The 57,671-nt window shown below is 72.5% G+C and carries 48 protein-coding genes and 1 riboswitch (1 of these 49 only partly in view); of the genes, 36 read left to right on the top strand and 12 right to left on the bottom strand.

Features of this window, described 5'->3' with window-relative positions; translation table 11 throughout:
• From ACIGO8_RS01265 to ACIGO8_RS01250, 4 genes are all read left to right on the top strand, one after another.
• Positions 1-283: the end of an enoyl-CoA hydratase/isomerase family protein gene (locus ACIGO8_RS01265; RefSeq protein WP_399722558.1), read on the top strand. It extends 485 nt beyond the left edge of the window; only the last 283 of its 768 coding nucleotides appear in the window; the start codon falls outside the window, past its left edge; it ends in the stop codon at positions 281-283.
• Positions 284-362: 79 nt separating this feature from the next.
• Positions 363-866: an ATP-binding protein gene (locus ACIGO8_RS01260; protein WP_399722556.1), complete on the top strand. Its 504-nt coding sequence runs from the start codon at positions 363-365 to the stop codon at positions 864-866.
• A gap of 384 nt (positions 867-1,250) precedes the next feature.
• The gene (locus tag ACIGO8_RS01255) at positions 1,251-2,012 is read left to right on the top strand and encodes a polysaccharide deacetylase family protein (RefSeq protein ID WP_399722554.1); all 762 of its coding nucleotides are present in this window, start codon (positions 1,251-1,253) and stop codon (positions 2,010-2,012) included.
• Positions 2,012-3,274 (top strand): YncE family protein, encoded by a 1,263-nt coding sequence (locus ACIGO8_RS01250; RefSeq protein WP_399722552.1) that lies wholly within the window; start codon positions 2,012-2,014, stop codon positions 3,272-3,274. The genes ACIGO8_RS01255 and ACIGO8_RS01250 overlap by 1 nt, the downstream gene beginning before the upstream one ends.
• A gap of 18 nt (positions 3,275-3,292) precedes the next feature.
• Here ACIGO8_RS01250 and ACIGO8_RS01245 read toward each other — a convergent pair whose 3' ends face one another.
• Positions 3,293-3,931, bottom strand: a complete 639-nt coding sequence (locus ACIGO8_RS01245; RefSeq protein WP_399722550.1) for a GNAT family N-acetyltransferase — start codon at positions 3,929-3,931, stop codon at positions 3,293-3,295.
• A gap of 74 nt (positions 3,932-4,005) precedes the next feature.
• On the opposite strand from ACIGO8_RS01245, the gene ACIGO8_RS01240 reads away from it, so the two are divergent.
• Both ACIGO8_RS01240 and ACIGO8_RS01235 read left to right on the top strand, forming a co-directional pair.
• Entirely contained in the window at positions 4,006-4,221 is a 216-nt protein-coding gene (locus tag ACIGO8_RS01240; RefSeq protein WP_399722548.1) for an EF-hand domain-containing protein, read from the top strand.
• Positions 4,222-4,452: 231 nt separating this feature from the next.
• Positions 4,453-5,250 (top strand): hypothetical protein, encoded by a 798-nt coding sequence (locus ACIGO8_RS01235; RefSeq protein ID WP_399722546.1) that lies wholly within the window; start codon positions 4,453-4,455, stop codon positions 5,248-5,250.
• Positions 5,251-5,371: 121 nt separating this feature from the next.
• Here ACIGO8_RS01235 and ACIGO8_RS01230 read toward each other — a convergent pair whose 3' ends face one another.
• The 4 genes from ACIGO8_RS01230 to gcvT all read right to left on the bottom strand — a co-directional run bounded on the left by ACIGO8_RS01230 (position 5,372) and on the right by gcvT (position 9,764).
• The gene (locus ACIGO8_RS01230; RefSeq protein ID WP_399722544.1) at positions 5,372-6,742 is read right to left on the bottom strand and encodes an L-serine ammonia-lyase; all 1,371 of its coding nucleotides are present in this window, start codon (positions 6,740-6,742) and stop codon (positions 5,372-5,374) included.
• 151 nt (positions 6,743-6,893) lie between these two features.
• On the bottom strand, positions 6,894-8,153 hold the full coding sequence (gene glyA, locus ACIGO8_RS01225) for a serine hydroxymethyltransferase (RefSeq protein ID WP_399722542.1): 1,260 nt from the start codon (positions 8,151-8,153) through the stop codon (positions 6,894-6,896).
• Positions 8,154-8,184: 31 nt separating this feature from the next.
• Positions 8,185-8,562 (bottom strand): glycine cleavage system protein GcvH, encoded by a 378-nt coding sequence (gene gcvH / locus ACIGO8_RS01220; RefSeq protein ID WP_399722541.1) that lies wholly within the window; start codon positions 8,560-8,562, stop codon positions 8,185-8,187.
• A gap of 77 nt (positions 8,563-8,639) precedes the next feature.
• Positions 8,640-9,764: a glycine cleavage system aminomethyltransferase GcvT gene (gcvT, locus tag ACIGO8_RS01215; RefSeq protein WP_399722540.1), complete on the bottom strand. Its 1,125-nt coding sequence runs from the start codon at positions 9,762-9,764 to the stop codon at positions 8,640-8,642.
• A 158-nt stretch (positions 9,765-9,922) separates the two neighbouring features.
• A riboswitch (glycine riboswitch) is annotated at positions 9,923-10,022 on the bottom strand.
• A gap of 153 nt (positions 10,023-10,175) precedes the next feature.
• Here gcvT and ACIGO8_RS01210 point away from each other — a divergent pair.
• The 12 genes from ACIGO8_RS01210 (at position 10,176) to ACIGO8_RS01155 (ending at position 23,465) form a co-directional block, all read left to right on the top strand.
• The gene (locus ACIGO8_RS01210; protein ID WP_399722537.1) at positions 10,176-10,838 is read left to right on the top strand and encodes an AAA family ATPase; all 663 of its coding nucleotides are present in this window, start codon (positions 10,176-10,178) and stop codon (positions 10,836-10,838) included.
• A 122-nt stretch (positions 10,839-10,960) separates the two neighbouring features.
• Positions 10,961-11,698: an enhanced serine sensitivity protein SseB gene (locus tag ACIGO8_RS01205; RefSeq protein WP_399724233.1), complete on the top strand. Its 738-nt coding sequence runs from the start codon at positions 10,961-10,963 to the stop codon at positions 11,696-11,698.
• A gap of 97 nt (positions 11,699-11,795) precedes the next feature.
• A complete protein-coding gene (locus ACIGO8_RS01200) occupies positions 11,796-12,587 on the top strand; it encodes an enhanced serine sensitivity protein SseB C-terminal domain-containing protein (RefSeq protein WP_399722534.1) in 792 nt (263 codons plus the stop codon).
• A 333-nt stretch (positions 12,588-12,920) separates the two neighbouring features.
• Entirely contained in the window at positions 12,921-13,922 is a 1,002-nt protein-coding gene (locus tag ACIGO8_RS01195; RefSeq protein ID WP_399722531.1) for an ABC transporter permease, read from the top strand.
• 125 nt (positions 13,923-14,047) lie between these two features.
• Positions 14,048-15,817: an ABC transporter substrate-binding protein gene (locus tag ACIGO8_RS01190; protein ID WP_399722529.1), complete on the top strand. Its 1,770-nt coding sequence runs from the start codon at positions 14,048-14,050 to the stop codon at positions 15,815-15,817.
• Positions 15,818-15,943: 126 nt separating this feature from the next.
• Entirely contained in the window at positions 15,944-16,942 is a 999-nt protein-coding gene (locus ACIGO8_RS01185) for an ABC transporter permease (RefSeq protein WP_399722526.1), read from the top strand.
• Complete coding sequence (locus tag ACIGO8_RS01180; protein WP_399722524.1) at positions 16,939-18,051, top strand: ABC transporter ATP-binding protein; 1,113 nt, start codon at positions 16,939-16,941, stop codon at positions 18,049-18,051. Before ACIGO8_RS01185 ends, ACIGO8_RS01180 begins: the two co-directional genes overlap by 4 nt.
• A gap of 8 nt (positions 18,052-18,059) precedes the next feature.
• Positions 18,060-19,271, top strand: a complete 1,212-nt coding sequence (locus tag ACIGO8_RS01175; RefSeq protein WP_399722522.1) for an ABC transporter ATP-binding protein — start codon at positions 18,060-18,062, stop codon at positions 19,269-19,271.
• A gap of 108 nt (positions 19,272-19,379) precedes the next feature.
• On the top strand, positions 19,380-20,057 hold the full coding sequence (locus ACIGO8_RS01170; RefSeq protein ID WP_399722519.1) for a trimeric intracellular cation channel family protein: 678 nt from the start codon (positions 19,380-19,382) through the stop codon (positions 20,055-20,057).
• A gap of 23 nt (positions 20,058-20,080) precedes the next feature.
• Complete coding sequence (locus ACIGO8_RS01165) at positions 20,081-20,947, top strand: thioesterase family protein (RefSeq protein WP_399722516.1); 867 nt, start codon at positions 20,081-20,083, stop codon at positions 20,945-20,947.
• Positions 20,948-21,089: 142 nt separating this feature from the next.
• Positions 21,090-22,061: a helix-turn-helix transcriptional regulator gene (locus ACIGO8_RS01160; RefSeq protein WP_399722513.1), complete on the top strand. Its 972-nt coding sequence runs from the start codon at positions 21,090-21,092 to the stop codon at positions 22,059-22,061.
• 240 nt (positions 22,062-22,301) lie between these two features.
• Positions 22,302-23,465 carry a cysteine desulfurase family protein gene (locus ACIGO8_RS01155; protein ID WP_399722511.1) on the top strand — a complete coding sequence of 388 codons (1,164 nt, stop codon included), beginning with the start codon at positions 22,302-22,304 and terminating at the stop codon, positions 23,463-23,465.
• Between the two features lie 44 nt (positions 23,466-23,509).
• On the opposite strand, the gene ACIGO8_RS01150 is transcribed toward ACIGO8_RS01155, so the two are convergent.
• The gene (locus tag ACIGO8_RS01150; protein ID WP_399722508.1) at positions 23,510-24,268 is read right to left on the bottom strand and encodes an N-acetylmuramoyl-L-alanine amidase; all 759 of its coding nucleotides are present in this window, start codon (positions 24,266-24,268) and stop codon (positions 23,510-23,512) included.
• Between the two features lie 60 nt (positions 24,269-24,328).
• Here ACIGO8_RS01150 and mnmA point away from each other — a divergent pair, with 60 nt between their 5' ends.
• A complete protein-coding gene (gene mnmA / locus ACIGO8_RS01145) occupies positions 24,329-25,462 on the top strand; it encodes a tRNA 2-thiouridine(34) synthase MnmA (RefSeq protein ID WP_399722506.1) in 1,134 nt (377 codons plus the stop codon).
• A gap of 4 nt (positions 25,463-25,466) precedes the next feature.
• Here mnmA and ACIGO8_RS01140 read toward each other — a convergent pair whose 3' ends face one another.
• A complete protein-coding gene (locus ACIGO8_RS01140) occupies positions 25,467-26,069 on the bottom strand; it encodes an alpha/beta fold hydrolase (RefSeq protein ID WP_399722503.1) in 603 nt (200 codons plus the stop codon).
• Positions 26,070-26,215: 146 nt separating this feature from the next.
• On the opposite strand from ACIGO8_RS01140, the gene ACIGO8_RS01135 reads away from it, so the two are divergent.
• The 10 genes from ACIGO8_RS01135 (at position 26,216) to ACIGO8_RS01090 (ending at position 38,422) form a co-directional block, all read left to right on the top strand.
• Positions 26,216-26,758 carry a TIGR00730 family Rossman fold protein gene (locus tag ACIGO8_RS01135; RefSeq protein WP_399722500.1) on the top strand — a complete coding sequence of 181 codons (543 nt, stop codon included), beginning with the start codon at positions 26,216-26,218 and terminating at the stop codon, positions 26,756-26,758.
• A 7-nt stretch (positions 26,759-26,765) separates the two neighbouring features.
• Positions 26,766-27,464: an SDR family oxidoreductase gene (locus tag ACIGO8_RS01130; protein WP_399722498.1), complete on the top strand. Its 699-nt coding sequence runs from the start codon at positions 26,766-26,768 to the stop codon at positions 27,462-27,464.
• A 145-nt stretch (positions 27,465-27,609) separates the two neighbouring features.
• The gene (locus ACIGO8_RS01125; RefSeq protein WP_399724230.1) at positions 27,610-28,572 is read left to right on the top strand and encodes a methionine synthase; all 963 of its coding nucleotides are present in this window, start codon (positions 27,610-27,612) and stop codon (positions 28,570-28,572) included.
• Positions 28,573-28,615: 43 nt separating this feature from the next.
• Complete coding sequence (gene ligA, locus ACIGO8_RS01120; RefSeq protein ID WP_399722495.1) at positions 28,616-30,793, top strand: NAD-dependent DNA ligase LigA; 2,178 nt, start codon at positions 28,616-28,618, stop codon at positions 30,791-30,793.
• A gap of 153 nt (positions 30,794-30,946) precedes the next feature.
• Positions 30,947-33,208, top strand: a complete 2,262-nt coding sequence (locus ACIGO8_RS01115; protein WP_399722492.1) for a putative bifunctional diguanylate cyclase/phosphodiesterase — start codon at positions 30,947-30,949, stop codon at positions 33,206-33,208.
• Positions 33,209-33,281: 73 nt separating this feature from the next.
• Positions 33,282-33,578 (top strand): Asp-tRNA(Asn)/Glu-tRNA(Gln) amidotransferase subunit GatC, encoded by a 297-nt coding sequence (gene gatC / locus ACIGO8_RS01110; protein ID WP_010984178.1) that lies wholly within the window; start codon positions 33,282-33,284, stop codon positions 33,576-33,578.
• A gap of 7 nt (positions 33,579-33,585) precedes the next feature.
• On the top strand, positions 33,586-35,088 hold the full coding sequence (gene gatA, locus ACIGO8_RS01105) for an Asp-tRNA(Asn)/Glu-tRNA(Gln) amidotransferase subunit GatA (RefSeq protein ID WP_399722489.1): 1,503 nt from the start codon (positions 33,586-33,588) through the stop codon (positions 35,086-35,088).
• A 5-nt stretch (positions 35,089-35,093) separates the two neighbouring features.
• Positions 35,094-35,327, top strand: a complete 234-nt coding sequence (locus ACIGO8_RS01100) for a hypothetical protein (protein ID WP_399724227.1) — start codon at positions 35,094-35,096, stop codon at positions 35,325-35,327.
• A gap of 15 nt (positions 35,328-35,342) precedes the next feature.
• Entirely contained in the window at positions 35,343-36,854 is a 1,512-nt protein-coding gene (gene gatB, locus ACIGO8_RS01095) for an Asp-tRNA(Asn)/Glu-tRNA(Gln) amidotransferase subunit GatB (RefSeq protein ID WP_399722487.1), read from the top strand.
• 134 nt (positions 36,855-36,988) lie between these two features.
• A complete protein-coding gene (locus ACIGO8_RS01090) occupies positions 36,989-38,422 on the top strand; it encodes a ricin-type beta-trefoil lectin domain protein (RefSeq protein ID WP_399722484.1) in 1,434 nt (477 codons plus the stop codon).
• Between the two features lie 94 nt (positions 38,423-38,516).
• On the opposite strand, the gene ACIGO8_RS01085 is transcribed toward ACIGO8_RS01090, so the two are convergent.
• Together ACIGO8_RS01085 and ACIGO8_RS01080 are read right to left on the bottom strand one after the other, a co-directional pair.
• Positions 38,517-40,823: an LPXTG cell wall anchor domain-containing protein gene (locus ACIGO8_RS01085; protein WP_399722481.1), complete on the bottom strand. Its 2,307-nt coding sequence runs from the start codon at positions 40,821-40,823 to the stop codon at positions 38,517-38,519.
• Between the two features lie 175 nt (positions 40,824-40,998).
• A complete protein-coding gene (locus ACIGO8_RS01080; RefSeq protein WP_399722478.1) occupies positions 40,999-41,703 on the bottom strand; it encodes a DUF6333 family protein in 705 nt (234 codons plus the stop codon).
• 179 nt (positions 41,704-41,882) lie between these two features.
• Here ACIGO8_RS01080 and ACIGO8_RS01075 point away from each other — a divergent pair, with 179 nt between their 5' ends.
• The 5 genes from ACIGO8_RS01075 (at position 41,883) to ACIGO8_RS01055 (ending at position 50,441) form a co-directional block, all read left to right on the top strand.
• On the top strand, positions 41,883-43,982 hold the full coding sequence (locus ACIGO8_RS01075; protein WP_399722475.1) for a phosphocholine-specific phospholipase C: 2,100 nt from the start codon (positions 41,883-41,885) through the stop codon (positions 43,980-43,982).
• Between the two features lie 151 nt (positions 43,983-44,133).
• Positions 44,134-46,485 (top strand): MMPL family transporter, encoded by a 2,352-nt coding sequence (locus ACIGO8_RS01070; RefSeq protein ID WP_399722472.1) that lies wholly within the window; start codon positions 44,134-44,136, stop codon positions 46,483-46,485.
• Positions 46,463-47,020 carry a GNAT family N-acetyltransferase gene (locus ACIGO8_RS01065; RefSeq protein ID WP_399722469.1) on the top strand — a complete coding sequence of 186 codons (558 nt, stop codon included), beginning with the start codon at positions 46,463-46,465 and terminating at the stop codon, positions 47,018-47,020. The genes ACIGO8_RS01070 and ACIGO8_RS01065 overlap by 23 nt, the downstream gene beginning before the upstream one ends.
• A 171-nt stretch (positions 47,021-47,191) precedes the next feature.
• Positions 47,192-47,365, top strand: a complete 174-nt coding sequence (locus tag ACIGO8_RS01060) for a hypothetical protein (RefSeq protein WP_399722466.1) — start codon at positions 47,192-47,194, stop codon at positions 47,363-47,365.
• A 7-nt stretch (positions 47,366-47,372) separates the two neighbouring features.
• Positions 47,373-50,441 (top strand): BREX system ATP-binding domain-containing protein, encoded by a 3,069-nt coding sequence (locus ACIGO8_RS01055; protein WP_399722464.1) that lies wholly within the window; start codon positions 47,373-47,375, stop codon positions 50,439-50,441.
• On the opposite strand, the gene ACIGO8_RS01050 is transcribed toward ACIGO8_RS01055, so the two are convergent.
• The 3 genes from ACIGO8_RS01050 to ACIGO8_RS01040 form a co-directional block, all read right to left on the bottom strand.
• Positions 50,438-50,704 carry a DUF6191 domain-containing protein gene (locus ACIGO8_RS01050; protein WP_399722461.1) on the bottom strand — a complete coding sequence of 89 codons (267 nt, stop codon included), beginning with the start codon at positions 50,702-50,704 and terminating at the stop codon, positions 50,438-50,440. The two genes, ACIGO8_RS01055 and ACIGO8_RS01050, sit on opposite strands and share 4 nt — an antisense overlap.
• A 21-nt stretch (positions 50,705-50,725) precedes the next feature.
• Positions 50,726-51,886 (bottom strand): PQQ-dependent sugar dehydrogenase, encoded by a 1,161-nt coding sequence (locus tag ACIGO8_RS01045; RefSeq protein WP_399722457.1) that lies wholly within the window; start codon positions 51,884-51,886, stop codon positions 50,726-50,728.
• An 87-nt stretch (positions 51,887-51,973) separates the two neighbouring features.
• Entirely contained in the window at positions 51,974-52,975 is a 1,002-nt protein-coding gene (locus tag ACIGO8_RS01040) for an aldo/keto reductase (protein ID WP_399722454.1), read from the bottom strand.
• A 75-nt stretch (positions 52,976-53,050) separates the two neighbouring features.
• Between ACIGO8_RS01040 and ACIGO8_RS01035 the strand changes: the two genes are divergently transcribed.
• Both ACIGO8_RS01035 and ACIGO8_RS01030 read left to right on the top strand, forming a co-directional pair.
• Entirely contained in the window at positions 53,051-54,013 is a 963-nt protein-coding gene (locus ACIGO8_RS01035; protein ID WP_399722451.1) for a 2-hydroxyacid dehydrogenase, read from the top strand.
• Positions 54,014-54,748: 735 nt separating this feature from the next.
• Complete coding sequence (locus ACIGO8_RS01030) at positions 54,749-57,520, top strand: putative bifunctional diguanylate cyclase/phosphodiesterase (protein ID WP_399724224.1); 2,772 nt, start codon at positions 54,749-54,751, stop codon at positions 57,518-57,520.
• Positions 57,521-57,671: the final 151 nt, after the last annotated feature.

Below are 57,671 nucleotides of genomic sequence, written 5' to 3'. Positions count from 1 at the left end.
GGTGAAGGCCGACGAGGCGCTCGCGCTCGGCCTGGTCGACCGGGTCGTGCCGGCCGCCGAGGTCTACGAGCAGGCGCACGCCTGGGCCGCCAAGCTGGCCCAGGGCCCCGCCATCGCGCTGCGCGCGGCGAAGGAGTCGATCGACCAGGGCCTCGAGACCGACATCGACACCGGCCTCGCCATCGAACGCACCTGGTTCGCGGGCCTGTTCGCGACCGAGGACCGCGAGCGCGGCATGCGCAGCTTCGTCGAGGAGGGCCCGGGCAAGGCGAAGTTCGTCTGACCGGGAAACCGGGGCCCTTCGGGGCCCCAATCCGCCGGAACGGCCACGCCGGTCGGTCCGTGCGGCCATGATGGGGGGCATGGCGGGCCTGGAAGGTGTGGAACAACCGCGGCAGCGCGGCGGGACCGGCGCCGCACGGTGGCCGGCGGCCGTCGAGGACGAACAGGCGGCGGAAGCGCTGGAGTTGTTCGGGAACCCGGCCGAGGAGGACGTACGGCTGCCGTCCCGGCCCGAGTCCGCGGCGATCGCGCGGCGGCTCACCCAGTGGGTCGTGCTGCGCCAGTGGTCGCTCACGCCGCAGATCGCCGAGCACGCGGTGCTGCTGGTCTCCGAGCTCGTCGGCAACGCGGTGCGCCACACCGGGGCCCGCGTCTTCGCCCTGCGGATGCTGCGCCGCCGCGGCTGGATCCGCATCGAGGTCCGTGACCCGTCCCGCGGCCTGCCGTGTCTGATGCCGGTCCACGAGCTCGACACCAGCGGGCGCGGCCTCTTCCTCGTCGACAAGCTCTCCGACCGCTGGGGCGTCGACCTCGCCCCGCGCGGCAAGACGACCTGGTTCGAGATGCGGGTCTGCGACCGCTGAGCCGTATCCGGACGCACGAAAGCCCCCGTTCGCCGGGATGGGGCGCGCTGGGGGCTCTCGTGTGGTGCGCCGTGGAAGAGGGGGGTGTATCCACGGCCGCTCTGACGACCTGGCCCGGGTCAATGGGGGTCGTGTCTCCGACTATGGCAGACGAAGGGCCTCGGTGCCAAAATCCCTTACCGGGGCAGATTCGGACAAACGTGGACAGTTTACCGATGAATCGTTGGTTAAGGGGAGCGGCCGCCTTCTAAAGGGTGAATAAGTATGGTGTTCATCGAGAGTTTCCTCGGGTTGTCCGCATGCTGGACGACTTGGCGCGACCCGTAAACGTCCTGAATCGGCTCAATCGTTATCTTTCGGGCTTACCCGCCCTTAAATGGTCCCGTGACGCCCACCGACCGCCGCGGTGCCCTCCGGGCCGGCGCGGCCACCGCCCTCGCGGGAGCCCTCGCCACCGCCTGCGGTACGGAGCCCCGCCCCGAGCCCCGGCCCCAGAGCCCCGCACCCGCGCCCGCCGCCGCACCCGCGCCCCGCCACTACCCGGGCCGGCCCACGGAGATCGCCAGCGGCCCGCGCGAGAGGCCCCGGGTCGCCCTCACCTTCCACGGCCAGGGCGACCCCGCCCTCGCCCGCGCCCTCCTCGACCGGGCCGAACGGCACGGCGCCCGCCTCACCGTCCTCGCCGTCGGCGCCTGGCTCGACCAGCACCCCGAGATGGCCCGGCGGATCCTCGACGGCGGCCACGACCTCGGCAACCACACCCAGCGCCACATCGACATCGGCGCCATGAGCGAGGCCGACGCCCACGCCGAGATCGCGGCCTGCGCCCGCCGGCTGCGCCGCCTCACCGGCTCCATCGGCACCTGGTTCCGGCCCTCCCGCACCCAGCACGCCGCCCCGGCCGTCCAGCGGGCCGCAGCCCGCGCCGGATACCCGCACGTCCTGTCGTACGACGTCGACTCCCTCGACTTCACCTCGCCCGGCCCGGCGGCCGTCGTCGCCAACGTCACCGGACGGATCCGCAACGGGTCGGTGGTGAGCCTGCACCTCGGCTACGCGGACACGGTCGCCGCGCTGCCCCTCCTCCTCGCCGACCTCGACCGCCGCGGCCTCTCCGCGGTGACGACCACGGAGCTGCTGACCTGATGCCGACCCTTCCCGCCCGCGCGCACCACACCCGTACGCACCACGCCCGCCGGGGCGCCGCCCGTACGCACCACGCCCGTACGAGGACACTGGCCGCCACCGCGCTCCTGATCGCCCTCGGACTCGCCGGCTGCGGCAGCCCGCACCACGACGAGGACGGCGGCGGCACCAAGAAGGCGGCCGTGGTCCCCGACGTACCGAAACCGGCCGTGCCCGAGCCCGCCGCCCCGGCCGGTCTGCCCGGCATGCCGCCGCTGCTCAAGGCCGACGACGTCTACGCCGCCGACCGGCCGAACCAACTCTCCCCGGTGGTCAAGGACTTCCCCTCCCGCGTCTACGTCCCCAACACCAACTCCAACACCGTCTCCGTCATCGACCCCACCACCTACAAGGTCGTCGAGACCATCCCCGTCGGCAACCAGCCGCAGCACGTCGTCCCCTCCTGGGACATGAAGACCCTCTGGGTCAACAACAACCGCGGCCACACCCTCACCCCGATCGACCCGGCCACCGGCGTCGCCGGCAAACCGGTCGAGGTCCACGACCCGTACAACCTCTACTTCACGCCCGACGGCAAGTACGCCGTCGTCATGGCCTCGCTCGACCGCGAACTCGTCTTCCGCGACCCGCACACCATGGACCGCCGCAAGACCGTCCCGGTCTCCTGCTACGGCGTCAACCACGCCGACTTCTCCGCCGACGGGCGCTACTTCGTCGTCTCCTGCGAGTTCTCCGGCGAACTCCTCAAGGTCGACACCGAGAAGATGGAGGTCGTCGGCCAGCAGAAACTGCCCTTCAACGGCGCCATGCCGCAGGACGTGAAGATCTCACCGGACGGCAAGACCTTCTACATCGCCGACATGATGGCCCACGGCATGTGGGTCCTCGACGGGGAGAAGTTCACCACCCCGACGCTCCTGCCCACCGGCAAGGGCTGCCACGGCCTCTACGTCTCCCGCGACTCCAAGGAGATGTACGTCTCCAACCGCGGCGAGGGCTCCGTCTCCGTCTTCGACTTCACGCAGAACAAGCTGACGAAGAAGTGGTGGCTGCCCGACGGCGGATCGCCCGACATGGGCGGCGTCTCCGCCGACGGCAAGGTGCTGTGGCTCTCCGGACGCTACGACTCCGAGGTCTACGCGATCGACACCGCCACCGGCAAGCAGCTGGCCCGCATCCCGGTCGGCAGCGGCCCGCACGGCCTCGCCGTCTACCCGCAGCCGGGCCGCTACTCGCTCGGCCACACCGGCATCTTCCGCTAGGCCCTTCCGGACGCGGCCTCAGCCGGCGACCAGCAGCGCCTCCGCGCCGACCGGGCGGTAGCCCGCCGCCTGGAAGGTGCGGACGCTGCGCGCGTTGCCCGGCGAGTTCTGCGCCCAGACCACGTCGTCCGGCGTCAGATGCCGGGCCGCCGTCGCCAGCGCCCGTCCCAGGCCCCGGTGCCGGACGTCCTCGTCCACCTCGACCGCGGCCTCCCAGCGGCCCGCCACGCCCCGGCCCAGGATCAGCACACCGCCGTCCGCCGCCCACACCCGGACCTCGTCGCGGTACTTCAGGGCCCGCGCCACCCGCGGATGCTCCCGGTCGCGGATCTCCCGCAGCTCGATTCCCGGCTCGCCCGGCAGGGCCGGCGCCACCGTCATCAGGTCGATCGTGTTGAGATACCGGCCCGTGCGGTCCGCCAGCGCCGTCAGGAACCGCGGCGTCATGCTCGCCACCAGCGGGTCCGTCGACGCCGCCGCCAGCTCCGCCCGGACCCACTCCGGGTCCTCGTCCAGGAACACCACCGAGTGGGCCGTGAACGACAGCACTCCCGCGTCCCGCCCGTTCGGCGGCGCGACGATCGTCGTCGCCCCGTCCGGCGGCGGGAACTCCCCACGTGCCGCCGCCGCCAGTATCCGTGCCACCTCGCTGCTCATACCCCCATCATCCGGCACGCGGACGCCCGCTAATCTGGCCCCCGACATCGAAGCACCATGAAGGGGCGGAAGCAGTGGCGGACATCAACGAGGCGCGCACGGCGTTCGACAAGTTCGACGTGGACGGGGACGGCTTCATCACGGCCGCCGAGTACAAGCACGTCATGGCCGAGATGGGCGACTTCAACGTGACCGAGACGGTCGCCGAGGCCCTCATCAAGCAGCGCGACGACAACGGCGACGGCGTGCTCTCCTGGGACGAGTTCTGGGGCCACCTCAACAAGGCCTGACCTCGCCGGGGCGCGGGCGGCCCGCGGCGTACGGTGACGCGGTGCCGCCGGCCGCTCGTCCAGCGCGGCGCGGCGGACGCGAAAGGCGCGTCTGGCCGAGTGGGCGAAAGTTGTTTCCCTCTTTGGGAGGCGAGGAAACGATCCGTCCCTTCGCTCGCCGTATCCGGATCGAAAGGATCACCTCGCCCCGGCCCGCCGCCGGGATCCCTCCTTCCTCGAGGTGGCATCACCGTGGTCCTTGTCGTCGTCGTCGCCTTGCTGGCTCTCCTCGCGGGACTCGCTGCCAACCGCTGGCTCAGGCCACGGCTGGTCAACGCCGACGACGACGAGGGCATGGCCGTCAAGGACCTCGTCGGCCCGCTGCTGACGATGACCGTCCTGCTGCTCTCCTTCGTCCTGGTCACCGCCAACGGCTCGTACGGGCGGGCCGAGGTCGCCTCCCGCGGAGAAGCCCGCGCCCTGGACCAGCTCGTCGAGACCGCCGAGTACGCCCCGGCCGCCGAGCGGACACGCATCCAGGCCGGCGCGGTGTGCTACGCCCGGGCCGTGCGCGTCCAGGAATGGTCCGCCATGTCCGACGGCAACGGCTCCGCGGCCCCCAGCGTCTGGTCGACCGGCTTCCGGGACACCTTCGAGAACCTGGCCGGCCAGCCGGTCTTCGGGATGCTCGTCGCCGCCGACAACAGGCGGTCCGACGAACGCGAGGAACGCCTCACCCAGGCGACCTCCAGCATCCCGAGCACCATCTTCTGGTTCCTGCTCGCCACGTTGGTCATCACCGTCACGGCCCTGGGAATCTGCCTTCCCCGAAGGAACAACCGGGGCCAGATCGTCACCCTTGTCGTGATCACCTGCCTGCTGACCACGGCCCTGGTCATCATCCGGGACGTCGACCGTCCCTTCGGCGGCGTCATCAACATCCCGCCCACCGCGATCGCGGACACCGAGCGGCAGGCCCACCGTGACTTCACCGCCAACAACCCCACCGCCGCCCTGCCCTGCGACGACAACGGCGACCGCGCCACCTGACCGGGGGCCGGGCGCCCGCCGGCCGGGCGGCCCGCCGGCCGGGCGGCCCGGCCTTTCCGGCGGCGGGCGTCGATCAGCCGGGACCGGTCAGGGCCACGGACCGGTCAGGGGCACGGGCCGGTCAGCACTCGATGATGTTGACCGCGAGGCCGCCGCGGGCGGTCTCCTTGTACTTCACGCTCATGTCGGCGCCGGTCTCCTTCATGGTCTTGATGACCTTGTCGAGGGAGACCAGGTGGCTGCCGTCGCCGCGCATCGACATCTTCGCCGCCGTGACGGCCTTGACCGCCGCCATGCCGTTGCGCTCGATGCACGGGATCTGGACCAGGCCGCCGACCGGGTCGCAGGTCAGGCCCAGGTTGTGCTCCATGCCGATCTCGGCCGCGTTCTCCACCTGCTCGGGCGAGCCGCCCAGGACCTCGGCGAGCGCGCCGGCCGCCATGGAGCAGGCCGAGCCGACCTCGCCCTGGCAGCCGACCTCGGCGCCGGAGATGGAGGCGTTCTCCTTGAAGAGCATGCCGATCGCGCCGGCGGCGAGGAGGAAGCGGACCACGCCGTCCTCGTCGGCCCCGGGCACGAAGTTCATGTAGTAGTGCAGGACCGCGGGGATGATGCCGGCGGCGCCGTTCGTCGGGGCGGTGACCACCCGGCCGCCCGCCGCGTTCTCCTCGTTCACGGCCATCGCGTAGAGCGTGATCCACTCCATCGCGTGGGCGGCCGGGTCGCCCTCGGAGCGCAGCTTGCGGGCGGAGGTGGCGGCCCGGCGGCGGACCTTCAGGCCGCCCGGCAGGATGCCCTCGCGGGACATGCCGCGCGAGACGCAGGCCTGCATGACCCGCCAGATCTCCAGGAGGCCCTCGCGGATCTCGTCCTCGGTGCGCCAGGCCTTCTCGTTCTCCAGCATCAGCGAGGAGATCGACAGACCGGTCTCCTTGGTGAGGCGGAGCAGCTCGTCACCGGTGCGGAACGGGTACTTCAGCACGGTGTCGTCGGGCACGATCGGGCTCTGCCCGTCGACCGCGTCCTCGTCGACGACGAAGCCGCCGCCGACCGAGTAGTACGTCTTCTCCAGGACGAGCGCGCCCTCGGCGTCGTACGCGAAGACCGTCATGCCGTTGGCGTGGTAGGGCAGGGCCTTGCGGCGGTGCAGGACCAGGTCGTCGTCGAAGGAGAACGGGATCTCGTGGGCGCCGAGCAGGTTGATCCGGCCGCTCTCCTTGATCCGCTCGAACTCGTCGTCGGCGGTCTCCACGTTCACCGTGCGCGGCGAGTGGCCCTCCAGGCCGAGCAGCACCGCCTTCGGCGTGCCGTGGCCGTGGCCGGTGGCGCCGAGCGAGCCGTACAGCTCCGCCCGTATCGAGGCGACGTGGGCGAGCAGGCCCTCGTTCTTCAGCCGGCGGGCGAACATGCGGGCGGCGCGCATGGGGCCCACCGTGTGGGAGCTCGACGGGCCGATACCGATCGAGAACAGGTCGAAGACCGAGATGGCCACGGAGAACTCCTTGTGGGGTGGCTGGACGCCGTTGTCTGCCGGGGTGGTGCAGAAACGCTGAGCATGGGCCGGGGCACCGCGCCCACTGTCCAGTGTGCGGGGTGCCCCGGAGGTTCCGTACGGACGAACCCAGTAACAAAAGGGTACGAAATTACTTCAGGCCGGGGTACAGCGGGTGCTTCTCGGCGAGCGCCGTCACCCGGGCCTTGAGCGCCTCGGCGTCGAAGCCGGGCTTGAGGGTCTCGGCGATGATGTCGGCGACCTCGGCGAAGTCCTCGGCCTGGAAGCCGCGGGTCGCGAGGGCCGGCGTGCCGATGCGCAGGCCGGAGGTGACCATCGGCGGGCGCGGGTCGTTCGGAACGGCGTTCCGGTTGACCGTGATGCCCACCTCGTGGAGCCGGTCCTCGGCCTGCTGGCCGTCGAGCTCGGAGTTCCGCAGGTCGACCAGGAGCAGGTGCACGTCGGTGCCGCCGGACAGCACGGACACGCCGTGCTCCGTGACGTCGTCCCGGACCAGGCGCTCGGCGATGATGCGGGCGCCGTCCAGGGTGCGCTGCTGGCGCTCCTTGAACTCCTCCGAGGCCGCGACCTTGAAGGAGACGGCCTTGGCCGCGATCACGTGCTCCAGCGGGCCGCCCTGGAAGCCCGGGAAGACGGAGGAGTTCAGCTTCTTCGCGAACTCCTTCTTCGCCAGGATGATGCCGCCGCGCGGGCCGCCGAGCGTCTTGTGCGTGGTGGAGGTCACCACGTCCGCGTACTCGACCGGGTTCGGGTGCAGACCGGCGGCGACCAGGCCCGCGAAGTGGGCCATGTCGACCCACAGGTAGGCCTCGACCTCGTCGGCGATGCGGCGGAACTCGGCGAAGTCCAGCTGGCGCGGGTAGGCCGACCAGCCGGCGATGATCACCTTGGGGCGGTGCTCCTTGGCCAGGCGCTCGACCTCGGCCATGTCCACCAGACCGGCGTCGTCCACGTGGTACGCGACCACGTTGAACTGCTTGCCGGAGAAGTTCAGGCGCATGCCGTGGGTGAGGTGGCCGCCGTGCGCCAGGTCGAGGCCGAGGATCGTGTCGCCCGGCTGGGCGATCGCGAACAGCGCGGCCTGGTTGGCGGAGGCGCCCGAGTGCGGCTGCACGTTGGCGTACTCGGCGCCGAACAGGTCCTTGATCCGGTCGATCGCGATCTGCTCGGCCACGTCGACGTGCTCGCAGCCGCCGTAGTAGCGGCGGCCCGGGTAGCCCTCGGCGTACTTGTTGGTGAGGACCGATCCCTGGGCCTCCATGACCGCGACCGGAGCGAAGTTCTCCGAGGCGATCATCTCGAGGGTGGTCTGCTGACGGCGGAGCTCGGCGTCGACGGCGGCGGCGACGTCGGGGTCCAGCTCGTGGAGGGGAGTGTTCAGAAGCGACATGAATCGATCCCTAGGGGTCTCGGGCCCGGTCTCAGTTCCCGGCGAACGCGGTGTACTCGTCGGCGGAGAGCAGCTCGTCCGGCTCACCCGTGACGCGCACCTTGAACAGCCAGCCGCCCTCGAACGGAGCCGAGTTCACCAGGGACGGGTCGTCCACCACGTCCTGGTTGGCCGCGACGACCTCGCCCGTGACGGGGGAGTAGAGGTCGCTGACCGACTTCGTCGACTCCAGCTCGCCACAGGTCTCGCCCGCGGTGACGGTGTCGCCGACGGCGGGGAGCTGGGCGTAGACGACGTCACCGAGCGCGTTGGCCGCGAACTCCGTGATGCCGACCGTCGCGACGCCGTCCTCGGCGGCCGACAGCCACTCGTGCTCCTTGGTGTAGCGCAGCTGCTGGGGGTTGCTCATGACCTGATTCTCCTGGATCGGGGGAGTGCTGATGAACGTGGGTCTTACGGGGTGAGACGGGGAACGAGACGACCGCGTCACTTCTGGCGCTTGTAGAACGGCAGCGCCACGACCTCGTACGGCTCGTGGGTACCGCGGATGTCCACACCTACACCCTGGGTGCCGGGCTCGGCGTGCGCCGCGTCCACGTACGCCATCGCGATCGGCTTTCCGAGGGTCGGGGACGGGGCACCGGAGGTGACCTCGCCGACGACCTGGCCGTCCTTGACGACCTGGAAGCCGGCGCGCGGCACCCGGCGGCCCTCGGCGACCAGGCCGACCAGCTTGCGCGGCGGGGCGGTCTCGGCGCGCTCGGCGGCCTTCTCCAGGGCCTCGCGGCCGACGAAGCGGCCCTCGTTCGTGGTCTTCTCGAACTTCACGACCCGGCCGAGGCCCGCGTCGAAGGGCGTGAGCGCGGTGGTCAGCTCGTGGCCGTAGAGCGGCATGCCGGCCTCCAGGCGGAGCGTGTCGCGGCAGGACAGGCCGCACGGGATCAGGCCGACGCCGGCGCCCGCCTCGGTCAGCGCCCGCCACACGCCCTCGGCGTGCTCCGGCTTCAGGAACAGCTCGAAGCCGTCCTCGCCGGTGTAGCCGGTGCGGGCGATCAGCGCGGGCACGCCCGCGACGGTGCCCGGCAGGCCCGCGTAGTACTTCAGGCCGTCCAGGTCGGCGTCGGTGAGCGACTTCAGGATGCCGGGCGACTCGGGGCCCTGGACGGCGATCAGCGCGTACGCGTCGCGGTCGTCGCGGACCTCGGCGTCGAATCCTGCCGCGCGGGCCACCAGGGCGTCGAGCACGACCTGCGCGTTGGAGGCGTTGGCGACGACCATGTACTCCGTCTCGCCCAGGCGGTAGACGATCAGGTCGTCGAGGATGCCGCCGTCCTCCTGGCAGATCATCGTGTAGCGGGCGCGGCCGTTGCCCACGGTGGAGATGTTGCCGACCAGGGCGTAGTCGAGGAGCTCGACCGCCTGCGGGCCGGTGACGGTGATCTCGCCCATGTGGGAGAGGTCGAAGAGGCCGGCCCGGGTGCGTACGGCGTTGTGCTCGTCGCGCTCGCTGCCGTAGCGCAGCGGCATGTCCCAGCCGGCGAAGTCGGTCATGGTCGCGCCCAGCGAACGATGCAGCGCATCGAGGGCGGTCAGGCGGGGGGCAGTGCTCATGGGGTGGCTCCCGGGTCCCAGGGCGTGCAGGGCACGACATGCATGACGGTGAGGACGATCCTCCCCATCTGTCATGGAACCTGAGAGGTTCACCGAGGGCATCCTCGGCTTGCACCTTGGGTGGGGACGCGGCAGGGCGACCCGCTTTTCAGATCTGCCTCATCCACGCGGTACGGGGCCTGAGAGATTCAAGGGAGGTACTTGCTCCTTCGGCGCCCGGGCACGAAGCGTGACCCGGAACTCTCCCGCGCGGATTCGAGCGGCCGGTATGCGGTTGTGAGCGCTCGGACGAGCACCTGGCGCGCACATCATTGCACGGCGGTTCGGCGCGGCAAATCGCTTGCGTCTCATTACCGTTTCTTTACACTTCGTGGGCAAGGGTCTCCTCAGGGCCCGACAGGGGGAGAAGCGATGACGATCCAGCGCACCGGTGCCGTTGCCCCGACCACCGGGATACCGCTCCAGCGGGCCGCCGCCCGGACCCGGCGCCGCGCCCGGATCCTGCGCGACCTGCGCGAGCGGGCCGGCCGCAGTCCCCGCGCCCTCACCTTCGCGGCCGGCGACGTCGTGGTCGTCTCCGGGCTGCCCGGCGCCGGGAAGTCCACGCTCATGGCCCGCGCCGCCCGCGGCCGCGCCGTCGACTCCCAGGACACTCGGGAGCGCTGGGAGGCGCGGCTGCCCCGCTTCCTGCCGTACGCGCTGTGGCGCCCGTTCGCCCGGATCGCCCACTACGCCGGCCTGCGCCGCGTCCTGCGCTCCGGCGCCGGCGTGATCGTCCACGACTGCGGCACCCAGTCCTGGGTGCGCGGCTGGCTCGCCCGCGAGGCCCGCCGCCGCGGCGCCGCCCTGCACCTGATCCTGCTCGACGTCGAGCCCGGCACCGCCCGGGCCGGCCAGCGCTCCCGCGGCCGCGGCGTCTCCGGATACGCCTTCGCCCGGCACCGCCGCGCCGTCGGCCGCCTGGTGCGCACCGCCGAGGCCGGCGCCCTGCCGCCGGGCTGCGCCTCGGTCACCCTGCTCGACCGGGACGCGGCCGACGCGCTGCGGAAGATCGGCTTCCGGGAGGCGGCCTGAGCGATCCGCGGAACGTGTCCTGAACCACTCCCGCCCTCCAGGGCGTCCTTTTCGGTCACAGGGGCACCGAGCCGCCGTTAAGGTGCTGACCGCACCGTGTGCCGGAAGGGGACGACGAGATCGTGGACGTGACGTGGCCGGGCAATGAGCTCGAGGAAGTACTGGCCGCCTCGCTCGGCAACCCCGGGGCCGGCGGCCGGCTGGTCGAGGTCCTCGGCCGCAGCCCCGTCTGGGTGCCCCTGCCCAACGGCGGCGGCCCCGACAGCCCCGACCTCGACCTGCCCACCCTGGAGATCGACGGCGCCCCCTACGTGCCCGTCTTCAGCTCCGAGCAGCAGTTCCTCGCCTGCGTCGGCGAGCACATGTCGTACACCGTCGCGCCCGCCCGCGACTTCGCCCGCGGCCTGCCGCCGCAGCTCGGCATCGCCGTGAACCCCGGCGGCGCCGTCGGCGTCCCGCTGCCGCCGCCCGCCGTCGCCGAACTGTGCCGGACCGGCCGCACCGCCCTCGACGGGCCCGCCACCGGCGGCCGGGTCCGGCTCTTCGAGCCCGACTGGCAGGACGACCCGGTCGACTTCCTCGCCGCCGCCTCCGCCGAGTTCGAGGCCGCCGGCGTCGTCGCCACCGCCCGCCGCACCCTGGCCAGCGTCGAGGGCACCGAACCGGCCCTCTTCGTCGGCGTCCAGCTCACCGGCCCCGAAGCCGACCGTCACGCGCCCCTCGACGCCCTCGGCCGCGCCCTCGGCCGGGTCGAGGTGGCCTGGCCGGTCAACCTCATCCTGCTCGACGTCGCCCAGGACCCGGTCGGCGACTGGATGCTGGAGAAGGTGCGCCCCTTCTACCAGCGCGCCGCCGTGTGACGGACCCGCTGTTTAAGCTGAACTGATTCAGAACCGATCCGGAACCGATCGAGAACCGATCCAGACCGCGTTGACGAAAAAGAGGGGCGGGACCACGGTGAGCGCGTCAGGCACCGCTGCGGCCGGACAGGTCGAGCACATGCTGCGCCAGGTGGCACCCGGGCGCCACGACGCCTACGAGCAGCTGCTCCAGGCCCTCGCCGGCTCCGAGGTCCGGATGCTGCTCTGGCAGGGCACCGCCGGCTCGCCCGACGCCCAGTACGGCCACATGCAGGTCGACGGCCACGGCTACGCCCCGTGCGTCACCTCCGACCAGGAACTCGCCGCCTCCGGCTGGAACCGCGCCCACGAGCGCGTCACCGGACTGGAGATCGCCCGCGCCCTCTATCCCGACCGCTGGGGCATCTGGCTGAATCCGCACGCTCCCGGCGGCGGCGTCGGCATTCCCTGGGCGGACCTGCGCCGCATCGCCACCGGCCTGGACCGGATGCCCGCCGGCCCGCTGCGGCTGTCCGAGCCCGCCGTCGAGATCCCGCAGTTCTACGCCCTGCTCACGCAGAACGCCCACCGCACCCCGGCCGTCCGCTCGCTGCGCCGCGCCTGGGTGCAGCCCGCGCTCGGCTCCCCGTACCTCGCCATCGGCCTCGACCTGTACGACTCCTCGCCGGCCTCCGTCGAGGCGGTCCGCGCGATGATGCACCAGACGGTCTCCGCCGTCCCCGACGGGCTGCCGGTCTCCACGGTGGCCATGTCCGACGCGTACGATCCGGTCGCGATGTGGCTCCACGCCCACGCCCGCCCCTTCTACGACCGGGACGCCCACGGCGCGCCCGCGGCCCCGCCCGCCCCGGGCTACGGCTACCCGCCGGCCGCTCCCCGCCCGTACTGATACGTCCGTTCCGTTCCGCCCGGAAGCCTCGCCCACGCCCCAATTCGGCACCGCGAGAGCGCAGTTGAGCGTGATGTCCGGTCTGGTCGAATAGCGGTCGAGATGGTCCGCTCAGACGATCACGACGTCCGCATAACGGAAGCGGGCGCACCGCATCACGTTTGAGCAAACATTCCCGGTCAGGTCTGGCGGGTGATCGCGAGCCCATTGAAGACTCCCCGGAACACCAGGCGTTCGGCCCCAGGGGCCGGTGCCCAGCAGTTGTTCCACCGAGCCGCTACCCGCGGCGGGCAAGGGCCGGCGACCCGGCGGCCGAGAGGGGTCCTCACCACGATGACGGCACCACTGCACGAGACGAGTGCGGCCGAGCAGACCGCCCCCGTCGACGCCGTGCCCAGCTTGCCGGGCAAGGCGATCGAGGGCCGTTCCCCCTGGCAGATCGCCTGGGTCCGCCTCAAGCGCGACAAGCTGGCCCTCGCGGGCGCGTTCGTCGTCATCTTCCTCGTCCTGGTCGCGATCCTCGCCCCGGTGATCGTCGGCCTCCTGGGCCACCCGCCGGACGAGTTCCACGAGGACCAGATCGACCCGCTCTTCGGCACCCCGATCGGGTCCTGGGGCGGCATCAACTCCGACTTCCTGCTGGGAGTCGAGCCGGTCAACGGCCGCGACGTCTTCAGCCGCATCGTCTACGGTGCCCGGATCTCGCTGCTCGTCGCCTTCCTCGCGGCCCTCTTCGCGGTCGCCCTCGGCACCGTCCTCGGCATCGTCGCCGGCTACTTCGGCGGCTGGATCGACGCCGCGCTCAGCCGGGTCATGGACGTCATGCTCGCCTTCCCGCAGCTGCTGTTCACCATCGCCCTGGTGTCGGTGCTGCCCAACGAGTTCCTCGGCCTCGACGGCTCGGGCGTGCGCATCGCCGCCCTGGTGCTCGTGATCGGCTTCTTCGGCTGGCCCTACGTCGGCCGCATCGTCCGCGGCCAGACCCTCTCGCTGCGCAACCGCGAGTACGTGGAGGCCGCCCAGAGCCTCGGCGCCGGCCGCTTCTACATCCTGCGCCGCGAGCTGCTGCCCAACCTGGTCGCCCCGATCACCGTCTACGCCACCCTGATGATCCCCACCAACATCCTCACCGAAGCGGCGCTCAGCTTCCTCGGCGCGGGTGTGAAGCCGCCCACCGCTTCCTGGGGCCAGATGCTGTCGACGGCCATCACCACCTACGAGTCGGATCCACTGTTCATGCTGATCCCCGGCCTCGCGATCTTCGTCACCGTGCTGGCGTTCAACCTCTTCGGCGACGGCGTGCGTGACGCGCTCGACCCGAAGGGCTCCCGCTGACGTCACGCCGTCCACCGCACGACCAGTCCCAGCCCCAGCACCAGCCCCTGCCGCTGTCGACAGGAGGCACATCCCCAACGGCGGACCACCGTAACGGCCGCCACTACTCCGGAGGTTGCTCGACCATGACCCTGAACAGCTCCCAGAGGCGCAGAATCGCCGCGGGCGCGCTGCTCGCGGCGGCCACGATGGTCGTCACCACCGCCTGTGGCGGCGGCAACGGCGACGGCGCCAAGGGCGGCAAGGGCGGCGGCGCCGGCTTCAACGCCGCTGTGAACCAGATCGCCAGCCCCTCCGACAAGAAGGGCGGCGAGCTGAGGTTCATCGGCTCGCAGGAGGCCGACAACTGGGACCCGCAGCGCGGCTACTACGGCTTCGTGTGGGACTTCATGCGCTACTACACGCGCCAGCTGGTCACCTTCAAGACCGCGCCGGGCGCCGGCTCCACCGAGCTGGTCCCCGACCTCGCCACCGACACCGGCAAGGTCTCGGCCGACGGCCTCAGCTACACCTTCACGCTGCGGGACGGGGTCACCTGGGAGGACGGCAAGCCGATCACCTCCAAGGACATCAAGTACGGCATCGAGCGCATCTGGGCCCAGGACGTCGTCTCCGGCGGCCCGATCTACCTCCAGCAGGTCCTCGACCCGAAGAAGACCTACCCGGGCCCGTACAAGGACACCTCCGCGGACAAGCTCGGCCTCAAGGCGATCGAGACCCCGGACGACAAGACCATCGTCTTCAAGCTGCCGGCGCCCAACGGCGACTTCCTGCAGATGCTGGCCATGCCGGCCGCCTCCCCGGTCCGCCAGGACAAGGACACCAAGGCCCAGTACGGCCTGAAGGTCTTCTCCTCCGGCCCGTACAAGTGGCAGTCCTACACGCCGAACAAGTCCATCAAGCTGGTCCGCAACGACAAGTGGGACGCCAAGTCCGACAACGTCCGCAAGGCCCTGCCGGACACCATCAGCGTCACGTTCACCACGAACGCCGACGACATGGACAACCGCCTGGTCGAGGGCGAGTACGACCTCGACATCAACGCGACCGGTGTCGGCGCCGCCGCCCGCCAGAAGGTGCTCCAGCAGCACCGGGACAACGTCGACAACCCGCAGACCGGCATGATCCGTTACGCGGTCTTCCCGCAGACGGTCATCCCGAACATCGAGTGCCGCAAGGCCATCATCTACGCGGCCGACTCCAAGTCCCTGCAGAACGCCCGTGGCGGCCCGCAGGCCGGCGGCGACATCGCCACCAACATGCTCCCGCCGGCGATCAAGGGCTCCGACCCGAAGGCCGACCCGTACGGCAAGCTCTCCGGCACCCCGAACATCGCCAAGGCCAAGGAGGCCCTGGCGAAGTGCGGCAAGCCGAACGGCTTCAAGACCACGATCGCGGTCCGCAACAACAAGAAGATCGAGATCGCCACCGCCGAGTCCCTCCAGCAGTCGCTGAAGGCCGTCGGCATCGACGCCCAGATCGACCAGTTCGACGGCTCTCAGACCTCCGGCATCATCGGCTCGCCGAAGGTGGTCAAGGACAAGGGCTACGGCATCATCATCATGGGCTGGGGCGCCGACTTCCCGTCGGGCCAGGGCTACCTGCAGCCGCTCGTCGACGGTCGCTTCATCCTGCAGAGCGGCAACAACAACTTCTCGCAGCTGAACGACCCGGCCATCAACGGCCTGTTCGACCAGGCGCTGAAGGAGACCGACCCGGACAAGGCCGGCGAGCTCTACAAGCAGATCAACACGAAGGTCTCGGAGGCCGCGGTCTACCTGCCCTTCACCCACGAGAAGAACATCATCTGGCGCGGCTCGCGACTGACGAACGTCTACACGGCCGACGCCTACAACGGCCGCTACGACTACACGTCGATCGGCGTCGTGAAGTAACCGGCCGAGTCCGTAACCAACTCGCTCCAACGGCGCACCCGCCGCTAGGTCCGAAGGGCAGGTGAGGGCCGTGCGCGGCGGCCGGGGGATCCGACCGGATCCCCCGGCCGCCGACCGGCCGACCGCATGCTTGCATACATAATCCGACGGCTCTTCGCCGTCGTCATGATGCTGCTCGTCGTCACGCTGGTGACGCTCAGCATCTTCTTCCTCATCCCCAAGATGACCGGCAGTGACCCTGCCGCGATGTTCGTCGGCAAGCAGGCGGATCCGGCCTCCATCGAGGGCATCCGGCAGAAGCTGGGCCTGGACGAGCCGATCCTGGTGCAGTTCTGGCACTTCGTGTCCGGCATCTTCGTCGGCCGCGACTACACGGGCGGCGGTTCCACGATCCACTGCGCGGCGCCCTGCTTCGGCTACTCCTTCCGTACCGAGCAGGACGTCTCGGAGATGCTCGTCGACGCCTTCCCCGTCACGCTCTCCATGGTCCTCGGCGCCGCCGTGCTGTGGCTGCTGATGGGCGTCACCACGGGCGTCGTCTCCGCGCTCAAGCGCGGAACCGTCATCGACCGGGCGGCGATGATCACCGCGCTCGCGGGCGTCTCGCTCCCCATCTTCTTCACCGCCATGCTGGCGATGCTCGTCTTCCGCACGCAGTTGGGCTGGGTCGACGCCACCTACGTGCCGATCAGCGAGTCCTTCGGCGGCTGGTTCGGCGGCCTGCTGCTGCCCTGGGTGACCCTCGCCTTCCTGTACGCGGCGATGTACGCGCGGCTCACCCGCGCCACCATGCTGGAGGTCCTCGGCGAGGACTACATCCGTACCGCCCGGGCCAAGGGCCTGCCGGAGTCGGTCGTGCTCGGCAAGCACGCCATGCGCTCCACCATGACCCCGATCCTGACCATCTTCGGCATGGACCTCGGCGCCCTCGTCGGCGGCGCGATCCTGACCGAGACGGCGTTCAACCTCAAGGGACTCGGCGGTCTCGCCATCAAGGGCGTCAGCGAGCGCGACCTCCCGATCATCCTGGCCGTCACGCTCATCACCGCCTCCTGCGTGGTCCTCGCGAACCTCCTGGTGGACCTGCTGTACGCCGTGATCGACCCCCGAGTGAGGCTGGCATGACCGACAAGCTCGTGAAGACCGGCTCCGCCCTCGGCGAGCCGGTCGCGTCCGGGAAGTCCGCGCCGTCGGACGCCTTCCTCGACGTCCGCGACCTCAGGATCCACTTCCCGACCGACGACGGCCTGGTCAAGTCGGTCGACGGCCTCACCTTCCAGCTGGAGAAGGGCAGGACCCTCGGCATCGTGGGCGAGTCCGGCTCCGGCAAGTCGGTCACCTCGCTCGGCATCATGGGCCTGCACACCGTCGGCCAGTACGGCCGGCAGAAGGCCCGCATCTCCGGCGAGATCTGGCTCAACGGGCAGGAACTGCTCTCCGCCGACCCGGACACCGTGCGCCGCATGCGCGGCCGCGAGATGGCGATGATCTTCCAGGACCCGCTGTCCGCGATGCACCCGTACTACACGGTCGGCCACCAGATCGTGGAGGCCTACCGGGTCCACCACCAGGTCGACAAGAAGACCGCCCGCAAGCGGGCCGTCGAACTCCTCGACCGCGTCGGCATCCCCGAGCCCGCCAAGCGCTTCGACAACTACCCGCACGAGTTCTCCGGCGGCATGCGCCAGCGCGCGATGATCGCGATGGCGCTGGTCAACAACCCCGAACTGCTCATCGCGGACGAGCCGACCACCGCGCTCGACGTGACCGTCCAGGCCCAGATCCTCGACCTGATCCGGGACCTGCAGAAGGAGTTCGGCTCCGCGGTCATCATCATCACCCACGACCTCGGCGTCGTCGCCGAGATCGCCGACGACATCCTCGTGATGTACGGCGGCCGGTGCGTGGAGCGCGGCTCGGCCGAGGACGTCTTCTACCAGCCCCAGCACCCCTACACCTGGGGACTGCTCGGCTCCATGCCGCGCATCGACCGCGAGCAGACCGACCGGCTCATCCCGGTCAAGGGCAACCCGCCCAGCCTCATCAACGTCCCCAGCGGCTGCGCCTTCAACCCGCGCTGCCCGTACGCGGACGTCCCCAAGGGCGGCATCACCCGGACCGAGCGCCCCGAGCTCGCGGAGTCCGAGGCCGGCAGCCGTCACTACTCGGCCTGCCACATGTCGCAGGAGGAGCGGACCCGGATCTGGACCGAAGAGATTGCGCCGAAGCTGTGAGCGACACCATGGAACCTTTGCTGAAGGTCAGCGGCCTGCAGAAGCACTTCCCCATCAGGAAGGGCCTGCTGCAGCGCCAGACCGGCGCGGTCAAGGCGGTCGACGGGATCGACTTCGAGGTCTATCCCGGTGAGACGCTCGGCGTCGTCGGCGAGTCCGGCTGCGGCAAGTCGACGATGGGCCGGCTCATCACCCGGCTCCTCGAACCGACCGGCGGGAAGATCGAGTTCGAGGGAACGGACGTCACGCACCTCGGTGTGGCCAAGATGCGTCCGCTGCGCCGCGACATCCAGATGATCTTCCAGGACCCGTACGGCTCGCTGAACCCGCGCCACACGGTCGGCTCGATCGTCTCCGCGCCCTTCAAGCTGCAGGGCGTGGAGCCCGAGGGCGGCGTGAAGAAGGAGGTCCAGCGCCTCCTCGGCCTGGTCGGCCTGAACCCCGAGCACTACAACCGCTACCCGCACGAGTTCTCCGGCGGCCAGCGCCAGCGCATCGGCATCGCCCGCGCGCTCGCCCTCAAGCCGAAGCTGGTCGTCGCGGACGAGCCCGTCTCGGCCCTGGACGTCTCCATCCAGGCGCAGGTGGTCAACCTCCTGGACGACCTCCAGGACGAGCTCGGCCTCACGTACGTGATCATCGCCCACGACCTGTCGGTCATCCGGCACGTCTCGGACCGCATCGCGGTCATGTACCTGGGCAAGGTCGTCGAACTCGCGGACCGCAAGTCCCTGTACGAGACCCCGATGCACCCGTACACCCGGGCCCTGATGTCCGCGGTCCCGATCCCGGACCCGCGCCGCCGCGGGGCGAAGACCGACCGCATCCTCCTGACGGGAGACGTCCCCTCCCCGATCGCCCCGCCGCCCGGCTGCCGCTTCCACACCCGCTGCTGGAAGGCGACCGCCGTCTGCAAGACCCAGGAGCCCCCGCTCCTGGAACTCCGCCCGGGCCAGCGCGTGGCGTGCCACCACCCGGAGAACGCGGAGGGGCTGACGGTGCCGTCGGCGCGGGAGTCGGTGGAGGTGACGACGGAGAAGGCGGAGAAGACTGAGAAGGCGGAGAAGCCGGTGAAGCCGGTGAAGGCGGCGGTGGCTGAGGCTGAGGCGCCTGAGGCTGAGGCGCCTGAGTCTGCCGAGGCTGCTGAGCCTGCTGAGTCGACCGAGGCGGCCGCGCCGGGCGACGACGCGCCGGAGGCGTCGGCCAAGCCGGAGAAGTAGCCGCAGGCAGCGCGTACGTGTGGCCCCGCCGCCCTCGAGGCGGCGGGGCCACACGCGCCTCCCGGCGCGGGGGACCTTCCCCCTCCGTCCAACCGGGACAATGGGGCCGTGCTCCACGATCTGTTCAATCCGTCCGTCCAACACGCCCTGGACCTCGTCGGCATCTTCGTCTTCGCCATCTCCGGCGCCCTGCTCGCCGTGCGCAAGAACTTCGACGTCTTCGGCATCGCCGTCCTCGCCGAGGTCACGGCTCTCGGCGGCGGCCTCTTCCGCGACCTGATCATCGGCGCCGTTCCGCCCGCCGCCTTCACCGATCTCGGCTACTTCCTCATGCCGCTCGTCGCGACCGTCCTCGTCTTCTTCCTGCACCCGCAGGTGGAACGCACCCAGGCCGCGGTCAACGTCTTCGACGCGGCCGGCCTCGGGCTCTTCTGCGTGACCGGCACCACCAAGGCGTACGACTACGGCCTCGGCCTGACCTCCTCCGCCGCGCTCGGTCTGGCCACCGCCGTGGGCGGCGGTGTGCTGCGCGACGTGCTCGCCAACGAGGTGCCGTCGCTGCTGCGCTGGGACCGTGACCTGTACGCGGTGCCGGCGATCGTGGGCGCGACGACGGTCGTGCTCTCCATCCGCTTCGACGTGCTCAACGCGTACACCAGCGGCGCCGCCGTCCTCGCCGCCTTCCTGCTGCGCCTGCTCGCGATGCGCTACCACTGGCGCGCGCCGCGCGCGTGGAACCGCCGCTCGTCCACCCGCGAGGAACCCGAAAAAGCTACCGCTCAGTAGCTAAATCCTGTACGGTCGAGGGTATGAGCACGAGCAGCATCGAGACGGCGAGCGCCATGACGAGCGCCGCGGCGAGCGAGTTCGACCGCGACACCGCCGTCACCCTTCGCGAGCCCGGCGTCTACGACGCCGAACTCTCCGCGGGCTGGACGATCATCCACGCCGTCAACGGCGGCTATCTCCTCGCCCTCCTCGGCCGCGCGCTCGGCGACCACCTGCCGCACCCGGACCCGTTCACGATCTCGGCGCACTACCTCACGCCCTCCGTGCCGGGCCCGGCGGTCATCCGCACCGAGACCGTACGGACCGGCCGGACGCTGTCCACCGGCCAGGCCTCGCTCCTCCAGTACGCGGAGGACGGCACCGAGGTCGAGCGGATCCGCGTCCTCGCCTCGTACGGAGACTTCGACGCCCTCCCGGACGACGTCCGCACCTCCGCGACGCCGCCCGCGATCGCGCCGCTCGACCAGTGCTTCGGCGCCTCCGACGGGCCGACGCCCGCCATCCCGGGCTCCTCGGCCATCACCGAGCGGCTCGACATCCGCCTCGACCCGGCGACCGTGGGCTGGGCGATCGGCGCGCCGTCCGGCAAGGGCGAGATGCGCGGCTGGTTCGGCCTGGCCGACGGCCGCGAGCCTGACCCGCTGTCCCTGCTCCTCACCGTCGACGCGCTGCCGCCGACCTCCTTCGAGCTGGGCCTCAAGGGCTGGACGCCCACGGTCGAACTCACCACTCACGTCCGCTGCCGCCCCGCCCCGGGCCCCCTGCGCGTCTCCATCACCACCCGCAACCTCGCGGGCGGCTTCCTGGAGGAGGACGCCGAGGTCTGGGACTCCGCCGACCGCCTGGTGGCCCAGTCCCGCCAGCTCGCCCGCGCCCCGCGCGCCTGACCTCCGGGCCGGGCCCGACAGGCTGTGGAGGCGGCCGGCCGTCTCGCCGGCCGGCCGCACCCACCCGTCGGCGGCAGTCGCCGGCGGTAGGCGCCGTACCGGAAGCGCCACCGCCGCGGCGCTCGGCCGTTAGCGTGGGCCGGTGAAGTCCGATCGGCTGCTCGCCCTGCTCCTGCTGCTGCAGACCCGGGGGCTCGTGCCGGCGAGCGAGCTCGCCGAGCGGCTCGGTGTGTCCGTGCGGACGATCTACCGGGACGTGGAGGCGCTGTCCGCCGCCGGGGTGCCGGTGTACGCCGAGCGCGGGCGGCACGGCGGGATCGCGCTGCTGCCGGGCTACCGGACGGACGTCACCGGGCTCACCGCCGACGAGTCGCGCGCCCTGTTCGTGCTCGCCGCCCACGGCGCGCACGCCGCGCTCGGGCTGGACCAGGCCCTCGGCTCGGCGTTGCGGAAGGTGATGGCCGCGCTGCCCGCGCCGCACCGGCCGGCCGCCGAGCTGACGAGCCGCCGCATCCTGGTCGACCCGGACCGCTGGCGGAGCGGACCGCGCGCCGAGGTGGACCTGGACGTCCTGCACCAGGCCGTGTTCGCCGACCGGCGGCTCGGCCTGCGCTACCGCAGCGGCGGGGCGCCCGCCCCGAAGGCGTACACCGTCGACCCGTACGGCCTCGTCGTGAAGGCCGGCGTCTGGTACCTCGTCGCCGACCACGACACCGAGCCGCGCCTCTTCCGCGCCGACCGCGTCCACCGCGCCGCACTCCTCGACGACCCGGTCCGGCGCCGGCCGGGCGTCGAACTCGCCGACGTCTGGGAGGTCCTGCGGGCGCGCGTCGAGCGGCGCCCGGCCGACGACGGCGCCGCCGTCGTCACCGTCACCGCCCGCGTCCACCGCGACCGCTACGACCGTTTCCTCCGGATGTACGGCGACCGGCTCACCGCCCCGCCTCCGCCGCGGGCCACGGCGGAGTGGACCCCCGTCGAGCTGGCCGTCGCCGAGCTCGGCGAGCTGCGCCCGCTGCTCGCCATGGGCGCCAGCCTCGAGGTGCTCGAACCGCCGGCCGCCCGCGCCTACCTCGCCGAGGTCGCCATGGAGACCGCCGCTCTCTATTCCTGACTCCCGGCCTCGGCTCCCGGTTCTCGGCTCCCGGTCCTCGGCCCTCGGCTCCCGGTCCTCGGCCCTCGGCGCCCGGCCCCCGGCCTCGGCGCCCGGCCCTCGGCGCCCGGCCCCCGGCTTCGGCGCCCGGCCCCCGGCTCCCGATCGTCGATTCGGCGCCGTGCCGCGACGGCGCCGACGCCCACCGGATCCGGCCAGTCGACGGAGCCGCGCGGGCGGCCTCGTAGAATCGTTCCCACCATGGCTTACCTCGACCACGCCGCGACCACGCCCATGCTTCCCGAGGCGATCGAGGCGATGACCGCCCAGCTCGCCGTCACGGGCAACGCCTCCTCGCTGCACGCCGCCGGCCGGCGCGCCCGGCGGACCGTCGAGGAGGCCCGCGAGACGCTCGCCGGCGCCCTCGGGGCCCGGCCCAGCGAAGTCGTGTTCACCTCCGGCGGCACCGAGGCCGACAACCTCGCCGTCAAGGGCCTGTACTGGGCCCGCCGCGCCGCCGACCCGCGCCGCACCCGCGTCCTCGCGAGCCCCGTCGAGCACCACGCCGTCCTCGACGCCGTCGACTGGCTCGCGACCCACGAGGGCGCCACGGTCGAGTACCTGCCCGTGGACGCCCACGGCCGCGTCCACCCCGACGCCCTGCGCGAGGCGATCGCCCGCGACCCCGGCTCCGTCGCGCTCGCCACCGTCATGTGGGCCAACAACGAGATCGGCACGGTCATGCCGGTCCGCGAACTCGCCGACGTCGCCGCCGACTTCGAGGTGCCGCTGCACGCCGACGCCGTGCAGGCCTTCGGTCAGATTCCGGTCGACTTCGCCGCCTCCGGCCTCGCCGCCATGACCGTCTCCGGCCACAAGATCGGCGGCCCGTACGGCATCGGCGCCCTGCTCCTCGGCCGCGAGTACACGCCCGTTCCCGTCCTGCACGGCGGCGGCCAGGAGCGCCACGTCCGCTCCGGCACCCTCGACGTGCCCGCCGTCGCCGCCTTCGCCGTCGCCGGCCGGATCGCCGCCGAGGAGCGCGAGGAGTTCGCCCGGACCGTCGGCGCGCTGCGCGACGAGCTCGTCACCGCCGTGCGTACGGCCGTGCCCGACGCGATCCTCGGCGGCGACCCGGTCGACCGGCTGCCCGCCAACGCCCACTTCACCTTCCCCGGCTGCGAGGGCGACTCCCTGCTCCTGCTCCTGGACGCGGCCGGCATCGAGTGCTCCACCGGCTCCGCCTGCACCGCCGGCATCGCCCAGCCCAGCCACGTGCTGCTCGCCACCGGCGCCGACCCGGACCTCGCCCGCGGCACCCTGCGCTTCAGCCTGGGTCACACCTCCACCAAGGAGGACGTGGCGGCCGTCGCGGAGGCGATCGGCCCGGCCGTGGAGCGCGCCCGCACGGCCGGCCTCAGCTGACCGCCGGGCCGCCCGGACTGCCCGGCGACTGATCAGGCGGCCGCTCAGCCGCCCTGCGGAAGCTTCGCCCGCTCCCGCCGTACGAGCGCCATGTAGCGGGGCCAGTCCCAGTGCGGCCCCGGATCGGTGTGGTCGGTGCCCGGCACCTCCACGTGCCCGATGACGTGGTCCCGGTCCACGGGTATCCCGTACCGCGCGCAGATCCCGGCCGTGAGCCGCGCCGACGCCTCGTACATCGCGGCCGTGAAGTCCTGCGGCCGGTCGACGAAGCCCTCGTGCTCGATGCCGACGCTGCGCTCGTTCACGTCCCGGTTCCCGGCGTGGAAGGCCACGTCGAGCTCCCGGATCATCTGGGCCACGTGCCCGTCCTTGCGCACCACGTAATGCGCGGCGGCCCCGTGCGCCGGGTCCTTGAAGACCTTCACGGCGGAGGCGTAGCTGCCCTGCACCACATGGATCACGACCCGGTCGATCACGTAGTCGTCCGGGCGGTCCGCCCGCCGCCAGTTCGCCCGGGACGCCGCCGTCCACTCGGCGCCCTTGTGGTCGAGCTCGCCCTCGACCCGCTTCTTCTCCATGCCCGGCAGCCGCCACCAGAAGCGGGCCAGCTCGTCGCGCGCGAGCACGGCCGTGCCGGCGACGGCGACCGCGCCGCCCACCAGGAAGGCCCGCCGCCCGGGCCTGCCCGCCCCGTCCTTCCCCTTCGCCCCGGCCTTGCCCCTGGCCCCGCCCTTCCCCTTCGCCCCGGCCTTCCCGTTGGCCCCGCCCTTGCCCGTCCCCGCGCCCCTGCCCGTGCTCCCCATGTCAGCGAGAACGCTTACTCCCGCGACCACGGTTCCCCGGCCCCGTACCCTGGTAGGGCTATGACTCAGACCCCGCCGCAGCGCCCCCTCCGTGTCCTCGCCGCCATGTCCGGCGGAGTGGACTCCGCCGTCGCCGCCGCCCGCGCCGTCGAGGCCGGTCACGACGTCACCGGCGTGCACCTCGCCCTCTCCGCGAACCCGCAGTCCTTCCGCACCGGCGCGCGGGGCTGTTGCACCATCGAGGACTCCCGCGACGCCCGGCGGGCCGCCGACGTGATCGGCATCCCGTTCTACGTGTGGGACCTCGCCGAGCGCTTCCGCGAGGACGTCGTGGCGGACTTCGTCGCCGAGTACGAGGCGGGCCGCACGCCCAACCCGTGCCTGCGCTGCAACGAGAAGATCAAGTTCGCCGCCCTCCTCGACAAGGCCCTGGCCCTCGGCTTCGACGCCGTCTGCACCGGCCACTACGCGACCGTCGTCCTCAACGAGGACGGCACCCGTGAGCTGCACCGCGCCTCCGACATGGCCAAGGACCAGTCGTACGTGCTCGGCGTGCTCGACGAGAAGCAGCTGGCGCACGCCCTGTTCCCGCTCGGCGACACCCTCACCACCAAGGACGAGATCCGGGCGGAGGCGGAGCGGCGCGGCCTCGCGGTCGCCAAGAAGCCCGACAGCCACGACATCTGCTTCATCGCCGACGGCGACACCCAGGGCTTCCTCGCCGGCCACCTGGGCACGGCGGAGGGCGACATCGTCGACGAGTCCGGTACGAAGGTGGGCACCCACCAGGGCGCGTACGGCTTCACGATCGGCCAGCGCAAGGGCCTGCGCATCGGGCACCCGGCGCCGGACGGCAAGCCGCGCTACGTCCTCGACATCTCGCCCGTGAACAACACGGTCACCGTCGGACCCGCCGAGGCGCTCGACGTCACCGCCCTCACCGCCATCAAACCCCGCTGGTGCGGCACGGCACCTGAAGGCCCCGGCCGCTACACCGCCCAGCTGCGCGCCCACGGCGGCGAGACGCCGGTGACCGCGGCCCTGGCCGACGGCGAGCTGTCCGTCACCTTCGACGAGCCCGTCCGGGGCGTCGCCCCGGGCCAGGCGATCGTGCTGTACGACGGCACGCGCGTGGTGGGCTCGGCGACGATCGCCACGACGGTACGGCGCGCGGCGGCGCAGCAGCCCGCCTGAGGCCTCACGCCTCGACGGCGGGATCCTCGGCGTAGAAGTCCTCCAGCACCGGCGCGAGGACGTGCGGGGCCACCTCATGGGTCTGGCCGGTCAGGGTGCGGTGGCGGCCCCGCGGCACGGCCGCCGCGATCGTACGGGCCGCCCGCCGCGTCCCGGCGGGGCTCGCGCCGCCGTCGACCACCAGCACGCGCGCGTGGACCCGGTCCAGCCGGCCGGCCTCCAGGGAGCCGCCGTACGGCGGCTCGTACACCGACACCGGACCGACCGGCAGCCCGGCCGCCGCCGCGGCCAGCACGAGGGCCCCGCCGGACGCGGTCCCGTGCACCACCGCCGTACCGTCCGCGCCGCCCACCGCGTCGACGAGCGCGGCCAGGTCGTCGATCTCCCGCCGCACGCAGTCGGCCGCCGCCCGCCGGCCGTACGCCACCACCGAGAAGCGCCGGGCGAGCAGCCCGGCCAGCGGCCGCTCGCTCCCGGCCGCGCCCGGAGCCCCGCCCACCAGGATCACCGGCGGCCCGTCCCCGTACCGCTCGTACTCGATCCGCGTCCCGTCCTGCGCCGTGACCAGGCCCCGGGCCCGGCGCGGCGTGGTGTTCACCTCGTCCATGGAAGGGCAGACCGGCCCGGCCGCCGGAACTCATCGCTCCCGCGCGGAACTTCGTGAAAACTCCCGTCCGGACCTTAGGCCGTGTCCGGACACGACCTAGCCACCGGCCCGCCCGGCCGTCGGTGCCGGGGCCTACCGTGGAGCTCATGAACATCTGCGTCTTCCTGTCCGCCGCCGACCTCGACGAGCGCTACACCGCCCCGGCCCGCGACTTCGCCACCCGCCTCGGCAAGGCGGGCCACACCCTGGTCTGGGGCGGCTCCGACACGGGTCTGATGAAGGTCGTCGCGGGCGGTGTCGAGCAGGCGGGCGGCCGGCTCGTCGGCGTCTCGGTGGACTTCCTCGCCGCCAAGGCCCGCCCGGTCGCCGACGAGATGGTCTTCACCAAGGACCTCGCCGCGCGCAAGGCCCTGCTCCTCGCCAAGTCCGACGCGATCGTCGTCATGGTCGGCGGCACCGGCACCCTCGACGAGGCCACCGAGATCCTCGAACTCAAGAAGCACGCCAAGCACACCAAGCCCGTGGTCCTCCTCAACACCGCCGGCTTCTACGACGGCCTCAAGCTCCAGTTCCGCCGCATGGAGGACGAGGGCTTCCTCCCGCTCCCGCTCGCCGACCTCGTCTTCTTCGCCGACGACGGCGCGGAGGCCCTGGCCTACCTGGAGCGTGCCGTCGCGTCCCGCGGATGATGCGAGCATGGGCCCCATGGCTACTCATGTGATCACCGGAGCGGGGTCCGGCATCGGCGCCGCCGTCGCGCGGCGGCTGCACGCGCGCGGGGACGAGCTCGTGCTGCATGCGCGGGACGCGGGGCGGGCGAAGGAGCTGGCGGCGGCGTTTCCCGGGGCGCGGACGCTGGTGGGGGATCTGGCGGACCCGGACCGGCTGTCGTGGGCGTTCTCGCACCAGACGCTGCCCGAGCGGGTCGACACGCTGCTGCACGTCGCGGGCGTGGTCGACCTCGGGCCGGTCGGCGAGCTCACCCCGAAGACCTGGCACCACCAGCTGAACGTCAATCTGGTCGCGCCCGCCGAGCTGACCCGGCACTTCCTGCCCCAACTGCGGGTGGCCAAGGGCCATGTGGTCTTCGTGAACTCGGGCGCCGGGCTCACCGCGCACGCCGAGTGGAGCGCGTACGCCGCCTCCAAGCACGGTCTGAAGGCGCTCGCCGACTCGCTGCGGCAGGAGGAGCACGGCAACGGGGTGCGGGTGACGTCCGTGTATCCGGGCCGGACCGCGAGCCCCATGCAGGCCAAGGTGCACCAGCAGGAGGGCAAGGAGTACGACCCGGAGCGCTGGATCGACCCGGAGTCGGTGGCCACGACGATCGTCATGGCGATCGATCTGCCCCGCGACGCCGAGGTCAACGACCTGACGGTGCGGCCGGGACGCTGAGGGCGACGGCGGGGGAGGGGCGTCGGCGAGGCCGGCCTCGCCCTGGAGGCCGCCGGCGTCCCCGCGCGGCGCCGGAGCGTACGGCACGTACCCTGCCGGAGTGAGTGACAAGAACCTGTGGGGCCCCGCCACCGGCGTCGGGTCCATGCCCGGCGGTGACGCCCGGGAGGCCGCCAAGACCGTCACCGGGTCCTTCGAGGACTTCCCGTTCCTGGCGGAGCTGCCCGCCCGCGGACCCGGCGCGGACATGATCGGCCGGACGGCCGGGATGCTCGTCGAGCTGTACGCGCACGTGGAGCCGAGCGGCTGGCGGATCAGCGACCGGCCGGGGCGGGACACGCGGCGGGCGCGGTCGTGGCTGGGCGAGGACCTGGACGCGCTCGAGGAGTTCACGCAGGGCTACGAGGGGCCGCTCAAGGTGCAGGCGGTGGGGCCGTGGACGCTCGCCGCCGCGCTGGAGCTGCGCGGCGGCGAGGCGGCGCTCTCGGACCCGGGCGCCTGCCGTGACCTGGCCGGTTCGCTGGCCGAGGGCCTGCGGGCCCATCTCGCGGAGGTGGGCAGGCGGGTGCCCGGCGCCCGGCTGGTGCTCCAGCTGGACGAGCCCTCGCTGACCGCCGTCCTGCTCGGGCAGGTCCGTACCGCCAGCGGCTACCGCACCCACCGGGCCGTCGACCGGCAGGTCGTGGAGGGCGCGCTGCGGGACGTGATCGAGGTGCACGACGGGCCCGTCGTCGTGCACTCCTGCGCGCCCGGCGTGCCGTTCGGGCTGCTGCGGCGGGCCGGCGCGGCGGGTGTCTCGTTCGACTTCTCGCTGCTCACCGAGCGTGACGAGGAGCCGGTCGGTGAGGCCGTGGAGGCCGGGACCAAGCTCTTCGCCGGTGTGGTGCCGTCCACGGACCCGGCCTCGGGGGCATTGTCGGACCCGGGCGGTAGCGTCATGGGTGTCAGGACGCTGTGGCGCAGGCTGGGGCTGAATCCGGGGACTCTCGCCGAGTCCGTGGTGGTCACTCCGGCCTGTGGTCTCGCGGGTGCCTCGCCGGCGTACGCCCGCCAGGCGCTCGCCCACTGCGCCCGGGCGGCGAGATCGCTGGCGGACAACCCTGAGTGACCGCCGGGTGACCGGGTTTCAGGCTACGGGAGGACGAGGAACGGTGGCAGTCGAACAGGGGGCCCCCGCCGAGGCGCGGGAGCAGCACGCCGAGCTGGCGGAGCAGGTCGAGGAGCACCGCTTCCGGTATTACGTGAAGGACCAGCCGGTCGTCAGCGACGCGGAGTTCGACAGGCTCCTGCGGGAGCTGGAGGCCCTGGAGGAGCGGTATCCGGACCTGCGGACGCCGGACTCGCCGACCCAGAAGGTCGCGGGGACGTACGAGACGGACTTCACGTCCGTGGAGCACCGGGAGCGGATGCTCTCGCTGGACAACGCGTTCGACGACGCGGAGCTGGCCGCCTGGGCCGAGCGGGTCGCGCGCGACGTCGGCACGAGCGACCACCACTTCCTGTGCGAGCTGAAGGTCGACGGCCTCGCGGTCAACCTCACCTACGAGCACGGCCGGCTGACCCGCGCCGCGACCCGCGGCGACGGCCGCACCGGCGAGGACATCACGCCGAACGTGCGGACGATCAAGGACATCCCGGAGCGGCTGCGTGGCGAGCGGATCCCGGACCTGGTGGAGATCCGCGGCGAGGTCTACTTCCCGATGGAGGCCTTCGAGGGGCTGAACGCGCGCCTGGTGGAGGCCGGCGACAAGCCCTTCGCCAACCCGCGCAACGCGGCGGCCGGTTCGCTGCGCCAGAAGGACCCCAAGGTGACGGCGACCCGGCCGCTGCACATGGTGGTGCACGGCATCGGCGCCCGCGACGGCTTCGAGATCTCCCGCCTCTCGGAGGCGTACGAGCTGCTGCGCGAGTGGGGCCTGCCGACCGCCCGGCACAACAAGGTGGTCGACTCGCTCGACGGCGTGCGGGAGTTCATCGCGTACTTCGGCGAGAACCGGCACTCGGTGGAGCACGAGATCGACGGCGTCGTCGTCAAGCTCGACGAGATCCCGCTCCAGGGCCGGCTCGGCTCCACGGCGCGCGCCCCGCGCTGGGCGATCGCCTGGAAGTACGCGCCGGAGGAGGTCAACACCAAGCTGCTCGACATCAAGGTCGGCGTCGGCCGCACCGGCCGCGTCACGCCGTACGCGCAGGTCGAGCCGGTGACGGTGGCCGGCTCCGAGGTCGAGTTCGCCACGCTGCACAACCAGGAGGTCGTCAAGGCCAAGGGCGTGCTGATCGGCGACACGGTCGTGCTGCGCAAGGCCGGTGACGTGATCCCGGAGATCCTCGGCCCGGTGGCGGACCTGCGGGACGGCACCGAGCGGGAGTTCGTGATGCCCTCCGAGTGCCCGGAGTGCGGCACGCCGCTGAAGCCGATGAAGGAGGGCGACATCGATCTGCGCTGCCCCAACGCGCGGACGTGTCCGGCCCAGCTGCGGGAGCGGCTGTTCTATCTGGCGGGCCGCCAGTCCCTGGACATCGAGAACTTCGGCATGGTCGCGGCGGCGGCGCTCACCCGCCCGCTGGAGCCGGCCGATCCGCCGCTCGCCGACGAGGGCGACCTGTTCGACCTGACGATCGAGCAGCTGCTGCCGATCAGGGCGTACGTCCTCGACCCGGACAGCGGGCTGCCCAAGCGCGACCCGAAGACCGGCGAGGAGAAGGTCGTCTCCGTCTTCGCCAACCAGAAGGGCGAGCCGAAGAAGAACGCGCTGGCGATGCTGGCGAACATCGAGGCGGCGAAGACCCGGCCGCTGGCCCGCTTCCTCAACGGCCTGTCGATCCGTCACGTCGGTCCGGTCGCGGCCGAGGCGCTGGCCCGCGAGTTCCGCTCCCTGGAGCGGATCGAGCAGGCCACCGAGGAGGAGCTGGCGGCCACCGAGGGCGTCGGCGGGATCATCGCCGCCGCCGTGAAGCAGTGGTTCGCCGAGGAGTGGCACCAGGAGATCGTGCGCAAGTGGCGGGCGGCCGGGGTGCGCTTCGAGGACGAGGGTGCCGGCGAGGAGCGCGGACCGCGCCCGCTGGACGGTCTGACCGTCGTGGTGACGGGCACCCTGCAGAACTACACCAGGGATGGCGCAAAAGAGTCGCTGCAATCCCTCGGAGCGAAGGTGACCGGTTCCGTTTCCAAGAAGACCGCCTTCGTGGTCGTCGGTGACAACCCGGGCTCGAAGTACGACAAGGCGATGCAGCTGAAGGTTCCGGTTCTGGACGAGGAAGGCTTCGTCATCCTGCTCGAACAGGGGCCCGACGCCGCCGCGGAGGCGGCGCTGCCGACCGAGCCGTAGCCGCCCGACGGGCCGCGGAAGCTCACCCGTTCGGCGCATACCAGATCGTTACGGGTGGCCGGGTCGCATTCGGGCAAGACATGGAGAGCGCTGCCCGTAGCAGCCCTCCGCGGCCTAGTGTGGTGACCGTGCGTCCGTCGCACCCGGCCGCGCGTGGACCCTGCCGCCGCGCGGCAGCAGGAGACGCGGTACGGCACGTGGCGGACCGACCGACGGCCCAGTGGCATGACGACGGCCCCGCGCGTTGCGACGGCACCGCCGGCTGTGAGAGGGACGGGAATGAAACCGACCGAGAGTGCCGCCCCGGTCGCACGGCCCCAGGGCCGTGCGGCGTTCGTGGGCTTCACCTCCGGGCTGCCCGGAGCCGTGCTGGGCATCGCCGCCGTCGTGCTCGCCGCCGGACTGTACCGGACGCTGAGCACCGGCCAGGGCCTCTTCCCCGGCGGCGCCGCCGGCTGGTCCCTCGCCGTCCTCAGCGGCCTCATCGTCGGCCACCTGGTCGCGCTCGGCCGCGACCGCTGGTGGGGCGGCACCGGCTCCGGCGCCGCCCTCACCCTCGCCGTCCTGCTGCTCTACGGCTGGGTGCCCGCCTCCCTCGTCTCGCTCACCGTGGTCCTCCTCGTCGCCGCCGCCCGACGGCACCGCTGGCGCCAGGGCCTGCTGCACGGCGCCGTGGACGTCATCGGCACCGGCGCCGCCGCGCTCGTCCTCGCCACCTTCGGCGACGTCCCGACCGTCGCCGAGCCCTGGCAGCCCCTCGACTGGGGGATCGCGGACGTACCGGAAGTGATGCTCGCCGCCGTCGCCTATCTCGTGGCGACCCGGCTGCTGCTGTGGTACGCCCTCGCCCCGCAGGGCGGCGGGCTGCCCACCGCCGCCCGCAGCGCCCTCGTGCGGCAGGGCCTCGTCGCCGTCGCCCTGCTCGGCATCGCGCCCCTCATCTGCGTCGTCGCCGCCTCCCGGCCGCCGCTCCTGCCGCTGTTCGCCGTGCCGCTCATCGCCCTCGACTCCACCCTGTGGATCGCCCGCGCCCGCGCCGAGGAGCAGCTGCGCGACCCGCTCACCGGACTGCCCAACCGCCAGTGGCTCCTGGAGCGCACCTGGACGGCCCTGGAGGAGGCCGAGGGCCAGGGCGTCCGCTCCGCGCTCGTCCTGATCGACCTCGACCGCTTCCGCTCGGTCAACGACACCCTCGGACACCTCGCCGGCGACCGACTGCTGCTGCAGATCGCCGAACGCCTCCGGCTCGCCCTGCCCCGCGGCGCCGAGGCCGCCCGGCTCGGCGGCGACGAGTTCGCCGTCCTGCTGCCCACCGCCGACTCCACCACCAGCGCCCAGCGCGTCGCCCGCCACCTCGTCGCCGAGCTGTCCTCCCCGCTCGACCTGGACGGGCTCACGCTCGTCCTGGAGGCCAGCGCCGGCGTCGCCGTCTTCCCCGAGCACGCCCTCGACGCGGAGGGCCTGCTGCGCCGCGCCGACGTGGCGATGTACCAGGCCAAGCGGGACCGCACCGGCGTCGAGGTCTACGAGTCCAAGCGCGACTCCAACACGCCCGACCGCCTCGGTCTCCTCGGCGACCTGCGCCGCGCCCTCGACGCCGGCGAGGTCGAGCTCCACTACCAGCCCAAGGTCCGCTTCGACGGCCAGGTCGCCGGCCTGGAGGCGCTGGTCCGCTGGGTCCACCCGGAGCGCGGAAAGGTCCCGCCGGACGAGTTCATCGCCATCGCCGAGTCCTCCGGCCTGATGCCGCACCTCACCGAGTACGTCCTGGAGACCGCCCTCGCCCAGGTGGCCCGCTGGCGCGCCCAGGGCCTCGACGTGCCCGTCGCCGTCAACGTCTCGCCGCGCGACGTCCACACGCCCGGCTTCGCCGGCGCCGTCGCCGCCCGCCTCGCCCGGCACGGCGTCCCGGCCGGCGCGCTCCAGCTGGAGATAACGGAGCACGTGCTCCTGGAGGACCCGCAGCGGGCCGCCGACACCATGGCCGGCCTGACCGGCCACGGCGTCAAGATGTCCCTCGACGACTTCGGCACCGGCTACTCCTCGCTGGTGCACCTGCGCCGCCTCCCGGTCAGCGAACTCAAGATCGACCGTTCCTTCGTCGCCCGGCTCGCCGTCGACACCGAGGACGCCGAGATCGTCCGCTGCACCGTCGACCTCGCCCACTCCCTCGGCCTGCTGGTCGTCGCCGAGGGCGTCGAGGACGACGAGACCTGGGAGCGGCTGCGCGACCTGGGCTGCGACGCCGTGCAGGGCTGGCTGGTGGCCGCGGCCATGCCGCCCGGCGAGACCACGGCCTGGCTGCTCGCCCGCGGCGAGCACGGCTGGCGCCGGCCCGCGGACATCGAGGCGGCGAGCCGCCCGGCCGCGGCGATCGTGGACGTCGACCAGCCCTCGGGCCAGGTCGCCAGGTAACCGTTTCACGGGTAGTGGTGCCCGACCCATAGGATTGGGCCAACACCATCAAACTCACCCCGTGAGGATCCGCATGCCTGGCATCACGCGCGAGGAGGTCGCCCACCTCGCTCGGCTGGCGCGTCTGGAGCTCAAGGCCGAAGAACTCGACCACTTCGCCGGACAGCTCGACGACATCATCGGCGCGGTCGCCCGCGTCTCCGAGGTCGCCGACCAAGACGTACCGCCGACCTCCCACCCGCTGCCGCTGACCAATGTCATGCGCGCGGACGAGGTCCGTCCGTCGCTCACCCCCGAGCAGGCGCTCTCCGGCGCCCCGGCCCAGGAGCAGCAGCGTTTCAAGGTGCCGCAGATCCTGGGGGAGGACTAAGAACGTCATGACGGACAACAGCACCATCATCAAGCTCACCGCCGCCGAGATCGCGGCGAAGATCGCCTCCGGCGAGCTCACCGCCGTCCAGGTGACCGAGGCCCACCTGGCCCGCATCGAGGCCGTCGACGAGAAGGTCCACGCCTTCCTGCACGTCGACCGCGACGGCGCCCTCGCCCAGGCCCGCGCCGTGGACGAGAAGCGTGCCCGCGGCGAGAAGCTGGGCCCGCTCGCCGGTGTGCCGCTGGCGCTCAAGGACATCTTCACGACCATGGGCGTGCCCACGACGGTCGGCTCCAAGATGCTCGAGGGCTGGATCCCGCCGTACGACGCCACGCTGGTCAAGCGCCTCAAGGCCGCCGACGTGGTCATCCTCGGCAAGACCAACATGGACGAGTTCGCGATGGGCTCCTCCACCGAGAACAGCGCCTACGGCCCGACGGGCAACCCGTGGGACCTGACCCGCATCCCCGGCGGCTCCGGCGGCGGCTCCTCGGCCGCCCTCGCCGCGTACGAGGCCCCGCTCGCCATCGGCACGGACACCGGCGGCTCGATCCGCCAGCCCGCGGCCGTCACCGGCACCGTCGGCGTCAAGCCGACCTACGGCGCGGTCTCCCGCTACGGCATGGTGGCCTTCTCCTCCTCCCTCGACCAGGGCGGCCCCTGTGCCCGCACGGTCCTGGACGCGGCGCTGCTGCACGAGGCGATCGCCGGGCACGACCCGCTCGACTCGACCTCCGTCGACCTCCCGGTCCCGCCGGTCGTCGAGGCCGCCCGCAACGGCTCGGTGGCCGGCATGCGCGTCGGTGTCGTCAAGCAGTTCCGCGGCGAGGGCTACCAGGCCGGTGTCGTGCAGCGCTTCGACGAGTCCGTCGAGCTGCTGAAGTCGCTGGGCGCCGAGATCGTCGAGCTGGACTGCCCGTCCTTCGACCTCGCGCTCTCCGCGTACTACATCGTCGCGCCGTCCGAGTGCTCCTCGAACCTGGCCCGCTTCGACGGTCTGCGCTACGGTCTGCGCGCCGGCGACGACGGCAGCCGGTCCGCCGAGGACGTCACCGCGCTCACCCGCGAGGCCGGCTTCGGCCCCGAGGTCAAGCGCCGCATCATCCTCGGTACGTACGCGCTGAGCTCCGGCTACTACGACGCGTGGTTCGGCTCGGCCCAGAAGGTCCGTACCCTCATCACCCGCGAGTTCGAGCAGGCCTTCGAGCAGGTCGACGTGATCGTCTCGCCGACGACGCCGACCACCGCCTTCCCGATCGGCGAGCGCGCCGACGACCCGATGGCGATGTACCTCGCGGACCTGTGCACCATCCCGACCAACCTGGCCGGCAACTCCGCCATGTCGCTGCCCTGCGGCCTGGCGCCGGAGGACGGTCTGCCGGTCGGCCTGCAGATCATCGCCCCCGCCATGAAGGACGACCGGCTCTACAAGGTCGGTGCCGCCGTCGAGGCCGCCTTCGTGGAAAAGTGGGGTCACCCGCTGCTCGAGGAGGCTCCGTCGCTGTGAGTGCCATGGCAAAGAAGGCCAAGAACTTCAAGAAGTCGAAGACGGGCATCTACGTCTCGCTGGCGACCACCGCGTTCGGTGCGGTCAGCGTGGCGAAGCAGGCCAAGATGGCCCGCAACGACCACGACGTACTGCGGCTCATCGACTCCGCCGTGTCCGCCGCCGCCATCGTCACCGGCCTCGCGATCCTGTACCGCGAGCTGAAGCGGCTCGGCGACGACGACGTCCTGCTGGGCTGAGAGGGAAGTTCCACCGTGTCTGTCACTGAACTGCTGTCGTACGAGGCGGCGCTCGCCGAGTACGACCCCGTCATGGGCCTCGAGGTCCATGTCGAGCTGGGCACCAAGACCAAGATGTTCTGCGGCTGCTCCACCGAGCTCGGCCAGGACGCCAACGCCCAGACCTGCCCGACCTGCCTCGGCCTGCCCGGCGCGCTGCCGGTCGTCAACGCCGTCGGCGTCGAGTCCGCCATCAAGATCGGCCTCGCGCTGCACTGCGAGATCGCCGAGTGGTGCCGCTTCGCCCGGAAGAACTACTTCTATCCGGACATGCCGAAGAACTTCCAGACCTCCCAGTACGACGAGCCGATCGCCTTCAACGGCTACCTGGACGTCCAGCTGGAGGACGGCGAGGTCTTCCGCGTGGAGATCGAGCGCGCCCACATGGAGGAGGACACCGGCAAGTCCACCCACATCGGTGGCGCGACCGGCCGCATCCACGGCGCCTCGCACTCGCTGCTCGACTACAACCGGGCCGGCATCCCGCTGATCGAGATCGTCACCAAGCCGATCGTCGGCGCGGGCGAGCGCGCGCCCGAGGTCGCCAAGGCGTACGTGGCCGAGCTGCGCGAGCTGATCCGCGCCCTGGGCGTCTCCGAGGCGCGCATGGACAAGGGCCAGATGCGCTGCGACGTCAACCTGTCGCTGATGCCGAAGGGTTCCGACACCTTCGGTACGCGCTCGGAGACGAAGAACGTCAACTCGCTGCGCTCCGTGGAGCGGGCGGCGCGCTTCGAGATCCAGCGCCACGCGGCGGTCCTCTCCTCCGGCGGCACCGTCGTCCAGGAGACCCGGCACTTCCACGAGGACGACGGCAGCACCACCGCCGGCCGGATCAAGGACAACGCCGAGGACTACCGCTACTTCCCCGAGCCGGACCTGGTGCCGGTGGCCCCCTCCCGCGAGTGGGTCGAGGAGCTGCGCAAGGGTCTGCCCGAGCTGCCCCGGGTGCGCCGCAACCGGCTGCGCGAGGAGTGGGGCGTGTCCGAGCTGGACATGCAGGCCATCCTCAACGCCGGTGCGGTCGACCCGATCGTCGCCACGATCGAGGCGGGCGCCGACGCGGCGTCGGCCCGCAAGTGGTGGATGGGCGAGCTGGCCCGTAACGCCAACGAGCAGGGCGTCTCCCTGGAGGAGCTCCCGATCAGCCCGGCGGACGTCGCCCGCGTGTCGGCGCTGGTCGCCTCCGGCGACCTGAACGACAAGCTGGCCCGCCAGGTCATCGAGGGCGTCCTCGCGGGCGAGGGCACCCCGGACGAGGTCGTCGAGAAGCGCGGCCTGAAGGTCGTCTCCGACGACAGCGCGCTGGGCGCGGCGGTCGACGAGGCCATCGCGGGCAACGCGGCGGTCGCCGACAAGATCCGCGGCGGCAAGGTCGCGGCGGTCGGCGCCCTGGTCGGCGCGGTCATGAAGGCCACCCGTGGCCAGGCGGACGCGGCGAAGGTCAAGGACCTGATCCTGGAGAAGCTGGGCGTCAGCGAGGGCTGATCCCCGCCTTCCGTACGCACGTCACGGCGGCCCGCACCGGAGCTTCGGCTTCCGGCGCGGGCCGTCGCCGTCCCCGGTTACGATCACGCCGGGCGATCATGAGATCGCCCGTTTCGTACACATGGGGGATACGCATGTCCGCCTTTCGCCGAGCCCTGGCCCTGCTGGCCGCCGGCTCGCTCGCGCTGATCGGCCTGCAGGCCGGTCCGCTCGCCACCGAGGCCGCGGCCGGCGCCGCCGCCACGGACGGCAGCCGCTTCCAGGGCGTCAACTGGGCCGACCCGCGGGACAACTACGCGAACGACGAGCTCGTCCTGTCCGGGCTGTCCAAGACCGACGACTTCATGACCACCTACACCAAGTCCGCCGCGGTGATAGGTGAGTTCCAGACGAAGTTCGGGGTGAACACCGTCCGCCTGCCCGTCAACCCGGCCACCGTCAACGGCCCGTACTGGCAGTCCTACCGGGGCGCCGTCGACGCCGCCCTGCACAAGGGCCTCAAGGTGCTCCTCGGCTACTGGGAGGGGCCCGGCGCCGCCAAGGACGGCCGGATCGACGACCAGACGACGTACGACGCGATGTGGCAGAAGCTCGTGTCGACGTACGGCGACAGCTCCAAGGTCTACTTCGAGCCCATGAACGAGCCGTTCGGCTACTCCGCCGCCGAGTGGAACGACGTCGCCGCCCGCTGGCTCCAGAACCACGGCACCGTGATCCCGCGCGAGCGCGTCTTCGTCGACGGCTCCGGCTGGGCCGACGACGTCCGGCCGGTGTGCGCCGACACCCGCCTGGCCGGCACGCACCTGTCCCTGCACCACTACGGCTTCTGGCACAGCGACTGGACCGACCGCGCCCAGTGGTCGAACGACCTGCGCACCAAGGTGGGCGGCTGCGCCTCCCGCACCGTGCTCACCGAGTTCGGGGCGCCGCTGACCGGCGGCCTCGACTACAACGGCCCGGTCAACGGCTCCTCCTCGGTCGCCTTCCTCCAGGGTGACACCGACACCGTCCGCGAGCTCGGCATCGGCGCGGTCTACTGGCCGGGCCTGCGGGACGGCGACTCGTACGCCCTGACCGAGCGGCAGGGCGAGGGCGCGAACCTGACGCTGCGCACCACCAACGCCTCGGCGGCCGACCGGCTGGCCTGGGCCTGGTTCGGCACCGGCAAGCCGGCCGTCCGCAAGGGCGTGCTGCGCGGGGTGGGCTCCGGCCACTGCCTGGACGTGCCGGGCGCCTCGCGCGAGGGCGGCAGCTCGCTGATCGTCTGGTGGTGCACCAGCGGCTCGGAGAACCAGCAGTGGGCCTACACGCCGGAGAAGGAGCTGCGGGTCTACGGCACCATGTGCCTGGACGTGTACGGCGGCGGCACCACCGGCAACACCCCGCTGATCACCTGGTACTGCAACGGCGGCGCCAACCAGAAGTGGGACCTCAACGCGGACGGCACCGTCACGGCCCGGCAGTCGGGCCTGTGCCTGGACGTCTCGGGCGAGGCCACGGCCCCGGGCAGCGCCGTCGGCCTGTGGTACTGCAACGGCGGCAACCACCAGAAGTGGACCCGCTCCTGAGCCCTCGGGCCGTGCCCCGAAAGACCCACCCACGACGGCGGCCCCGCACCGGACTTCCGGTGCGGGGCCGCCGCCGTCGTACGGGCGCCGTCGCCTAGCGTCCGGCGACGCTGCGGCGGCGCTTCCACCACAGCAGGGCCGAGCCCGCCGCGGCGAGGGCCGCCGCCACACCGGCGATCAGGCCGACCGGCGCGCCGGCACCGGTGTCGGCGAGGTCGCCGCCGGTGCCGCCCGATCCGTGCTCACCGGGCTTGTTCGGGCCCGGCGTGGCGCTCGGCGGCGGGGTGGACGGGTCGCCGCCCGGCTTCGTCGGGGACGGGCTGGGCGTCGGGTGCGTCGGCGTCGGCGTCGGCTTGGGACCGGTCTTGCGGACGGCGGTGTCGCCGCCGAGCAGGGTCGTCCCGGAGTCCTTGTAGCCGAGGACCTCCGCCCGGGAGCCCTTGGTGACGTCCGTCAGGTTGGGCTTCTCCGCGTTGAACTGGGTGCGGGTGATGTTCTTCTTGGGCGACTTGGAGAAGTCGACACCGCCGACGGTCAGCGTGTAGACGTACTCGCCCTCCTTGTACTCGTACTTGTAGTCGCCCTCCATGAACGACTTGCGGTAGTTCTTCCAGACCTCGTACGAGTCCCACTTCGCACCGCGGATCGGCCAGCGGCTCACGTCGTTGCTGCCGATGATCCGGTGGAACTCACCGGGCTTCTTGACGTCCTGCTGCTTGATCCACTCCGCGGCCACCCGGGAGGCGTAGACGCGCCGCAGGTCGGCGTAGGCCGGGCCCTCGGCGATCTTCTTCTCGACGATCGGGACGAGGAGCCGCTCGACCAGGCGCTGGTTGTGCTGGATCTCGGCCTCGGTCAGGTGGCACTGCTCGCCCGGCGGCTGGGTCCTGGTCTCCTGCGGGACCGAGTTGACCTTGAGCGGGGCGTCCAGGATGAAGATGCCGCCGTCCTGCTCACGCACCTTGGCCGGCAGCGGGGTGATCCAGTTGCGGATGCCGTGCAGGCAGATCCGGTTGTCCTTGTGGGTCAGGTTCTTCCAGAACTCGGCGCCGGCCGGCGTCTTGGGATCCATCGCACGCGAGAAGTCGTGCTTCATCTCCAGGTCCGCGTCCAGCAGCACGCGGCCCGCGTCGGTCTTGGCGAAGGAGCGGTCCATGATCCGCTCCGGCTCGTCCGGGTTGAGGTTCACCCAGAACTTCTCGGGTGACAGCGCCAGCCAGGTGAAGAAGGAGTCCGAGGCCATCTGGGCCTTCTCCATGCCGCCGAAGCCGGGGTTCTCGTCCTCGTCGGTGTTCTTCGCGGAGAAGGAGTAGTTCAGGCTGCCGGTCTCGTTCTGGCCGACGTAGCGCAGCTCCAGGCTGGTGAAGTCGACGCCGCCCGGGCCGCGCGTGGCGGCCTGCGGGTTCTGCAGGAACGGGCGCGCCGCCTCCTGCCTGCGGCGCACGTCCTCCGGGGTCGGCATGGAGCGGCGGACCAGGTCGTTGCCGGCGCCGACGGACGGCTTGGCCGGGTTCGGCGACATCAGGTTCGGGTACTTCGCCGTGTACTGGTTGCCGGTCGCGTACGGGGCCGGGGTGGCGCCGTGCCGGTAGTAGCCGATGCCGGCGGCCTTGTACTTGGCGAGCACCTTCGGGTCGGGCTCCTGCCCGTGGATGTAGATCACGCGCCAGCCGCGCCTGACCATCTCCGCGTCGACCTTCAGCTGGCCGGGCTTCGGGTCGATGCCGGACTTGAACTCGTAGGCGATCTTGTTGCGCGGGTCGATCGCGTCGTAGCGCCGGCCCTTCGGCCCGACGACCTTGTCGCCGAGCTTCTCGCGCAGTTCCTTGTCGAGCTGCGGGTCGAGGTCCTTCAGGTACTGCTCGCACAGCCAGTCGACGCCGCCGAGGTCGAAGTAGCGGACCACCTCGCGCTCGAAGCCGCCGCCGCGCCGGTTGCGGGCGTTGTTCTCGATGTAGACGTCGCTCAGCCAGTCCTCGAACGCGCCGTCGTAGGCGTTGCCGCTCGCCTGCCGCTTGTTCCAGGAGGCGTAGGCGTGCTCCGGCGTGCCGATCGTGTACTTGCCGGTGTCCTGGCCGTACTTGGCGACGTCGGCGGGCTTCTTCAGGCCGGTGACGGCGAGCGTCGGCTGCTCGAAGTCGTAGAGCCGCTGCTCGGCGTTGGGCGTCTGCCACTGGTTCGGGCCGGCCGGCTTGTAGCCGGGCAGGGTCTGGCGGGGCGGTGCCGTCGGGCTGGTGCCGAACTTGTCGTGGCAGCGCGTACGCGGCGCGGCCTCGGCCTCCTGCTGGGCGCCGCCGAGCGTGACGGGCAGTCCGACGGCGAGCAGCGAGGTGCCCAGGACGACGGCCGCCACACGCGCCCTCAGGCGCGTCTTCGGTCGGGTCGGTATGTGAGAACTCACGTTTGCTGATCCCTAGTTGGGGGCAGGGAGAGTCATCTGAGTGAGGGGTGAGGTGCACGGCCCCCGTAGCTGACACCACCCCCGAATACCTCACCCTAGGGCGCCCCGCGCCGCTTGATGCGTACATTGCAGCGTGGCAACTGTGAAGTTTTGGTGGTGAGTTGGCTGCCGGAGATCAGCCGAACCAGACGTCGGCGAGGGCGGCCGCGCCCCGCTCGCTGCGCCGCACCCGGAACAGCGAAGGGCGCAGCCGCGACCGGTCCCCGTCGGTGACCTGCGGGCCGAGGGCGAGCGCCAGGAAGGCGTCCCAGTCGACGAAGCGCGGGTCCTCGTCGAGGTCGAGGTCCTCGCCGTGCCCGGCCGGGTCGACGTCGAGCGTGCGCAGGATCTCCTCGGGGTCGCCGTGCCGGGCCCACTCCTCCTCGTCGTCCCAGCCGCCGACCCGCAGGGCCGGTCCGCCGGGCAGGTCCACCAGGTACTCGCTGAACTCCTGTCCGGCGTCGAGGAACACCGCCCCGGTGATCCGGGCATCCGGGTGCAGCGCCCGCTGCCGGCCGATCTCCTCGGCCATCGAGGAGACCACCGCGTCCGAGGCCAGGGCCGGGTCGACCACCAGGACGAGGCCGCCCCAGCAGCCGACGGCGACGACGTCGAGGTCGTCGCGGGTCCCGGGCGACGGCAGGTCGTCCAGGGCGCGCGAGGGCAGCTCCTCGACGACCTCGGCGACGGTGCCGAGCGACTCGGCGACGCGTCGGGCGCGTACCGGGTCGTTGGGCGGCGCGGGCGCGTCGGAGAGCGTCGGGCCGGTCGGTGTGAACGGCGGGAAGAGCAGGGTCAGTTCGTAGGTGCCCCACTTGTCCACGGGGGTGCTGTCGGTCATGGCCGCCACCGTACCGACCGCCCGGCCGTCACTTGGACTCCCGGGCCCGACCTCTTGGACGTTCATCACCAGGCCCCCACGGGGTCTTCTCCGCGTCACCGCGTCTCATTACCGTCCCTGGCGTACCACTCCAATGGCTCGAAGGAGAACCATTGGCTGTCGATGAGGAGGTCGGGGCCGTGGCACCGGAGATTTCGCGCAGAAGGCTGCTCGCACTCGGCGGAGGGGCCCTCGGCGTCGCCGCCGCGGGATCGCTGCTCCCGCCCTCGCTGCAGGCGGCGATGGCCGCCGAGCCGCCGGCCGGCGGGCTGCGGGCGGTGCGGCACGTGGTGATCCTGATGCAGGAGAACCGTTCCTTCGACCACTACTTCGGCACCCTGCGCGGCGTCCGCGGCTTCGGCGACCGCAACGCGATCGAACTGCCCTCCGGCCGCCCCGTCTTCGAGCAGCCCGGCCCGCTCGGCCGCACCGTGCTGCCCTTCCCGGTCCGCGGCGCCGCCGAGACGCAGGCCAAGGACCTCCAGTACATCGGCGACCTCGACCACTCCTGGAGCGGCGGCGCCAAGGCCTGGCACGGCGGCTGGATGGACGGCTGGGTCTCCGCCAAGACCGCCGCCACCATGGCGTACTACGACCGGCGCGACATCCCGCTGCACTACGAGCTCGCCGACACCTTCACCATCTGCGACGCGTACCACTCCTCCGTCCACACCTCCACCAGTCCCAACCGCAACCACCTGTGGTCCGGCTGGACCGGTTACGAGGCCGACGGCAGCCGCGCCGTCACCAACGCCGCCTACGCCGAGGCCACCCACCCCGGCTACGGCTGGTCCACCTACGCCGAACGGCTCGAGGCCGCCGGGCGCAGCTGGAAGACGTACACCGAGTGGGAGAACTTCACCGACAACAACATCGAGTTCTTCACCGGCTTCAAGAAGATCGCCCGCAAGGCGCTCGCCAGGACCGGCGGGCACACCTTCATGGAGTCCTTCTACGCCGCCGTCCGCGACACCGACGACAACGCGGAGCGCGCCCGCCTCCTCGGCCTCCTGGAGGAGGGCGTGGCGACCCTCACCGATGCCGAGCGCTCGCTCTTCGAGCGCGGCCTGCGCCGGGTCGAGACCGGCACCCTCGCCGACGCCTTCCGCGCCGACGTCGCCGCCGGCACCCTGCCCGAGGTCTCCTACCTGGTGCCCTCGGCGGTCGACTCCGAGCACCCCGGCGCCTCCTCGCCGGTCGCCTCCGCCGGCCTCGTCTACCAGGTGCTCGACGCCCTCGGCGCGCACCCGGACGTGTGGCGCCACACCGTCGTCCTGATCAACTACGACGAGAACGACGGCTTCTTCGACCACGTGCCGCCGCCCGTCCCGCCGGCCGACAACACGGACGAGCGCTGGAAGGGCCAGCCCACCGGCCTCGGCATCCGCGTCCCGCTGCTCGTGGTCTCCCCCTGGTCGGTCGGCGGCTACGTCTGCTCCGAGACCTTCGACCACACCTCCGTCATCCGCTTCCTGGAGCGGTTGACGGGCGTCGAGGAGCCCAACATCACGCCCTGGCGCCGGGCCGTCACCGGCGACCTGACCTCCGCCTTCGACTTCCACCGCACCCGCCGGCAGCCGCCCGTCGAGCAGCCCGGCCCCGTCCCGCCGTTCACCGGCCGCTGGCGGCCCCAGCCGCCGGCCGTCCAGTCGATGCCGGTGCAGGAGCCCGGCACCCGGCCGGCCCGCCCGCTGCCGTACCAGCCGGACGCCTCGGCCACCGTCGGCGACGGCGCCGTCACCGTCACGCTGAGCAACACCGGCCGGGCGAGCGCGCACTTCGCGCTCTACCCGTACGCGGGCGAGTTCGCCGTCCCGCAGCACCGCGACGTCAGGGGCACGGCTCCCTGGACGGTCCCCCTTACCGGTGATCGTTACCGCTTCACGATCACCGGGCCCAACGGCTTCCGGCGCGAGTTCGCCGGCCCGGCCGCGGGCGGCGCCGAGCTCTCCTCGCGGATCGACCACCACGACCGTGACCTGCACCTCACCGTCCGCAACACCTCCGCGGAGCCGGTCTCCTTCACCGTCCGGCCGCTCGGCTACGTGGACGCCGAGGACCTCGCCGGACAGCGGGACTGGACCCGCACCGTCACCGTGAAGCCCGGCCGCTCCCGTACGGTCGTGCACTCCGCCGCCGACGCCCACGGCTGGTACGACGTCGAGGTGACCGGCCCCGGCGGCTTCCGCCGCCGCCTCATGGGCCACATCGAGAACGGGCGCCCCAGCGTGTCGGGCTGAGGCCGCGCAGCTCAGGGGCCTTTCGCGGCGGGGCCCGGGACCGTCGTCCCGGACTCCGCCGCGCCACTGTGAGGATTGCCACGAAAGGGGCAAACGATCACGTTTGGCTGCGACAGTGGGCGGAGCAACGACCACCCAGGGAGCACGTCCTTTGGCAGCCATCGCACGGTGGTGCGTCAAGCACCGCCTCGTCGCCGTCCTGCTCTGGCTCCTCGCCCTCGGCGGAGTCACCACCGGAGCGGCGATCGCCGGAAGCGCGTACTCCAACGACTACGAGGTCCCCGGCACCGAGTCCGGTCGCGCGACCGCCCTCCTCGCCCAGGGCTTCCACGGCGCCGGCGGCGACTCCGACACCATCGTCTGGCACACCGACCGCGGCAGCGTGCGCGCCGCCGACGTCGAGCAGCGGATGACCGCCATGCTCCACAAGGTCGAGGACCTCCCGGGCATCGCCTCCGTCACCTCTCCCTACGGCTCCGCGCAGGGCAGGATCAGCGAGGACGGGCGCACCGCCTACGCCGACGTCACCTTCGACGCCCAGGCCTCCGACATCCCCGAAGCCCAGGCCAAGGCCCTCGTCGACACCGCCCGGGCCGCCGCCACCGACGACGTCCAGGTCGAGCTCGGCGGCGAGGCCGTCGGCCTCACCGAGGCGCCCGGCGGACACATCGCCGAGATCGTCGGCGTGGCCGTCGCCGCCGTCGTCCTCTTCCTCGCCTTCGGCTCGCTCGCCGCCTCCGTGCTGCCCATAGCGACCGCCCTGGTCTCGGTGGGCATCGCCTACTCCGGGATCGTGCTCCTCGGCCACCTCATGACCGTCGCCGACTTCGCCCCGATGCTCGGCATGCTCATCGGCCTCGGCGTCGGCATCGACTACGCGCTGTTCATCGTGACCCGGCACCGCAAGGGCCTCAAACGCGGCCTGTCCGTGGAAGAGGCCGCCCGCACCGCCGTCGCCACCACCGGCCGGGCCGTCGTCTTCGCCGGCGCCACCGTCTGCATCGCGCTGCTCGGCATGCTGATCCTGCGGCTCAGCTTCCTCAACGGCGTCGCCATCGCCGCCTGCCTGACCGTCGTCCTCACCGTCGCCGCCTCCGTCACCCTGCTGCCGGCGCTGCTCTCCCTCATCGGCATGCGCGCCCTCAGCCGCCGCGAACGCCGGCGGCTCGCGGACCACGGTCCCCAGCCCGAGCTGCCCACCGGCTTCGCCGCCCGCTGGTCCGCCTTCGTCGAGCGCCATCCCAAGCTGCTCGGCGCGGTCGCCGCCGTCGTCATGGCCGTGCTCGCGCTGCCGACGCTCTCCCTCCACCTCGGCAGCTCCGACCAGGGCAACCACCCCGCCACCGCAACCACGCGCAAGGCCTACGACCTGATCGCCGAGGGCTTCGGCCCCGGCACGAACGGGCCGCTCACCCTCGTCGCCTCCCTCGACGGCGCCGACGACCGGCTCGCCCTCGACCAGCTGCCGGCGAAGCTGTCCCACACCCAGGGCGTCGAGTCCGTCTCCCCGATCACCTACGACCGGGCCGGCGACACCGGCGTCCTCGTCGTCGTCCCCGACTCCTCGCCCCAGTCCAAGGCCACCAGCGAACTCGTCGACCGGCTCCGGGACGACGTCCTGCCGGCCGCCGCGGACGGCACCTCGCTCCAGGTCCACGTCGGCGGCGTCACCGCCTCCTACGACGACTTCGCCGAGATCATCGTCGGCAAGCTGCCGCTCTTCGTGGGCGTCGTGATCGCGCTCGGCTGCGCCCTGCTGCTGCTCGCCTTCCGCTCGATCGGCATCCCGCTCAAGGCGGCGCTCATGAACGTCGCCGCCGTCGCCTCCGCCTTCGGCGTGGTCGTCGCGATCTTCCAGTGGGGCTGGGGCAGCGAACTGCTCGGCCTCGGCAGCGCGGGCCCCATCGAACCCTTCCTGCCCGTGATCATGGTCTCGGTGCTCTTCGGCCTGTCCATGGACTACCAGGTCTTCCTGGTCAGCCGGATGTACGAGGAGTGGCTGGAGACCGGCGACAACCGGCGGGCCGTACGGGTCGGCCTCGCCGAGACCAGCCGGGTCATCAACTCGGCCGCGGTCATCATGATCTCCGTCTTCCTCGCCTTCGTGCTCTCCGGCGAACGCGTCATCGCCATGTTCGGCATCGCGCTCGCCGCCGCCGTCGCCCTGGACGCCTTCGTCCTGCGCACCCTCCTCGTCCCCGCCCTCATGCACATGCTCGGCGGCGCGAACTGGTGGCTGCCGCGCTGGCTCGACCGCCGGCTGCCCCGGATCAGCATCGAGCCGCCCGAGTGCCGGGCCGCCGCCGACGCCCGCGACGCGGGCGGTGCCGGTGCCGGTACGGGTGCCGAGCCGATCGACGCGATCGACGCCCTGGACACGATCGACGACGTCGACGTGATCGAGGCCGTCGAGGCCGCCGAGGACCGTGCGAAGATCCCCGTACAAAAGGTGATCACGGCGAAGGCGGAGGAGACCGAGGATGTTCGCGATATCGCTGGGTGACGACGGGGCCGAACTGACGCCGCTGCTGCCCTGGCAGGCCGAGGAGTTCCTCGCCCACATCGACCGCGGCCGTGAGTTCATCGGCGCCCACGTCGGCCTGCCCGACGTCGTCACCGACCTCGCCACCGCCCGCGCCCACCTCGTCCGCTACGCCGAGAAGACCGCCCAGGACGCCGGCTACCTCTACGGCATCCGCGTCGACGGCCTGCTCGTCGGCGGCGTCATGTTCCGGATCTTCGACACCGAGAACGAGCTGGCCGAGGCCGGCTGCTGGGTCGAACCCGGATACGCCGGACGTGGCCTGGTCACCCGCGCCTGCCGGGTCATCATCGACTGGGCGATCGAGCGGCGCGGCATCCACCGCGTCGAGTGGCACGTCTCCTCCGCCAACACTCCCAGCATCGCCGTCGCCCGCCGCCTCGGCATGAGCAGGGACGGCGTCCTGCGCCAGAGCTATCCCTACCGCGGCAAGCGCGCCGACATGGAGGTCTGGTCCGTCCTCGCCCCCGAATGGCGCGCGGCCAAGAGCGCCTGAGGCAGCACCAAGACCGCCTAAGGACCCCCAGCGGGTCCCTAAGGCCCCCCGCGGGCCGAACATGCGGCACTCTCCCGATGTGGCCGACCCCTCTGTCCGAGGAAGGTAGGGGCATCGCAAAGAGCGACACCGGAACCGCCGCAGGGACCGGGACACGTGAGGGAGAACGCGATGTTCGACTACCAGATCCACCAGGCCCGCCACACCGAGCTCGTCCGCGAGGCCGCCGCCCGGCGCCTGGCCCACGAGGCCGCCCGCGTCGCCAGGGCCCGCCGCGCCGATCGCCGCCAGGATCCCGAAGGGCGGGTGAACGCCGACCGGCAGCGCTTCGTCCGGGCCGCGTGAACCCCGTATGAGCGCCAGGACGGACGCCTGTGCGATGCTCGGCGCCGTGGAGACCAGGTCAGTCAGCCCCGTGTTCGTCGGCCGGGCCGGCGAACTCACCGCCCTGAGCGAGGCGCTCTCCCGCGCCGCCGCGGGAGAGCCCCAGGCCCTTCTCGTCGGCGGCGAGGCCGGCGTCGGAAAGACCCGCCTCGTCGAGGAGTTCACCGACCGCGCCCGCGACCGGGGCGCGGTCGTCGCCGTCGGCGGCTGCGTCGAGATCGGCGCCGACGGCCTGCCCTTCGCGCCCTTCTCCGCCGCCCTTCGCGCGCTGCGCCGCGAGCTGCCCGAACAGTTCGCCGCAGCCGCCGAGGGACACGAGGGCGAACTCGCCCGCCTGCTGCCCGAACTCGGCGACCCCGGCAACCAGGAGCCGTCCGCCGAGGACGCCACCGCCCGCCTCTTCGAGCTGACCGTACGGCTCCTCGAACGCCTCGCCGCCGACCGCGCCGTCGTCCTCGTCCTGGAGGACCTGCACTGGGCCGACGCCTCCACCCGGCACCTGCTCGCCTACCTCTTCCGCACCCTCGACGGCGGCCGGATCGCCGTCGTCGCCACCTACCGCGCCGACGACATCCACCGCCGCCACCCGCTGCGCCCGCTCCTCGCCGAACTCGACCGGCTGCGCTCCGTCCGCCGCGTCGAACTCGCCCGCTTCACCCGCACCGAGGTGCACCGCCAGCTCACCGGCATCCTCGCCGCCGAACCCGACCCGGCCCTCCTCGCCGAGGTCTTCGAACGCTCCGACGGCAACGCCTTCTTCGTCGAGGAGCTCATCGCCTCCCACGCGTGCGGCACCGCCCTCGGCTCCCTGAGCGAGTCCCTCCGCGACCTCCTCCTCGTCCGCGTCGAGGCCCTGCCCGAAGCCGCCCAGCGGGTCGTCCGGCTCGTCGCCGAAGGCGGCTCCACCGTCGAGTTCGACCTGCTCGCCGCCGTCTGCGGACTCCCCGAGGACACCCTCATCGACGCCCTGCGGTCCGCCGTCGGCGCCAACATCCTCCTCGCCGCACCCGACGGCGACGGCTACCGCTTCCGCCACTCCCTGGTCCGCGAGGCCGTCAGCGACGACCTGCTGCCCGGCGAACGCTCCCGCCTGCACCGGCGCTACGCCGAAGCCCTCGAGAAGGACCCGGGCCTCGTCCGCGCCGACGAGCGCGAGGGCAGGCTCGCCACGTACTGGTACCACGCCCGCGACGCCGCCCGGGCCCTGCCCGCCGTGCTTCGCGCCTCCGTCGGGACCCGCAAGCGCCACGCCTACGCCGAACAGCTCCGGCTCCTCGAACGCGCCATGGAGCTCTGGCACGAGGTCCCCGACGAGATCCGCGCCTCGCTGCGCCCCATGGACTACGCCGACTCCTACCCGGCCTGCGGCTGCGACCCCGAGACCGCGCCGCTGCGCTACCTCGACCTGCTCGCCGAGGCCGCCGTCGCCGCCCGCCTGGCCGGCGAACGCGAACGCGCCCTGAAGATAGGCAGGACGGCGCTGCGGCTGCTCGACAGCGACGAGGAACGCGACCCGCTGCGCGCCGCCTGGTTCTACGTCGAGCGCGCCCGCCTCCAGTCCAACCTCGGCCGCGGCGACGGCTGGGAGGAGATCGCCCGCGCCCAGGAACTCGTCCGCGGACTGCCGCCGTCCGCCGTGCACGCCGCCGTCCTCGCGGTCGCCGCCGGCTGGGGCATGCTCCGCAAGCCCGGCCCCGGCGCGCTCGCCGACGCCGAACGGGCCGTCGAGTACGCCCGCCTCGTCAGGGCCGAGGCCACCGAACTCTCCGCCCGCGGCACCCTCGGCACCATCATGGTGGCCGCCGGGGACACCGAACGCGGACTCGCCGAACTGCACGAGGTGTGCGAACGGACCATGGCGCTCGGCCAGTTCCACGAGGCCTCACGCGCCCATGTGAACATCTCCTCCTGTCTGGAAGGCCTCGGCCGCTCCCGCGAGGCCGTCGCGATCGCCGTCACCGGGATCGAGACCGCCCGCGCCCACGGCCTCATGGACAGCTCCGGCTGGGTCCGCGCCAACCTCGCCGAGTCGCTGTACTCCCTCGGCGAGTGGGACCGGGTCCAGGAGGAGTGCGAACTGCTGCTGCGCACCGGGGCCGCCGGCAGCAAGCCGGGCGGCACCGCGCTGCTGCAGCTCGCCCACCTCGCCGCCGCCCGCGGCGAGCCCGCCGTGGCCTCGGCCCGCCTCGCCGAGGCCGCCGCCCGCTACGGCAGCCGCGACCCGATCCCGCAGTACACGCTGCCGATGGCGCAGCTGACCGTCGCGGTCGCCGCCGCCGAGGGCCGGTTCGCCGACGTACGGACCGAGCTCGCCGCCGCCGCCGAGGCCGGCTTCCCGCCCGGCACCCACCGCTACGGCTGGCCGCTCGTCCTCGCCGCCGTCACCGCCGAGGCCGACGCCCGGGGCCTGCCGGCCGCCGCCGAGGGCCGCGCCGCCGCCCTCGACCTGATCCGCCGCTGCGTACGCGGCCTGGCCACGCCGGCACCCGTCTGGCAGGCCTACGCGCTGCAGGTCTCGGCCGAGCTGGCCCGCGCCGAGGGCCGCGACACCGCCGAGCGCTGGGCCGAGACCGTCGCCGCCTTCGAGGCCGTCGAGCGCCCCTACGACCTGGCCCGGGTCCGGCACCGCCTCGCCGACGCCCTCCTCGCCGAGGGCGGCCGCCGCGAGGAGGCCGCCGCCCTGCTCCGCGAGGCCCACGCCACCGCCGTACGCCTCGGGGCCCATCCGCTGCGCGAGGACGTCGAGCTCCTGGCCGCCCGCGCCCGCCTCGCCCCGCTCACCGCCGACCCCGCCGCTCCGCCGGCGCCCGAGCCCGAGGGCGACGCCTTCGGCCTGACGCCGCGCGAACAGGACGTGCTCCGGCTGGTCGCCGACGGCCGCACCAACCGCCAGATCGCCGAGGAGCTGTTCATCTCACCGAAGACGGCCAGCGTCCACGTCTCCAACATCCTGGCCAAGCTCGGCGTCTCCGGCCGCGGCGAGGCGGCGGCCCTGGCCCACCGCCTGCGCCTCCTGGACGCCCAGACCCCGGCCTAGGCGTCGGTGGAGCCGGCGGCGCCCGAGGAGCCGGAGGAGTCGGCGGCGGAGGAGTCGGCGGTCTCGGAGGCGTCGGCGTCGGCCGGCGGCTCCTCGGGGACCTCGGTGGGTATCCGTATGGTCACCTTGCCCGAGGCCAGGTCTATCGGCCCCTTGTAGGGATCGCCCTCGCCCACGTCCTCCCGGGTCAGGGCGAGGCGCTGCCGCTCGTCCTCGGTGTGCTTGCGGCCCGGTGCGAAGAGCTCCTCGATCGGGTTGAACATGTCAACGGCCTCCCTCGGGCGTCACGGCGTGATCTCCAGCCGGAGGATCCTGTCGTCGCCGGGCCCGGGTGTGCCCCGGGTGTCGGTCTCGCTGGTCACCAGCCAGAGCCGGGTGCCGCCCGCGGTCGCCAGAACCGTGCGCAGCCGCCCGAACTCACCCTTCAGCAACGCCTGCGGCTCCCCGGATCGTTCCGCACCGGAGAGCGGAATGCGCCATAGCCGCTCGCCCCGCAGGCCCGCCATCCAGATCGCGCCCCGCGCGTACGCGATCCCGCTCGGCGAGGCCTCCGCCGTCGGCCACTGGGCCACCGGGTCGGTGAACCCGGTCCGGCCGGCTCTGCCCTCGACCGTCGGCCAGCCGTAATTCCTCCCGGGCTGGATCCGGTTCAGCTCGTCCCAGGTGTCCTGCCCGAACTCCGACGCCCACAGCCGGCCGGCGTCGTCCCAGGCGAGTCCCTGCACATTGCGGTGCCCGTACGACCACACGACGGAGCCCGGGAAGGGATTGCCGGGCGCCGGGCGGCCCTCCGGCGTCATCCGCAGGATCTTGCCGCCGAGCGAGCCCTTGTCCTGGGCCAGCCGCGACCGGCCGGTCTCGCCCGTCCCCGCGTACAGCATCCCGTCCGGCCCGAACGCGATCCGCCCGCCGTTGTGGACCAGGCCCTTCGGGATGCCGGTGAGCACCGGCTCGGGAGGCCCGAGCCGGTCGCCCGCCCCGCCGCCGTACCGCATGCGGACGATCCGGTTGTCCGAGGCGGAGGTCAGATACGCGTACACCCGGTCACCGCGCACCGCGAGGCCCATCAGCCCGCCCTCGCCGCCCGGCACCACGCCGGGCACCTCGCCCAGCGAGGTCCTGTGCCCGGTCCCGGCGTCGACCCGGGTGACCGTCCGCTCGTCGCGCGAGGAGACCAGCAGATCACCGCCCGGCAGCTCGGCCACGCCCCACGGCGATCGCAGGCCCTCGGTCAGCGTGCCCGCCACTCTCACCCTGGCCGCCGCGGGCGGCGTGGAGGCGGCAGGCGACGAGACGGGCGGTGACGAGACGGGCGGGGCCGACGATCCCGGAGAGGTCGCCGCCCGCCCGCCGGCCCCGTCCGACGGCGACGAACAGCCGGCGACCAGCAGCAGCACCGCGGCGGCGCCCGCCACACCTCCCCGCACGACCCGTGCTCGACCCATGCTCCCGATCCCTTCCAGCGGCGATCTTCCCCTCTTGATACACCGCTCGCGCCGATCGGGTTCCCGGCCCCACGCCGGATCATGCGCTCAGTCCCACGACCCCCGGGCCGCCGGCAGCGCCGCGATCTCCGCCAGGTCCGCCGCGTCGAGGACCAGCTCCGCCGCCCGCGCGTTCTCCACCGCCCACCGCTCCCGCTTGGCACCCGGGACCGGGATCACGTGCGGCCCGCGGCCCAGCACCCACGCCAGCGCCACCTGCGCCGGTGTGACCTCCTCGCCGTGCCGCTCCGCCACCCGCCGCAGGCCCGCCACCAGCGGCTGGTTGGCGGCCATCATCTCGGCCGTGAAGCGTGGATGGCGGGCTCGCGGGTCGTCCGCCTCGAAGCCGCCGCCCGGCTTCAGCGTCCCGGTCAGATAGCCGCAGCCCAGCGGCATCGCGGCCAGGAAACCCACACCCCGCGCCGCACACCACGGCAGCAGCCGCTCCAGGGCCTCCGGCGCCCACACCGACAGCTCGGCCTCGACCGCGCTGACCGGGAAGACCTGCTGGATCCGTTCCAGCTGCCGGATCGTTCCCTCGTAGCCACCGCCCGGCGCGCCCCGCCGGCTCGACCGCGCGCCCACCGCGCACAGCCCGAGCGCCCGCACCTTGCCCGCCCGCACCAGCTCGGCCATCGCGCCCCAGGTCTCCTCCACCGGCACCTCGGGGTCGGCCCGGTGCAGCTGGTAGAGGTCGATCACATCGGTCTGCAGCCGCCGCAGCGAGGCGTCGCAGGCCCGCCGCACATAGCCGGGACGGCCGTTGGCCACCACGTGCCCGTCGCCCACGAGCAGCCCGCACTTCGTCGACACGAAGGCGTCCGCGCGGCGCTCCTTGAGCACCCGGCCGAGCAGCAGCTCGTTGGTGAAGGGGCCGTACATGTCGGCGGTGTCGAGCAGGCTCACCCCGGCGTCCAGGGCCGCGTGCACCGTCCGCAGCGAATGGTCGCCCCGCTGCTGCGAGCGGCTGTAGGCCCAGCTCATCGGCATGCATCCGAGGCCCACCGCACCCACACCGAGCGCCGCCGCCCCGATCGTCCTGCGCTCCACCTGCCGGTACCCCTCCCTGTGCCGCCCCCCAAAGTAACCAATGGCGTGCGGGATTCTTCGCATAGCCTCGCGAGCATGACACTCGACGACACCGCCGCTGACGTGTGGCTTCCGATTCCCGCGGACGAGATCGACGGGCTTCCCGCGCCCGGCGCCTCGGGCCTGAACTACCGATTCTGGGACGGCGGACCGGACTTCCCGGCCGATCCCGCCCGCTGCGCGTTCTACGTCGTGCCCTACATGAAGGGCGAGGAGATCGCCTGCCGGCCGCTGGCCCGGATGAGCTCCGTGCGGGTCGTGCAGACGCTGTCCGCCGGCATCGACCACGTCACGCCCGGGCTTCCCGCGCTGCGGCCGGGCGTGCGGCTGTGCAACGCGAAGGGCGTGCACGAGGCCAGCACCGCCGAACTGACGCTCGCCCTGATCCTCGCCTCGCTGCGCGGCATCCCCGGCTTCGTCCGCGGCCAGGACGCCGAGGAGTGGCGGGCCGGCTTCTATCCGGCGCTCGCGGACAAGTCGGTGCTGATCGTCGGCCACGGATCGATCGGCGCGGCCATCGAGGACCGGCTCGTTCCCTTCGAGTGCGCGCGGGTCGTGCGCGTCGCGCGCTCCGCGCGTGCCACCGAGCGCGGTCCCGTGCATCCTCTCTCCGAGCTGCCCGCGCTGCTGCCCGAGGCCGACGTCGTGGTGCTCTCCACGCCGCTCACCGCCGACACCCGTCACCTGGCCGACGCCGGCTTCCTCGCCCGGATGAAGGACGGCGCCCTCCTGGTCAACGTGGCGCGCGGCCCCGTGGTGGACACGGCGGCGCTCCTGAAGGAGGTCGAGAGCGGCCGGATCACCGCGGCGCTCGACGTCACCGACCCGGAGCCGCTGCCCGCCGGCCACCCGCTCTGGCACGCGCCCGGCGTCCTGATCAGCCCTCATGTCGGCGGCTCCACCTCGGCGTTCATGCCGCGCGCGAAGCGACTGCTCGCGGCGCAGCTGACCCGGTTCGCGGCCGGGGAGGAGCCGGCGAACCTGGTCCTGACCACCTAGGGGGTGTCTCGTCGATCATGCCCGGTCCGTGGCCACGGCCTCGGACGGGCGTGCGCCCCCCGAGTGCGCCCCTCGCGAGCCCCTAGATCGTCACGCAGAGTACTGCGACCCTGTCCCTGAGTGACGATCCTGGTGTATGGTCCCGGGGCGGGGGACTGCGTCGGGAACGGGCAGACGCTGGGGAGCGAAGTGACGGGACATCAGATTCCGAGGGGGGCGACGGGTGGAGCACGGCCGAGCGACCGACGATCCGGCGCGCCGCAGCCGCCGCCGGCCACCCTCCCGCACCTCACGGCCGCCCTGCCGGACCAGCCGGTCCCGGCCGGTGCCGACCACGCCGCCGAGCCCGGCAGGCCCGGCGCCGTGCCCGCGCCCCGCGCGGCCGGCGCCCTCGCCGACGACCTCGACCCACGCCCGGCGCCCCGCGCCCCCGCCGGCGACCCGGGCCCGCACCCCGCGTCACGGACGGCCGGCGGCGCCGCGGCCGACGGTTCCGGGGCGGTCCGCCCGGCCGCGGCCGCCGGCGGCCGTCGGCGCTGCGAGGCCGACCGGGACTCCGGCGGGTGCGGCGGGCACGAGCCGGCGCGGGCGGAGCGGCAGGCGAGCGCGCACGAGCATCCCGGCGAGATCGCGGAGGGGCCGGTGAGCACCGGCGCGCTCGTCGGGCGCCGGCCGGTCGCCACCGGCCCCGCGTCGCCGCGGCGGCCCGCACCGGGCGCCGCAGGGCCCGGCGGCGTGCTCGCGCAGATCGGGCTCGGGCTCGTCTGCGGCGGATACGCCACCGGCGCCGCGCTCGGCTGGGGCTCCCGGCAACTCGCCGTGTGCATGGGCGACTTCGGGCTGAGCGCCGCCGCGCTCGCCGCCGCCGTCTCCTGCCTGCTCTACGCCCGCGGCCACCACCGCAGCTTCCGCCCCGCCTGGCTGCTCTTCGCCTTCTCCTCCTTCATGGCCGCCACCGGAAACGCCGTCTGGGGCTGGTACGAGGTCGTGCTCCGCCAGGAGGTGCCCAGCCCCTCCGTCGCGGACGTGTGCTTCCTGCTCTTCGCCCCGCCCGCCATCGTCGGCCTGCTCGTCCTCGCCAAGAAGCCCGTCACGCGGGCCGGCTGGGTCTGCCTCGGGCTCGACGCCTGGCTGATCGGCGGCTCCCTGCTGACCCTCTCCTGGAGCCTGGCGCTCGCGCACACCGCGTACGTCTCGGGCGAGAGCGTCGCCAGGGCCGCGCTCTCCCTCGCGTATCCGCTGCTCGACATCGTGCTCGTCAGCATGGTGCTCGCGCTGCACTTCCGCCGCTCCCACGTCAACCGGTCCGCGATCAACACGGCCATCGCCGCCCTCGCGCTCACCGTGCTGTGCGACGCCCTGTTCACCTCGCCGCTGCTGCGCGAGCACTACAGCTCCGGCCAGCTCCTCGACGCGGGCTGGTTCGCCGGCTCCCTGCTGCTCGCCTACGCGCCGTGGGGCGTGCGCCGGCCCGCCGACGGCGGTCACGTCGCCGTCCGCGCCCGGCACCCGCACAGCCGCCCGCTGGCCGGCTCGCTGGCCGCGCTCACGCCGTACCTCGCCGCGGCGGTCTGCACGCTGAGCATCCTGTACAACGTCGTCGAGGGACGCAGCGTGGACCGCGTCGTCGTCCTCACCGGCTGCACGGTGGTGCTCGCGCTGGTCGTCCGGCAGGGCATCATGCTGCTCGACAACATCGCCCTCACCCATGAACTCGCCCAGAAGGAGAACCACTTCCGGTCGCTCGTGCAGGGCTCCAGCGACGTCATCATGATCGCCGCGCCCAGCGGCATCCTCCGCTACGTGAGCCCCGCCGCCGCCGGCGTGTACGGGCGCGAGGCCGAGGAGCTGGTCGGCTCCGAGCTCGCCTCCCTCATCCATCCCGAGGACCTGGGCGCCGTCGTCCACGAGGTGCGCCGCTTCCTGGCCGCCTCCCCGTCCGAGGAGCCCACCACCCGGATCGAGTGCCGCTTCCGCTCCGGCCGCGGCGACTGGCTCAACGTCGAGTCCACCGTCAACCGCCACCAGGGCGGCCTGATCTTCAACAGCCGCGACGTCACCGAGCGCGTCCGCCTCCAGGCGCAGCTGCGGCACAACGCCGAGCACGACCCGCTCACCGACCTGCCCAACCGGGCCCTGTTCACCGAGCGGGTGCGGGGCGCGCTCAGCGGCCGCCGCTCCTCCGACCCCGGCACCGCCGTGCTCTTCATCGACCTCGACGGCTTCAAGGCCGTCAACGACCGGCTCGGCCACCAGGCCGGCGACGAACTGCTCGTCCAGGCCGCCCGCCGGCTCCAGGACTCCGTACGGTCCGGCGACACCGCCGCCCGGCTCGGCGGCGACGAGTTCGCCGCGCTCATCCTCGGTGACGGCACCCGCGACCGGGCCGAGCGCGAGTGCCGGGTCCACGAGATCGCCGACCGGCTGCGGCTGCGGCTCTCCCAGCCGTACCGGCTCGACAGCGGCAACGAGGTGCGGGTCGCCGCCTCCATCGGCGTCGCCTTCGCCGAGCCCGGCATCGGCGCCGGGGACCTGCTGCGCAACGCCGACCTGGCCATGTACCGGGCCAAGGCCGGCGGCAAGGACCGCGTCGAGCTCTACGCCCCGCAGATGCAGGCGGAGGTCGTCCGCCGCACCGAGCTCGCCGCCCGGCTGCGCACCGCCCTGCACGACGGCGAGTTCGCCCTGCTGCACCAGCCCGTGGTCGACCTCGCCACCGGACGGATCACCGCCGTGGCCGCGCAGGCCCGCTGGCGCTCCGCGCAGGGAATCCTCTTCACGCCGGCCGAGTTCCTGCGGGCCGCCGACGACGGCGAGCGCACCGCCGAGCTCGGCCGCTGGCTCCTGGAGGAGGCCGTCGAGCAGGCCGCCGAGCGGGCCGGGATCGGCCATCGCACCCCGGTCACCGTCCGGCTCTCCGCCCGCCGTCTGCTCGACCGCTCGCTGCCGCTGGGCTCCGTCGAGTCCCTGCTCACCCGGCACGGCCTGCCGTCCGGGTCCCTGATCATCGAGCTCGCCGACAGCGACCCGCGCGACCCGCGGGTCACCTTCGACGAACTGGAGCAGCGCCTCGCCGCCCTGCGCCGCCTGGGCGTCAGGATCGCGCTCGACGGGTTCGGCAGCGGACACGCCGCCATCAACGCCCTGCGCCGGCTCCCGGTCGACATACTGAAGCTGGACCGCGGCCTCGTCGAGGGCATCGTGGAATCGGCCAGACTGCGCAAGATCACCAGCGGTCTGCTGCGCATCGCCGGCGACCTCGGGATGCAGTCCGTCGCCGACGGCGTGGACATGCCCGAGCAGGTGCTCGCGCTGCGTTCCATGGGCTGCACCCATGGTCAGGGCATGGCCTTCGCCGGTCCGCTCGACGAGTACCGGCTGCGCCGGGCCCTGGTGCGCGACGAGTACCCGCTGCCGGGTGCCATGGCCGTGAGCGCGGGCACCGCGAGTGTCCCGAACCGTACCTCGTTGCGCTCAAATAGTGAGACGCCCGTCCCACCCACTTGACAGTGACGGTGCGTCGGGGGGAGGGTCAGTGCCATGCGCACCCGAATTCTCGTACTTGGAAAGCGCGTCGGCTGAGGCAGGCCCACGAGTAGGCCGCCTGTAATCGCACCCGACGCGCTCCCCTCGCTTGCCTCCCGGCACGAGGGGTTTT

Origin of the sequence: Streptomyces sp. NPDC053493, assembly GCF_044544825.1 — a bacterium.
Classification (GTDB): Bacteria; Actinomycetota; Actinomycetes; order Streptomycetales; family Streptomycetaceae; genus Streptomyces.
Note: the sequence above shows the minus strand (reverse complement) of the source record. Positions and strands in the feature narration are given on the sequence as shown.

What these genes read in the sequence shown, in the direction of transcription:
- ACIGO8_RS01260 (WP_399722556.1), top strand. Translation starts at nt 363, where the DNA reads ATGGCGGGCCTGGAAGGTGTGGAACAACCGCGGCAGCGCGGCGGGACC.
- ACIGO8_RS01250 (WP_399722552.1), top strand. Translation starts at nt 2,012, where the DNA reads ATGCCGACCCTTCCCGCCCGCGCGCACCACACCCGTACGCACCACGCC.
- ACIGO8_RS01245 (WP_399722550.1), bottom strand. Translation starts at nt 3,931, where the DNA reads ATGAGCAGCGAGGTGGCACGGATACTGGCGGCGGCGGCACGTGGGGAG.
- glyA (WP_399722542.1), bottom strand. Translation starts at nt 8,153, where the DNA reads ATGTCGCTTCTGAACACTCCCCTCCACGAGCTGGACCCCGACGTCGCC.
- gcvH (WP_399722541.1), bottom strand. Translation starts at nt 8,562, where the DNA reads ATGAGCAACCCCCAGCAGCTGCGCTACACCAAGGAGCACGAGTGGCTG.
- gcvT (WP_399722540.1), bottom strand. Translation starts at nt 9,764, where the DNA reads ATGAGCACTGCCCCCCGCCTGACCGCCCTCGATGCGCTGCATCGTTCG.
- ACIGO8_RS01210 (WP_399722537.1), top strand. Translation starts at nt 10,176, where the DNA reads ATGACGATCCAGCGCACCGGTGCCGTTGCCCCGACCACCGGGATACCG.
- ACIGO8_RS01195 (WP_399722531.1), top strand. Translation starts at nt 12,921, where the DNA reads ATGACGGCACCACTGCACGAGACGAGTGCGGCCGAGCAGACCGCCCCC.
- ACIGO8_RS01190 (WP_399722529.1), top strand. Translation starts at nt 14,048, where the DNA reads ATGACCCTGAACAGCTCCCAGAGGCGCAGAATCGCCGCGGGCGCGCTG.
- ACIGO8_RS01185 (WP_399722526.1), top strand. Translation starts at nt 15,944, where the DNA reads ATGCTTGCATACATAATCCGACGGCTCTTCGCCGTCGTCATGATGCTG.
- ACIGO8_RS01180 (WP_399722524.1), top strand. Translation starts at nt 16,939, where the DNA reads ATGACCGACAAGCTCGTGAAGACCGGCTCCGCCCTCGGCGAGCCGGTC.
- ACIGO8_RS01175 (WP_399722522.1), top strand. Translation starts at nt 18,060, where the DNA reads ATGGAACCTTTGCTGAAGGTCAGCGGCCTGCAGAAGCACTTCCCCATC.
- ACIGO8_RS01165 (WP_399722516.1), top strand. Translation starts at nt 20,081, where the DNA reads ATGAGCACGAGCAGCATCGAGACGGCGAGCGCCATGACGAGCGCCGCG.
- ACIGO8_RS01155 (WP_399722511.1), top strand. Translation starts at nt 22,302, where the DNA reads ATGGCTTACCTCGACCACGCCGCGACCACGCCCATGCTTCCCGAGGCG.
- ACIGO8_RS01150 (WP_399722508.1), bottom strand. Translation starts at nt 24,268, where the DNA reads ATGGGGAGCACGGGCAGGGGCGCGGGGACGGGCAAGGGCGGGGCCAAC.
- mnmA (WP_399722506.1), top strand. Translation starts at nt 24,329, where the DNA reads ATGACTCAGACCCCGCCGCAGCGCCCCCTCCGTGTCCTCGCCGCCATG.
- ACIGO8_RS01140 (WP_399722503.1), bottom strand. Translation starts at nt 26,069, where the DNA reads ATGGACGAGGTGAACACCACGCCGCGCCGGGCCCGGGGCCTGGTCACG.
- ACIGO8_RS01135 (WP_399722500.1), top strand. Translation starts at nt 26,216, where the DNA reads ATGAACATCTGCGTCTTCCTGTCCGCCGCCGACCTCGACGAGCGCTAC.
- ACIGO8_RS01130 (WP_399722498.1), top strand. Translation starts at nt 26,766, where the DNA reads ATGGGCCCCATGGCTACTCATGTGATCACCGGAGCGGGGTCCGGCATC.
- ACIGO8_RS01125 (WP_399724230.1), top strand. Translation starts at nt 27,610, where the DNA reads ATGCCCGGCGGTGACGCCCGGGAGGCCGCCAAGACCGTCACCGGGTCC.
- gatC (WP_010984178.1), top strand. Translation starts at nt 33,282, where the DNA reads ATGCCTGGCATCACGCGCGAGGAGGTCGCCCACCTCGCTCGGCTGGCG.
- gatA (WP_399722489.1), top strand. Translation starts at nt 33,586, where the DNA reads ATGACGGACAACAGCACCATCATCAAGCTCACCGCCGCCGAGATCGCG.
- ACIGO8_RS01100 (WP_399724227.1), top strand. Translation starts at nt 35,094, where the DNA reads ATGGCAAAGAAGGCCAAGAACTTCAAGAAGTCGAAGACGGGCATCTAC.
- ACIGO8_RS01090 (WP_399722484.1), top strand. Translation starts at nt 36,989, where the DNA reads ATGTCCGCCTTTCGCCGAGCCCTGGCCCTGCTGGCCGCCGGCTCGCTC.
- ACIGO8_RS01080 (WP_399722478.1), bottom strand. Translation starts at nt 41,703, where the DNA reads ATGACCGACAGCACCCCCGTGGACAAGTGGGGCACCTACGAACTGACC.
- ACIGO8_RS01065 (WP_399722469.1), top strand. Translation starts at nt 46,463, where the DNA reads ATGTTCGCGATATCGCTGGGTGACGACGGGGCCGAACTGACGCCGCTG.
- ACIGO8_RS01060 (WP_399722466.1), top strand. Translation starts at nt 47,192, where the DNA reads ATGTTCGACTACCAGATCCACCAGGCCCGCCACACCGAGCTCGTCCGC.
- ACIGO8_RS01055 (WP_399722464.1), top strand. Translation starts at nt 47,373, where the DNA reads ATGAGCGCCAGGACGGACGCCTGTGCGATGCTCGGCGCCGTGGAGACC.
- ACIGO8_RS01050 (WP_399722461.1), bottom strand. Translation starts at nt 50,704, where the DNA reads ATGTTCAACCCGATCGAGGAGCTCTTCGCACCGGGCCGCAAGCACACC.
- ACIGO8_RS01045 (WP_399722457.1), bottom strand. Translation starts at nt 51,886, where the DNA reads ATGGGTCGAGCACGGGTCGTGCGGGGAGGTGTGGCGGGCGCCGCCGCG.
- ACIGO8_RS01035 (WP_399722451.1), top strand. Translation starts at nt 53,051, where the DNA reads ATGACACTCGACGACACCGCCGCTGACGTGTGGCTTCCGATTCCCGCG.